This is a genomic window from Clostridium sartagoforme AAU1 (assembly GCF_000401215.1).
Classification (GTDB): domain Bacteria; phylum Bacillota; class Clostridia; order Clostridiales; family Clostridiaceae; genus Clostridium; species Clostridium sartagoforme.
In genome coordinates this window covers 1-57,671 of sequence record NZ_ASRV01000050.1, presented here as the reverse complement: position 1 = coordinate 57,671, position 57,671 = coordinate 1, and the positions used below count along the sequence as shown (strand labels likewise).

The window sequence follows — 57,671 nt, the reverse complement described above, 5'->3', positions numbered from 1 at the left end:
ATTGAAGATATGGCAGATACTATGTATGAAGCTGATGGAGTTGGGCTGGCAGCACCTCAAGTTGGTATACTTCAAAGAATATTTGTTATAGATGTTTATGATGATTATGGATTAAGAGTATTTATAAATCCAGAAATATTAGAGGTTTCGGGGACTCAAATTGGTGAAGAAGGATGTTTAAGTGTGCCTGGAGAAGCTGCAGATGTTGAGAGACCTAACTATGTAAAAGTAAAAGCACTAAACGAAAAAGGAGAAGAGTTCATCTTAGAAGCAACAGAGCTTTTAGCAAGAGCTATACTTCACGAGAATGATCATCTAAACGGTACTTTATTTATAGATTATTTAAAATAACTAAGGAGGATTAGCATGAAGATAGTATTTATGGGAACCCCAGACTTTGCAGTACCTTCATTAAAAAAAATAATTGATGTTTATGGAGTTGAAAGTGTATTTACTCAACCTGATAAACCAAAAGGTAGAGGTAAAAAAATATCATATTCACCAGTTAAGGAAGTTGCATTAGAAAATAATATTAAAGTTTTTCAACCTACTAAACTAAAAGCTGATAAAGAAGCTTTAGAGTATCTAAAAAATTTAAAACCAGATTTTATAATAGTTGTAGCTTTTGGGCAAATATTGACAAAAGAAGTTTTAGATATTCCAAAGTATGGTTGTATAAATTTACACGCTTCTTTATTACCTATGTATAGAGGAGCAGCCCCATTAAATTGGGCTATAATAAATGGTGAAAAAAAATCAGGAAATACAACAATGTTAATGGATGTAGGACTTGATACAGGAGATATGCTTCTTAAAGATGAGATTGAGATAACTGATAATATGACAGCTGGAGAATTGCATGATTTATTAATGTATAGAGGAGCAGACCTTTTGTTAAATACTATAGATGGTTTATCAAAAGGAACCATAATTCCAGAAAAACAGTGTGAGGAAACCTTTTATGCAAAGATGCTAAATAAAGATTTGGGGAGGATAGATTGGAATAATTCTGCTAAAAACATTCATAACTTAATTAGAGGACTTAATCCATGGCCAATTGCACATACTACTTATGATGATAAATCAATGAAGATATATGAAAGTGAAGTTTTAGTAGAAAGTAGTAATAAAGAGCCAGGAACTATAATAAATGTATCTAAGGAAGGAATGAAAGTTTCAACAAATTTAGGGGTATTGTTAATTAAGAAAATTCAATTTCCAAATGGAAAGCCTTTAACTATAGAACAATATACAAATGGTAATGGACTAGAAATAAATAAAAAACTTATTTAGATTTTACCATAAATAATATAAATCTATATATAAAGGAGAGAAATTTATGTTTTATCCAGGATTTTTATTTGACTCAACTTATTTAATTTTGATACCAGCTATGATAATAGCTTTTTGGGCACAATTTAAAATAGACAGTGCATATAAAAAATATAAAACTGTTAGAACTTTAAGTGGTGTTACTGGTAGTGAGGTTGCAAGAAATATATTAGATGGTGCAGGACTTTTTGATGTAAAAGTTGAAAGATATAGTAAGCACCTTGGTGATCATTATGATCCTTCATTAAGAGTAATAAGGCTTTCACCGGAAGTATATGATAGTGCAACTGTAGCAGCTGCTGGAATAGCAGCTCATGAATGTGGGCATGCAATTCAACATCAAACTCATTATGCTCCTTTAGCTTTAAGGACGAAAATAGCTCCAGTTGTTAATATAGGGAGCTCAATATCAATATATTTATTTATGATAGGTATATTTTTAGGAAATCCATTATTTGCAAAGATAGGTATAATATTTTTTAGTGGAGCTGTAATTTATCAAATTATAACTCTTCCAGTAGAATTTAATGCTTCGACAAGAGCATTAAATATATTAAAAACAAGAACTTTCTTATATGGAGAGGAATTAAAAGGAGCGCAAAAGGTTTTAGATGCAGCTGCAATGACATATGTAGCAGCAACTCTTATGGCTATTTCTCAACTAATAAGATTAATAGCTATAAATAATAGATATAATGATAATTAAGAGGTAGAAGGATGAACAGTAGAAAACTTGCAAGACAAATAGTACAGAGAGTTTTAGAAGAAGGAGCGTATTCAAACCTAGTTCTTTCAAATGAACTCAATACAAGAGATATAGAAGATAAAGATAAAGGACTTATAACAGAAATTGTTTATGGAACTTTAAGAAGAAAAAGAACTTTAGATGTGTTAATAGGAAATTTTGTTAAAGATATTAATTTAATTGATACAACCGTATTAAATATATTAAGAGTAGCTATTTATCAAATGTATTTTTTAGATAAAATACCTGAATATGCAGCATGTAATGAAGCTGTTGAAGAAGCAAAAGAAGTTTCTTTAGAAGCATCTAAACTTGTAAATGGAATTTTAAGAAACTATATAAAAGATGAAAAAGAAATTGTTGTTCCAGGAAACAGAATAGATGAACTTGCTTATAAGTTTTCTTTTCAACCTTGGATGATAAGGCTTTTTATAAAGCAATATGGTGAAGAAAAGACTATGAAATTAATGTCAGGCTTAAATGAGACGCCAAAAGTTACTGTTAGAGTGAATGAATTTAAGGCAGAATATGATGAAGTTTATGAAAAATTAGAAGAGATTGGATATAATATTGAGGAAGGATATGCTTGCCCAGAAGGAATAGCAATAAAGGGTGGAAAAGGAATTGAAGATAATGCACTTTTTAAAGAAGGACTTATTACAGTTCAAGATGAAAGTGCAATGCTTGTAGCACCTTTATTAGATTTAAAAAAAGGAGATAAAGTTTTAGATCTTTGTGCTGCGCCAGGTGGCAAAACAACACATATTGCTGAATTATTAGGCAATACTGGTGAAGTTTTAGCTTTTGATTTACATGAAAATAAACTTTCTCTTATAGAAGAAAATGCAAAGAGATTAGGACTAAATAATATAGTGTGTAAGGCTATGGATGCAACTAAGCTAAATAGTGATTATATAAGCTATGGAGATAAAGTATTAATAGATGTACCTTGTTCAGGACTTGGTATAATAAGAAAGAAACCAGAAATAAAATGGAATAAAACAAGACAACAATTAAAAGATTTAGTTCCAATACAAAGAGAAATAATGGAAAATGCATGGCAATATTTAAAACCTGGTGGAACACTTGTATATTCTACATGTACATTAAATAAAGAAGAAAATGAAGAAAATTTACAATGGTTCTTATCAAAGCATAAAGATGCAGCTGTAGAAAAAGTATATATAGGAAATAATAGTAACTTTATATACAATGCAGATGGAAGCTTAACTATATTGCCAAATGATTCTATGGATGGTTTCTTTATGGGAAAAATAAAGAAAATAAAATAGGTGAAATATGAAAAACATTTTAGATTACAGTTTAGAAGAAGTTTCCTTATGGATGAAGGAAAATGAAGAAAGTGCCTTTAGGGCAAAACAAATTTTTTCGTGGATATATAAATATACTTGGAATTTTGAAGAAATGAAGAATTTACCTAAAAGTTTAATTGATAAACTTAGTAAAAATTTTTATATAGGAATTCCAGAAGTAGTAGAGAAATATGAATCAACTTTAGATGGTACTCAAAAATTATTATTAGCTTTCGATGATGGAAACATCATCGAAAGTGTAATAATGAAATATAAGCATGGTAATTCAATATGTATTTCTACTCAAATTGGATGTAGAATGGGATGTAAATTCTGTGCGTCAACTTTAGAAGGAAGAGTTAGAAACTTAACGGCTGGGGAAATATTATCAGAAGTTATATTAGCTCAAAAGGTATTAGGTGAAAGAATTTCTAATATAGTATTAATGGGAAGTGGAGAGCCTTTAGATAATTATGAAAATGTTACTAAATTTTTAGATTTAGTAAATTCTGATTATGGATTAAATATAGGTCAAAGACACATAACTCTGTCTACTTGTGGGTTAGTACCTAAAATTTATGAACTGGCAGATAAAGGATATGCTATAACACTAGCTATATCATTACATGCATTTAGTGATGAAAAAAGAAGAGAAATAATGCCAATTGCTAATAAATATTCAATAAAGGAAATATTAGAAGCTTGTGATTATTACTTTAATAAAACGGGCAGAAGAATAACCTTTGAATATTCATTAGTATCAGGTATAAATGATGGTAAAGAAGATGCGAAATCTCTTTCAAAATTGTTAAGGGGAAGACAATGTCATGTTAATCTTATACCTGTCAATGAAATAAAAGAAAATACTTTGAAAAGGCCTTCAAAAAAATTATAGAAGATTTTGAAAAAGTATTATCAGAAAGTGGAATTGAAGTTACAGTAAGAAGAGAAATGGGTAATGATATAAATGCTGCTTGCGGTCAATTAAGGAGAAATTTCTTAAAGTCTCAAATTTAGAGGGAGTGGGTATTGGTGATTGGTATAAAAAGTGACGTGGGTAACTTAAGAAACCTAAATGAAGATTATGCAGAATTTTATGAAAATGAAGAATTTAAAATTTATGTAGTAGCAGATGGAATGGGAGGGCATAATGCTGGTGAAGTTGCAAGCAAAACTGCCTCAAAGTCATTAATAAAATACATAAAAGATAATTTTAAAGATGAGAATAGTAGAAATATATTAGAAAAAGCTATTCAACATGCAAATTCAAAGGTGTATAATTTAGCACACTGCAATGAAACCTATAATGGAATGGGAACAACTTTAGTTGCATGTTTAATAACTAAAAATATAACTCAAGTTGCAAATGTTGGTGATAGTTCTTGCTTTGGAATAAAATCAAAGGAAATAACCAAGATAACAAAAGATCATTCTTTAGTTCAAGAACTTTTAGATTGTGGTAGCATCTCAAAGGAACAAGCTATAAATCATCCTCAAAAAAATGTTATAACTAGAGCAATAGGAACAGAAGAAGTTGTAAATATAGATCTATTTAGCATAGAAAAAAATAAATTTGATTATTTCCTTATGTGTAGTGATGGTTTAACAAATGAAATAGGCTTAGAAGAGATTTTATCATTTAAATTAGAAGAAAAAGAATTACAGGATATTTGTGAGGAACTTGTTAATCTAGCTAAATTTAAAGGTGGAAGAGACAATATAACTGTAATGTTATTTGGAGGAGAGGTGTAATATGAATGGAATTATACTAGGTGGCAGATATGAACTTCTTGAAAAAGTAGGGGAAGGCGGAATGTCTGAAGTTTATAAAGCCAAATGTAATAAGCTTAATAGATTTGTAGCAGTAAAAATATTAAAAAAGCAATTTGCAGACAATAAGGAAATATCCCAAAAATTTAAAAGAGAAGCAACTGCCATTGCAAATTTATCAGATACTAATATAGTTAATGTTTTAGATGTAGGTACTCAAGATGATATAGATTATATAGTAATGGAATATATAAGCGGAAAAACTTTGAAGGAGTTAATTAATTATAGTGGAAAGCTTAGTTATAATACAGCTATAAAAATAGCTCTTCAAATAGCTAAAGCTCTGGATTGTGCACATAAGAATAATATAATCCATAGAGATATAAAGCCACAAAATATATTAGTTACTGAATCTGGCGAAGTTAAGGTTACTGATTTTGGTATAGCAAAATCTACAGACTCACAAACAATAACAAATACTACAAGTATTATTGGATCAGCTCATTATCTTTCACCAGAACAAGCAAAAGGAACTTATATTGATTTTAGATCAGATATATATTCTTTTGGAATAGTTTTATATGAGATGGTAACAGGAAGATTACCATTTGAAGGTGATTCGCCAGTTACAGTTGCATTAAAGCATTTGCAAGAAGAGCCTATTCCTCCTAAAAATATAAATTCTGCTATTCCGGATAGTTTAAATAAGTTAATACTTAAAGCTATAGAAAAAGAACCAATAAAGAGATATCAAAATGCTAAAGAAATAATTCAGGACTTACAAAAGATACAAGAAAATCCTGATGTAGTAATAGGCTCTCAAGTTGTAGATAATAGTGATCATACTATAATAATGAGTCCGATTAATAGTCAAAGTCAAAAGACAACTCATATTTCTAAGTTAGAAGATGATTATTATGATGATGAAGACGAAGAATATGATGAAGAATATGACGAAGACGATAAAGAAACTGTTAAGAAAAAAAAGAAAAACAAAAATGGTGTTAAAAAGGCTTTAATTGTAGTCGGAGCAATAATTTTAGTATTAATTTTAGGATCTATAGGATACTTCCTAGCAAATGGAAATAGTAATAAAGAAGTTGAAGTCCCTAATATAGTTGGAAAAACTGTGAATGAAGTTAAATCAGAAGTTGAAGCTTTAGGATTACAGATAAAAGTTAAAAGCACTGAAAAAAGTGATAAACCAGAAAATACTATATTACAAACAGACCCTAAATCAGGAACAAAGGTAAAGAAAGATTCAATAATTAATGTTGTAGTTTCAGCAGGAGAAGAACAAGTAGATATGCCTGATTTTAGAGATTATGAAAAAACAAATATTGAGAAAACATTACAAACTCAAGGATTTACTAATTATACTATTAAGGAAGAATATAGTGATAAAGTAGAAAATGGGTATTTAATTAAACAAAGCCCATCTGCTGGTACTAAAATTAGTAAAAAAACTGAAATAGAAATAATTATAAGTAAAGGACCAGAAGTTAAACTTGTTAATGTACCTAATGTAGTAGGAGAAAAGGAAGCTAAGGGAAAAGAGACGCTAGAAAAGCTTAAGCTTGTAGTAACTATTAATTATGAAATTACCAATGATAAAAGCCAAGATGGTGTAATATTAAAACAATCTGATTCTGATTCTCAACGAACCGAAGGAACCCCAATAACTTTAACAGTAGGAAAGTTTGAGGAAAAAATTATAGATATTGCAGGATTAGGCCTTGAAGCAGGAATGAAGGTAGATGATGCAATAAAAATACTTCTTAGAAATAATATATCTTATAAGATAATTGGTAGTGGAGATATAGTTGAAAGCTTTACTAAAGAAATAAAAGAAGGTCAAACAGTAGAAATAAAAGCAAAAAAATCAGAAAAGCCAGAGAATACTGAAAATCAACAATAGTAATAATGGAAATTAGTTATAAAAATAAAATCAGCATTTAAGCTGATTTTTATTTTTATAAAATTTATTTGCATTTTTTGGTGAAATCTGTTTATTATAAAATATAAAGATTAAATTTTTTTGGAGGAAGTATGGAAGGAAAAATTATAAAAGGAATTGGTGGGTTTTACTATGTTAAAACTAAAGATGATATAATAGAATGTAAAGCGAGAGGAAAGTTTAGGCATAAGGATATGAAGCCTATGGTTGGAGATAATGTAGATATAAATATCTCTAATGGAAAAGGGGTAATTGAAGATATATATGATAGATCCTCGGAATTAATAAGACCTACCGTAGCAAATGTTACTCAAGCTTTTGTAGTATTTGCAGTAAAAAATCCAGATATTAATTTTGACCTTTTAAATAGATTTTTGATACTATGCGAATATAATAATATAAAGGCAATAGTATGCTTAAACAAGGTAGATTTAGCAAGTACAGAAGAAAAGGAAGAAATTAAAAAGAAGATTAATGATATTGGTTATGATGTATTATTCATAAATGCTAAAAAAGGGGAGGGGATTACTCTTCTTAAGGAAAGGTTAAAAAATAATGAAACTGTTTTATGTGGGCCATCAGGTGCAGGAAAATCTACTTTAATAAATACTCTTATAAATAGAACTCATATGGAAACAGGAGTTGTATCAAAGAAAATAGGTAGGGGTAAACATACTACAAGACACAGTGAACTTATAGAAATAGAAGGGGGTTATTTAGTTGATAGCCCGGGATTTTCCAATATAGATATTAGCTTTATGAATAAAGATGAACTTAGATATTGCTTTCCTGAGTTTGAGGAATATAATCATAATTGTAAGTTTAGAGGATGTCTTCACAATAAGGAACCTGAATGCTCAGTAAAGAAGGCATTACAAGAAAATAAAATCAATGAAATAAGATATAATTTTTATATAAGAATATTAGAAGAATTATTAGAGGGGGAAAAATACAAATGGTAAAGATATCACCATCAATATTATCAGCAGACTTTTCAAAATTAGGTGAGGAAATTATAAACGTAGATAAAGCAGGAGCAGATTTTATTCATATAGATGTTATGGATGGAAATTTCGTACCTAACATCAGTATAGGATTACCAGTAATAAAATCAATAAGAAATAAAACAACTAAGATATTCGATGTTCATTTAATGATAGAAAACCCTTCAAGGTATATAGATGATTTCGTAAATGCAGGAGCAGATATAATTACAATACATTATGAAGCGGAAAAACACATAGATAGAGCAATAGAATATATAAAGTCAAAGGGAATTAAAGCTGGTATATCATTAAATCCAGGAACTCCAACCTTTGTTTTGAAAGATATAATAAGTAAATTAGATTTAGTATTAATAATGTCAGTTAACCCAGGCTTTGGAGGACAAAAGTTTATACCATATTCTTTAGATAAAATTAGAGAAGTTAAAGAAATGAGCTCAAAGTTAAATGAAAACTTATTAATAGAAGTAGATGGAGGAGTAGATAAAACAAATGCAAAAGATATAATTAATGCAGGAGCAAATGTTTTAGTTGCTGGTTCAGCAGTATTTGGAGATGGAAAACTTAAAGAAAATATAGAAGTAATAAGAGGAAAATAAAATGAAGGCTTTAATAGTATCAGGAGGAAAAGCACCATCTAAGCATCTGTTGTTAGAATCATATAAAAAAGCAGATATTATAATAGGTGCGGATAAAGGTTGTGAGGTACTATACCAATATAATATATCTCCAAAATACATACTGGGTGATTTTGATTCGGCGGATAATAAGATAATAGCTTGTATGGAAGCCAATGGCTGTAAAAAAATAAAATACAAAAAGGAAAAGGATTTTACAGATACAGAAATTGCATTTAACTTAGCTCTTGAAGAAGGAGCAACAGAAATAATACTTTTAGGAGCAACTGGAACTAGATATGATCATTCATTAAGTAATATTGGACTTATGTTAAAAGGACTAAAGAAATCTATTCATGTTGAAATAGTAGATGATAATAATAGAATTTTTTTATGTGATAAAAGTATGATATTAAGAGGAAATAAAGGGGATATTATATCTTTTCATGCATATTGTGAAATAGTAAAAAATTTTACTATAAAAAATTCTAAATATGATTTATTAAATTATGATCTATCTTTGGGTGATGGTTTAACTACTTCTAATGAATTTGTAGGAAAAAACATAAAAATAACTTTTGATAGTGGAATTATAATGGTTATTTATTCTAAAGATTAAATAAAAAATAATCACTCATTTTGTTTATTTGCATACAATGTATATAAAGAGATGAGTGATTTTTTATGGAGGGAGAATTTATGAAGATAATAGCTATAAAATTACCAAGATTTATTTCAAATTTTATTAGATTTTTTAAAAGGAAAAGATAACTACATATGAAAAATGTATGACAAAATAATTAAATATAAAATAAAAAATGCAATTGTTAAAACCAATTGCATTTTCTATTTGAACTTATATTGCTCTTTGAACCTTACCAGATCTAAGGCATCTTGTACATACATGAACTGTTTTTGGTGTTCCGTTAACTAAAGCCTTTACTCTCTTTATGTTAGGAGCCCAAGTTCTCTTTGATTGACGATGTGAGTGGGAGTATTGAGTTCCAGATACAACCCCTTTATTACAAACTTCGCATCTTCTTGCCACTTGAAAACACCTCCTTATTTGTGAAGATAATTTCTCTTCAATAGGACAGATTAAATTTTAACATAGTAAGCCTTAGAAAAGCAATAGAAAATGAGAAAAAAATGAAAAAACTTTTAAATTAAAAAATATTTATATATATAATGTTATCTTCATATAATAAGCTATGTAAGATTTACTTGAATAATAAATATAAGTAATATAAAATATAGTATAAGGATATTTATAAGGAGGATTCTATATGGTAGGATATTCAAATGAACTTGGAAATATACATTATTCAGACGAAGTGCTTGCAAAAATAGTTGGACTTTCAACTATGGAGTGCTATGGAGTAGTTGGTATGGTTTCTAAGAATGCAACTGAGGGATTATGGGAATTAATGAGAATAGAAAATTTAAGCAAGGGTGTTAAGCTGAAATTTAATGAAGATAAATTAGTTATAGAATTATATGTTATGGTTGAATATGGAACAAAGATTTCTGTAATAGCTAATAACATAATACAAAAGGTACGTTATAGCGTGGAAAACTTTACTGGATTAAAAGTTTCATCTGTTACAGTAAATGTTCAAGCAGTTAGAGTCTAGGAGGTAAAAAGATGAAATATCAGAAAATAAATGGCCATGATTTTTATAACATGGTTGTTAATGCTAGCAACAGATTGTTAGAAGAAAGCGAATACGTTAATGCTTTAAATGTATTCCCTGTTCCAGATGGAGATACAGGAACCAATATGTCAGCTACTTTTAAGGCTGCAGTTAAAGAGATAGAAGGATTAAATTCTATGTCAATTGCTGAAACTTCAAAAAAGCTTGCTAAAGGGGCTTTAATGGGAGCAAGAGGAAACTCAGGAGTAATTCTTTCTCAAATATTAAGAGGTATTTCTAAGGGCCTAGAAGGAAAAAATGAAGTAGACGCTATAGAACTTGCTATAGCTTTTAAGGAAGGTAGTAATGCCGCATATAAGGCTGTTATGAGACCAACAGAAGGCACTATACTTTCTGTTATAAGAGCTGCAGCTGATGCAGCGATAGATACAGATGTAAAAGATATAGTAGATATTATGGACGTTATAGTAACAGAAGCTAAAATAATGTTAGATAAAACACCAGATTTATTACCAGCATTAAAGAAAGCTAAGGTTGTAGATTCAGGTGGAATGGGACTATATATTATTCTTAAAGGAATGTATGATGCCTTAAGAGATGATATTAAGGCTGAAATAAGGGATATTAAACCAGCAACTGCTAAAATGCAAGGTGCTCAAGGTACAGAAGATATAGATATTAAATTTGGTTATTGTACTGAATTTATAATTTTAGCAGATGCTAGTAAAGCTGAAAAATTTAGAGATGATATAACTCCTATGGGAGACTCACAAGTTGTAGTTGGATATGAAGATGTTATAAAGGTACATATTCATACAAATGACCCAGGAGCTGTTTTAGCAAAGGCTGTTAAATTAGGAGAATTATCAAAAATAAAAATAGATAATATGAGAGAAGAGCATAGGGAAGTACTTTTAAGCAAAGAAGAATATAAAGAAGCTAACATAGATGATTCAGCTCACTTTGAAGGTGAAGCAGCAGTTGAAGAGTTAGAACAGGAAAAGAAGAAATATGCATTTGTGGCAGTTGCAATGGGTGAAGGTATAACTAATATATTCAAGGATTTAGGTGTTGACTATGTTATAGAAGGTGGCCAAACAATGAACCCTTCAACTCAAGATATAATGGAATGTGTATCTAAATTAAATGCTGAACATATTTTTGTTTTACCAAATAATAAAAATATAATAATGTCAGCAAATCAAGCAGCTGAAATTGCAGATAAAGATGTCAGGGTAATACCAACAACTACAATACCTCAAGGAATAACATGTGTTACAATGTTTAATCCAGAACTAGAAGTTGATGAAAATGTAGAAAATCTTAAAGAAGCAAGAGAAATGGTTAAGACAGGTTCTGTAACTTATGCAGTAAGAGATACAGAAATGGATGGAATAGAAATAAAAGAAGGAAATATTCTTGGTTTGATTGAAGGTAAAATAAAGAGAGTTGGAGAATCTTATTTTGATATTACAGAAGAAATACTTTCTGATATGATTGACGAAGACAGTGAACTTATAACAATTTTCTATGGTGAAGATGTAACAGAAGAAGAAGCAGAAGAATTTGCAGAGAAAATAGAAGAAAAGTATGAAGAGTTAGATGTTCAATGCTATAAAGGAGCACAGCCTCTTTATTATTTCTTAGTATCAGTAGAATAATAAAAAAGCGCAAGTTTTTACTTTATTTACATAAGTAGAAACTTGTGCTTTAATATTTAGTGAATTAAAATTTTGAGGGTGAGCAAATGAATATATCCATGGAAATATCTACTCTAAAAGGAGTAGGACCAAAGCTTAGTGAAAAGCTTAATAGATGCGGAATTTTTACTATATATGATTTACTGCTATATTTCCCAAGAGATTATGAATTTATAAGAAGTGATATAGATTTTAATGAAATAGATGGTGAAGAAAAACAAATTTTAAGCTGTAGAGTAATAGGGTATGATAGAGATATAAAAACCAAAACAGGGAAAATTATAACAACAATAAAGTTTGATTATAAAGGACACATTGTTGTTGGAAAATGGTTCAATCAAAGATATATAAAAAATTCTTATAGATTAAATGAATCTTATGAGTTAGTTGGGAAATTTAAAAAAGTAGGTAACTTATTAGAAGTTATAAACCCTATTATCGGATGTAGAGACGCGAAGAAAAGTGAAATAATACCTAAATATCCTTTGAAAGGTGATTTAAGTGATAAAATAATTACTAAGCTTATAAATCAAATATTAGATGAGATAGTTATAACAGATAATTTACCAGAAATAATGCTAGAAAAGTATAATATGATAGGATTGGATAGAGCAATAAGAGAAATTCATTTTCCAAAAGATAAAAATGAATTAGATAAAGCACTAGTAAGATTAAAGTTTCAAGAGCTATTTACATATTCAATGAAACTTTTATTACTAAAAAATAATCTTAGAAACAAAAATGGGATTTCATTTTATTGGCATAAGCAATTGACGAATTTAAAAGAAGCATTACCATTTAAGTTAACAGAGGCACAGACTAAAGTTGTTAGAGAAATATTAAGGAATCAAAAAAGTAATTATCCAATGAATAGACTTGTTCAAGGTGATGTTGGTAGTGGTAAAACTATAGTTGCAATAATAGCAATGTTTAATGTTATAAAAAATGGATTTCAAGCATCTCTAATGGCTCCAACAGAAATACTTGCAAATCAACATTATAAAGAAACTTTGAAAATATTAGAAGCTTTTGATGTAGAAGTTGAATTATTAACTGGGAGTACTAGCTTAAAAGAAAAGAAACGAATAAAAGAGAGAATTTCCACAGGCGAACCGATTATAGTAATAGGAACACATGCATTAATACAAGAGGATGTAGATTTTACTAATTTAGGCCTTGTTATTACAGATGAGCAACATAGATTTGGCGTTGAGCAAAGAAATAAACTTATAAACAAAGGAAGACGACCAGATGTTTTAGTTATGACAGCAACCCCTATCCCTAGAACTTTAGCTTTATATATGTACTCAGACTTAGATGTTTCAATTATTGATAAGCTACCTCCAGGAAGAAAAAAGATAGCTACAAAATTCTATTCTGAAAATGATAGAATGTTAGCTTATAAACTAGCCTTAGATGAAATAAGAAAAGGAAGGCAAGTTTATATAGTTTGTCCATTAATTGAAGAAAATGAAAAAATGGAATTGAATTCAGTTGAAAAACTTTATGAAGAATTAAAAGACGATGTATTTAAAAATGTAAGTATAGAAATATTACATGGCAAAATGAAGCCAAAAGAAAAAGACGAACTTATAAATTTGTTTAAGGAAGATAAAATTAAAGTTATTATCTCAACTACTGTAATTGAAGTTGGAGTAAATGTACCAAATGCTTCAATGATGATAATAGAAAATTCGGAGAGATTTGGTTTAGCACAGCTTCATCAGCTAAGAGGAAGGGTAGGAAGAGGAGAGTATGAATCTTATTGTATTCTTATTGGAAATGCAAAAAATCAAAAAACAAAAAAAAGAATGGAAATAATGGTAGAATCAACAGATGGATTTTATATATCTGAGCAAGATTTAAAGCTCAGAGGAGCAGGTGAGATGTTTGGTATAAGACAAAGTGGAGATATAGGGCTTGTTCTTGCAGATATATATGAAGATATAGATATATTAAAATGTGCAAGATATGAAGCTAATAATTTAATTAGTTCTAATGAAATAGAACATGTAAAATTGTGTAGAGAAATATCAAACTCTATTGAAAGATATAGTCGATATATTTGTTTTAATTAAAAAAATTGTATATGAATAAATATTGTGATAAAATTGAAATGATAGTACCTAAGGAGGAAACTAAATGAGAATAATAGCAGGTAAAGCAAGAGGGAAAAAATTAATACCTCCAGCTACCATGGAAACTAGACCAACTTTAGACAGAGTAAAAGAAGCTATGTTTAGTATAATTCAAGGATACATACCGGATGCTGTGGCTATAGATGTGTTTGCAGGAACAGGAAGTCTTGGTTTAGAAGCAGCAAGCAGAGGGGCAAAGGAAGTTTATTTAATTGACAAAAGTAATACTACATTTCCTTTGTTAAAGCAAAATGTTAAGAGTTTAAAGTTTGAAGATTTCTGTGTTCCATTAAATATGGATTCATATGATGCTTTAAAGATGTTAAGCAATAAAGGAATAACTTTTGATATTATATTTATAGATCCACCTTATTGTAAGGAAATGATTCCAGAAGCAATCAAAATAGTAAAAGAAAATAATATGCTGAAGGAAAATGGAATAATAGTTACAAAAATAGATTCTATAGAGGAAATATACGAAGGATATAAAGATATAAAATTATTACAAAGTAGAAAATATGGAAATACAACAGTATGTTTTTATAAATATGAGGAGTAAATAAAAAGGTGATAGATATGAATATAGCAGTATATCCAGGGAGTTTCGATCCTATTACTAAAGGACATTTAGATATTATAACTAGAGGTTCTAAGATTTATGATAAACTTATAGTTGCAGTATTAGTAAATGTAGATAAAAAGTGTTTATTTAATATTGAAGAGAGAGTTGAGTTAATTAAAAAAGTTACTAAGAATTTAAAAAACGTAGAAGTATTAAGTTTTGAAGGATTATTAGTGGATTTTGCAAAGATACATAATTCAAAGGTTATATTAAAGGGTCTTAGAACAATATCAGATTTTGAATATGAATTTCAAATGGCACTTATGAATTCGAAATTAAATCCAGATATAGAGACGGTTTTTATGATGACTTCCTCAGCGTATTCTTATGTGAGTTCATCTTCAGTAAAGCAAGTTGCTAAATTTGGTGGAAATATTGAAGGGCTTGTACCTAACGAATTAATATCAGAAATTATAGATAAGTTTTAAATTGTTTTATCGAGGGGGAAAAGGTATGGAGAAGACAGAAGTTAATATAATAGAACTTTTGGAGTATTTGGAAGAACTTATAGAAACAGCACCTAAGGTACCTATAACAGGTAAAAGTGTAGTAGATAAAAAGGAATTTTTAGAAGTAATAGATCAAGTAATAAATTATCTTCCAGATCAATTAAAAAAAGCACAATGGGTAATGACTGAAAAAGATAGAATACTTGGAGATGCTCAAAAAGAGTATGAATCAACTAAAAGTGAAATTTTAGAAATGATGAAACAAAAAGTTGAAAATCATGATGTAGTGAAGGAAGCTAAAATAAGAGCTAATGAAATAATTGCCCTAGCACAAAGAGATGCTAAGGCAATTAGAATTGGATCTAGAGAGTATTCAACAGAAATTTTATCTCAATTAGATCGAGAAATTGAAGAAAAAAGAAATATTCTAATTGAAAATATGCAAAAATCCTTTGAAATAGCAGCAAAAGAGATAGATGAAAAACTAAGTAGCACAGGGTCAAAAATAAAGGAAAATATTTCAGAGTTAAGAGGAATGTAATTTCTTCTTAAAACTTTTTAGAGTTATAGATATTAATAGTGTTAATAGAAAAAACAATAGTATAGGAATAAAATATTTATAAAGTGTATAAATATTATAATTTTCATTTGTAATAATATTTGAAGTTGGAACTGAGGTTAAAAGTATATTACTTGAAATAAAAGTTATTATAAAACTTAGTAATCCTTGTATAAACTTATAAAATATATATTTCTTCATATTAGGACTACTTTTACTTACTATAGAGCTTACTTGAGCTATAACAGATAAGCTTGAAAATGATAAAATAAAGCTCATCATGCTTAATTTTAAATTCATAGATATATTAGAATTAGAGATTAATTTACATCCATTTGTAAATTCAATACTTCCTAAAAAAAGATTATATAACGTTCCAACAGGCAAGTTAATTAAGTCTTCTAAATATTTAAAAGCAATGCTTATATAAGTGTTGCTTTTTATTATACTTATTAGTACTGAAAATATTATAACAAAAGCTCCTACATTTATAGTTGTAGCAACTGCATTTTCAATGGAATTTTTTAGATTAATACCAAAGGGAAGTTCTTTATAAGTATTATTTAAATTTGAATAAGAAACTTTAAATTTTAAATTTCTTCTTGTTAAAAAACCTACAATAATTATAGAAAAATAATTAGCTATTAATAAAATATACCCGAGTTTTACATCATATAACATAGCAGTTGCAACTGCTCCTAAAATAAAAATTGGCCCTGCATTAGATGCTATATTTAAAAGTCTTTCATATTCACTTTTATGTATATATCCAAGCTCATAAATGTCAGAAGAGTATTTTGCTCCTAATGGATAACCACATATAAAACTTGCAGCCAAGGGAAAAGAGCAATTTCTAGAGAGACCTAGAGGTTTACAAATTAAAGGCCCAAGAATTTTAGAATAAAGGGTTATTCCATCATAGTAGATTAATAAGTTGCATATGACACTAAATGGAAAAATTGTTGGTAATATTGCTGTGATAACAAGTTTTGTACCATTTATAGCAGCTGAAATACTAACCTCTAGATTTATTACAAATATAATTATAAATATAGTAATTGCGAAACAAATAAGATAATTTTTCTTAATATCTAAAAGTTTTAAAAGTAATGCTACTAGAAAAAAAATTAAAAGCCATAAAATAAAAATACTAAACATAAAATTTACCTCCTATATAGTATTTATATGCCTATGGCTTTCTAATATTAACTTTTTATTATAGGTAACATTAAATAATCATTTAGTGGATTCACTTTATTATTTAATATTGAATATGCTTTAGTAGCTTGAATATCTAGATTTAAAAGAGGATTATTTATGTTTTTGGAAACCTTTGTTATAATGGGGATTTTTGATTTTTTCTTCATTTCCTTTAATATAAGACGACCATTATCATTAAATCCAAGAACTTTAGCGTAAAGATTATCTGGATTTATTAAATCTTTAAAAGAATATCTATCTAAAGATAAAAATATCTGAGACATTAATCTAGAAATTTTGGTATAAGTATATCTTTTACTTTTTACTCTAAATATTAAATCTTCATAAGATGTGCTGTAATATATTTCTTTTAAGAATTTATTATCTAAGCCTTCTTTTATTTCAAAAAGATTGTTAAAATCTATACAATTTGTAATGAGTTTATATTTAATATATTCATACATATCTTTTTCAAAGACAAAAGGATAGTTTTTATCTTTTAAAGTGTATAACATATTTAATGAAACACTTGGAATATAATTTTTTAAATTATCTAAAGATAAATTGTTTTTAAGACTTTCTCTTATACTAGTAGCGGAAGAAAAGAGACTATTTAGTTCTTTATCATTATATTTAGCGCCTTCTCTTTTTAAAGTTAAAGGTTTAATTGAACTATTCAAAAGAATTAAAGCCTTTATATATTCTATTCCTAAGATATTATTTGAATTTGATAAAATTTCTTTCAAAGAGTCATCTTCTAAAATTTTTATTAAAGAAAGTTCTCGAGCCTTAGCATAAGTCATTCCTTTTTTTAGATTTTCTTTAATCTCTAACTTTAATTCATTAGATTCATCTGTTAATATTTTAGCAATTTTAGTTAATAAGTTGATATCTCCACATTCACTTCCAAAAAAAATGTTATTGATTACATTAATTGAATCAAGAATATATACTGAACCTCTTGCAAAAAATTCAGCAGAAGATAAAGCATAAAAAGTTGGTAATTCTAAAACTAAATCAACTCCATTTAAAATAGCCATTTCAGCTCTTTTCCATTTATCTATTAATGCTGGCTCACCTCTTTGAACGAAGTTACCACTCATTATACAAACTATACCATCACAATTTGTTTCTCTTTTTGCAGAATCTAAATGGTAAAGATGACCATTGTGAAAAGGATTATACTCCGTTATTATTCCTGTTATATTCATAAATACACTCCTTAATGGGAAATATAAAATCATTATAACATAATAAAAATTTAATAAAAGACTAATATAAAGGAGAAGGATTACGGACAAGCAAAAGTATTCAGAATATTTATAATATAAAGAATTAAATCTTTCGTATATTTTTATGTTGAAAGTTATAGTTATTTAGGAGTATATTAATATATGAAGATGAGTCCGTATCTTTTTGAAAGGAGTAATTATTATGGAACTTATGAATAAATTATGGGATGCAGCAAAGGCTGATAAAAGAAGAATAGTTCTTCCAGAAGGTGATGAGGAAAGAACACTAGTTGCTGCACAAAGGATCGAAGAACTTGGTTTAGCTTATCCAGTTCTAGTTGGAGATAAAAACAAAATAAATGAAAAAGCAAAAGAACTAGGAGTGAACTTAGAAGGAATCGAAATAGTCGATCCAAACACTTCAGAAAGATTACAAACTTATGTTAATGAGTTTTATGAATTAAGAAAAAGTAAAGGAATGACTTTAGAAAAATCTGAAAAAATAGTAAGAGATCCATTGTATTTTGGAACTATGATGGTTAAATTAGATGATGCTGATGGAATGGTTTCTGGTGCTATACATACTACAGGAGATTTACTTAGACCGGGACTACAAATAATAAAAACTGCACCAGGAGTATCTGTTGTATCAAGTTTCTTCATAATGATGGTACCAGGTTCAAAATATGGAGAAGAAGGGATGCTTTTATTCTCAGACTGTGCAGTTAATCCGAACCCAACTTATGAGCAGTTAGCAGCAATAGCAATAGCTACAGCAGATACAGCTAAAAATCTTTGTAAGATAGAACCAAGAGTAGCTATGTTATCATTTTCAACAATGGGAAGCGCAGATCACGAAATGGTTGATAAAGTTAGAAAGGCTACAGAACTTGCAAAGGAATTAAGACCAGATTTATTAATAGATGGTGAGTTGCAATTAGATGCGGCTATAGTTGACAAGGTAGCATCTCAGAAAGCTCCAAATAGTGATGTGGCAGGTAAAGCTAATGTATTAATATTCCCAGATTTACAAAGTGGAAATATAGGATATAAGTTAGTTCAAAGATTTGCAAATGCAGAGGCTATAGGACCTATGTGCCAAGGTTTTGCAAAACCAATAAATGATTTATCAAGAGGATGTAGTTCTGATGATATAGTTAATGTTGTTGCATTAACTGCAGTTCAAGCACAATCTCAAAAATAATAACTGTTAGGAAGGAGTATAACAAATGAAAGTATTAGTAATTAATTGCGGTAGTTCATCGCTTAAATACCAATTAATAGATATGACTACTGAAGAGGCATTAGCTCAAGGGTTAGTGGAAAGAATAGGAATTGAAGGTTCAGTTTTAACTCAAAAGGTTGAAGGCAGAGATAAGTATATAGTTAAACAACCAATGGAGGATCATAAAGTTGCTATAAAGCTAGTTTTAGATACTTTAGTAGATAGTGAGCATGGAGTAATTTCATCAATGGATGAAATATCAGCAGTTGGACACAGAGTTGTTCATGGTGGAGAAAAGTATAAAAACTCAGTAATTGTTAATGAAGAAGTTAAAGAGTATATAAAACAATGCTTTAAATTAGCACCACTTCACAATCCTGCAAATATGATAGGAATAGAAGCTTGTGAAGAACTAATGCCAAATACTCCAATGGTAGTAGTATTTGACACTGCATTTCATGGAACAATGCCAGAAGAATCATATTTATATGCACTTCCATATGATTTATATAAAAAGCATGGCATAAGAAAATATGGATTCCATGGGACTTCTCATAAATATGTTTCTCAAAAGGTGGCAGAAGTTATGGGAAGAGATATAAAAGACTTAAAGATAGTTACATGTCATTTAGGAAATGGTGCAAGTTTATGTGCTGTTAAAGATGGTGTTTCTATTGATACATCAATGGGCTTTACCCCACTTGAAGGTGTTGCTATGGGAACAAGAAGTGGAAATATAGATCCTGCTATAGTAACTTTCTTAATGAAAGAAGAAGGTTTATCAATAGATGAGGTTAATGATTTACTAAATAAAAAATCAGGAGTTCTTGGAATATCAGGAATCAGTTCAGATTTTAGAGATATTGAAGATGCTGCTTTTAAGGAAGGCATACATAGAGCTAAATTAGCACTTTCTATATTTGAATATAAGGTAAGGGCTACAATTGGATCATACGCTGCTATTATGGGTGGAGTTGATGCTATTGTATTTACTGCTGGAGTTGGAGAAAATGGGCCAGAAACTAGAGAATCAATCTTAAAAGGATTAGAATTCTTAGGTGTAGAAATAGATACTGAGAAAAATAATGTTAGAGGAAAATTAAGAGAAATATCAAAAGCTGATTGTAAGGTAAAAGCTTTTGTTATACCAACTAATGAAGAATTAGTTATTGCAAGAGATACTCTTGAATTAATTAAGTAATTTATAGAAATTGTAATATTCAATAGATATATTTTTGAGTGCATAATTATTAGTTAAGTAATTTACAATAAATTACTTGACTTTTAATGGTGCACTTTATATAATAAATTGTGTTTATTCGGCAAATATTTATCTAAGGAGTGAAATGAAGCTTTGCTCAAGCTATACACATAATGTGTATAATGTATCCTAAAGGATATGAGGACTTAGTCTAGAGCAAATACATATGATTATACAATTTTCAGACTTAATTTCATCTAAGAAAAGAAAAAAAGAAATAAATGTAACATATGAATTAGCTCCACTTTCTTTTGATGGAGATCAAATAGAAGCTATAGAAGCTATAAATTTAGTTGGAGATCTAATTTCTATTGGAGATGTTTTAACTTTAAAAGCTTCAATAAAGACAAAATTAAAATTAAACTGTTCAAGATGCCTAGAGGCCTTTATCTATCCAATAGATATTGATATAGAAGAAAGGTTTACAAATAATAAGGAACTTCAAGAAAATGAGGAAATTATTTTTGTAGATAGTGATACTTTAGATATTACTAAAATAGTTGAAAATGTTATTATTTCAACCTTACCTATTAAGAGACTTTGCACAGATGACTGTAAGGGACTTTGCTACCAATGTGGTAAAAATCTTAATGAAGGTTCTTGTCAATGTGAGACAAATGATGTAGACTTAAGACTGGCAAAGTTACAAGAGTTGTTTGGAAATAAGGAGGTGTAGTAATGGGAAATCCTGCTAGAAAAACATATAGAGCAAAGAGAAATTCAAGAAGAGCTCAAACTTTTAAGGCGAGCTTACCTGGAATAGTTGAGTGTCCACAATGTCACGAAATGAAGCTAGCTCACAGAGTTTGCAAGAATTGTGGCTTCTATAAAGGTAAAGAAGTAGTTGCTTCAGTAGAAGAATAAAGAAAGTCTAATGACTTTCTTTTCTTTATATATAAAGAAAAGGGGCGAATGGTATTATGAAGATAGCTATAGATGGCATGGGCGGAGATAATGCACCTAAGGCTGTAATAGAAGGTGTTATACAGGCTTTAAAGGAATACAAAGGAATAGAATATTATATAACTGGGCCTAAAGAGCAAATAGAAGAAGAGCTAAAGAAATACCAATATGATGAAAAGCTAATTAATATAGTTGATGCAAGAGAAGTTATTTCTCCAAATGAACATCCAGTAATGGCTTTAAAGAAGAAAAAAGATTCAAGTATATGCAAAGCATTAAGACTTGTAAAAGAAAAAGAATGTGATGCAATTATATCAGGAGGTAGTACAGGGGCATTTTTGGCTGGCTGTACACTTATAGTTGGAAGAATAAAGGGCGTAGAAAGACCAGCACTTGCTCCAATTATGCCAGGTAGAAATGGTAGCTTTATGATAGTAGATGCTGGGGCAAATGTAGATTGTAAGCCTAACTATTTATTACAATTTGCTAAGATGGGCAAGGTGTATTATCAAGGAGTATTGGGCAAAGCAGAACCTTCAATAGGGCTAGTTAATATAGGAGCAGAAGAAGAAAAGGGTAATGAGTTAACTAAAAATGCTCACAAGCTATTAAAAGAAGAAATTAGTTTGAATTTTGTTGGCAACGTAGAACCAAGAGATACATCAAAAGGTGATGTAAATGTTTTAGTTTGCGATGGTTTTGTAGGAAATACTTTGTTAAAAATGTATGAAGGTGTAGCTTCAACATTATTAGGAATGATAAAAGAAGAGATTTTATCTGGAGGAATAATGAGAAAAGTTGGTGCAGGTCTTTTAAGTCCTGTTTTTAAAGCATTAAAAACAAAATTTGATTATAAAGAATATGGTGGAGCACCATTTTTAGGCGTTGAGGGTATTTGTATAAAAGCTCATGGAAGCTCAGATGGAAAGGCTTTTAAAAATGCTATAAGACAAACAAAAACTTTTTATGAGAATAAAGTATTAGAAAAAATAAAAGAAGAACTTCAAAATAATATATAATTATACCAATATGCATATTGACTAGATAAATAATATATAATATTATCTAAATGATGTATGTAGGAGGTGAATTAGATGTTTGAAAAAGTTAGAGAAATAATAGCTGAGAAATTAAGCATTAACGAAGATGATATAACAATGGACTCTTCATTCGTTGAAGATTTAAATGCAGATTCATTAGATTTAGTTGAACTTATGATGGCTTTAGAAGATGAATTAGACACAGAAATCCCAGATGAAGAAGCAGAAAACTTTAAAACTGTTGGAGATGTAGTTAAGTATTTAAAGAATCATGTTGAAGAGTAGTATAATCCCGCTTTAATGCGGGATTTTATATTTAAAAATTATGATATAATTTGGTTTATTCTTGAATTTGCTCTATTAAAGATATTTTGTTAAAAAGCAAATTGAAGAATAAACTTCAAGGAGTGTATAAAATGGCGAAGTTTAATATAAAAGAAGTTGAGGAAAATATAGGACTAACCTTTAATGAGCCTACTCTTTTAAAGGTTGCATTAACTCATAGTTCTTATGCTAATCAACATAAAGATCAAGAATATAATGAAAGGTTTGAATTTCTAGGAGATTCAATACTACAGTTATGTATTACTGAATATTTATTTTTAAATTATAAAAACAAAAGTGAAGGTGAATTAACAAAAATAAGAAGCTTAATAGTTTGTGAAAATTCACTTTATGAAATTGGTAAAAAATTAAATTTAGGATATTTTATAAGGATAAGTAGAGGAGAAGAGCTAACGGGGGGAAGAGAAAGAGTATCTATAATAGCAGATGCCGTAGAAGCTTTAATTGCAGGAATTTATTTAGATAAGGGCCTTGAATTTGTTAAGGATTATATAATCGGTCATTTTAAAGAAATAATAGATAAAGCAATTAATAATAGTATAGTGCTAGACTATAAAACAAAACTTCAAGAAGAAATGCAAAAATCAGGCGAAGTATCAATAGTATATGAATTGCTTAAGTATGAAGGACCTCCTCATAGAAGAAAATTCTTTACTTCAGTTATAATAGAAGATAAGGAATATGGTAAAGGTGAAGGATATAGTAAAAAAGAATCAGAACAAAATGCAGCTAAAGAGGCACTACGAGCTTTGGAGGAATCTAATGAGTAAAAAGCATTATATAATACCTATATTTGTATCTCATCAGGGCTGTCCCCATCAATGTGTATTTTGTAATCAAGATAAAATAGCTAGAGCTGTTAATAAAGAAGTGACAGATGAAGATGTAAGAAAGACAGTAGAAGAGTATATTAAAACAATAGACCATAATAATTCAACTATTGAAATATCTTTTTTTGGAGGAACATTTACAGCAATAGATATAAATAAACAAAAGGAATTATTATCTGTTGCAAAAGAATATAAGGAAAAAGGTTATATAGATAAAATTAGAATGTCTACAAGACCTGATGCAATAAATAAATACATATTAGATTACTTAAAAGAATATAAAGTAGATATAATTGAGCTAGGAGTTCAATCATTGAATGATGAAGTATTAAGGTTATCTGGAAGAGGTCATAGTTCAGAAGATGTGAAAAGAGCTTCTAGGCTTATAAAAGAATATAAAATTACATTAGGGCATCAAATAATGCCAGGATTACCAGGAGATAATTTTGAAAAGGATATTGAAACTGTAAAAAAATCAATAGAAATGGAACCAGATATATGTAGAATATACCCATCATTAGTGATAAAAGATACACCTATGGAAGAAATGTATAAAAGAGGAGAGTATACTCCATATTCCTTAGAAGAAGCTGTTTGTGTATCTAAAGAATTATACAAATTATATAAAGAGGCAAATGTTAATATAATTAGGATTGGTCTTCAACCAACAGAAAATATTACTTGGGGCAAAGATATTATAGATGGACCTTTCCATCCAGCTTTTAGAGAGTTAGTGGAAGGCAGCTTGCTTTGTGATAAAATAAAATCATCTATAAATATAGATGAAGATATTATAATAGAAATAAATTCAAAGGATTTAAGCAAGCTTTACGCAAATAAGAAAGTGTATTTTAATAACTTAAAATATAATCATAATGGGAAAATAGCAGTTACTACCAAAGATAAGATAAACAGAGGGAATGTTAATATTATCGTACTAAAAAGAATAGAAAAGGTTAGTATATAAGGTAGGCAAGATTTTGCCTACCTTATTATTGATATTTTACTATCTTTACTATAAACTTAAATAAGAATAGGAGTGGTAATTATGAAAAAACAAACGAGACAAAAAATGATATATATAATTACTATAATTTTAGCAATCATGTTTTCAATGAGTCTATTAGTATCATTGATATAGATAAGGAGTGCATCTATGTTTTTAAAATCCATAGAAATAAGAGGGTTTAAATCTTTTGCAGACAAGACCCAATTAAAGTTTAAAAAGGGAGTAACAGCAGTAGTAGGACCAAATGGTAGTGGGAAAAGTAATATATCTGATTCAGTTCGTTGGGTTCTTGGAGAACAAAGTGTAAAAACCCTTAGGGGTGGGAAAATGGAAGATGTCATTTTTGCAGGAACTCAATTTAGAAAACCGGTTGGACTAGCTCAGGTTTCACTTACGTTAGATAACTCAGATAATTCATTAGATACTGATTACTCTGAAGTAACAGTAACAAGGAGAATATTTAGATCTGGAGAAACCGAATATTTAATAAATAATCAAAAGTGTAGATTAAAAGATATTAATAGCTTGTTTATGGATACAGGAATAGGCAAGGAAGGATACTCGCTTATTGGACAAGGTAAAATAGAAGCTATATTAAGTGGAAAAGCAGAAGATAGGAGAGCCTTACTAGAAGAAGCAGCAGGTATAGTTAAATTTAAGTCAAGAAAAGAGGAAGCAGAAAGAAAACTAGCCAATACAGAAAATAATTTAATTAGGATAAGAGATATAATCTCAACTTATGAAGAAAGAATTGAGCCATTAAAAGTAGAAAGAGAAAAGGCTTTAAAGTACAAACTTCTAGCAGAAGATCTTAAAGTTAAAGAAGTTTCTGTTTTAGTTGATAATATAAAAAGAATAGATAAAGATATTAATAACATAAGTGAAGAAATAAGTAATAAAAAATGTGACATAGAAACTAAAAGAAATAAATTAAAAATATATAAAGAAGAAGTTTTAGATTTAGAAGTAAAAATAGAAGAATTAGAGAATAAAAATAGTCAAGAAAAAAGTGAATATTATATTAAAAAGGAGGAAGTAAATCAAAGTCTAAATAATATAGAAATACTTAAAGAAAGAATTAAAAATCTAGAAGAAATAATAGAAAAAGATTTAGAGGAAATAAAGAATTTAGAAGATAATTTAGAAGATTCTAAAAAAGAAAAAGAGAATATAGCTAAAGAACTTGAGGAAAAAATACAGGAGCAACTTCAAAAAGAAAATGATATTAAGAGGTTGGAAAATGAAATATATGATTTAAAAAAAGAAATTCAAAGAATAGAAAGAGAAATAGAGTATTTCAAAAATGAAGAATTTGAGTTATTAAGAAAGATTTCAGAAACCAATAATAGTATTTCTTTATTAAATAAAGAAATACTAAATAAAGAAGAGTTAGGATTAAATGGTGAGAATACTTTAAAGACTTTAGAAGGAAATATAAGTATTAACTTAGCCACAATTATAGGATTAAGAAAAAATATAGAAGAAACTCAAAAAGAAAGAGAAAATTTAAGAAATATTATAATTGAAAATAAGAAAAGGCTTTCAAGTTTAATTGGCGATATAACAAAAAAAGAAAATATTATAAGGGAAATATCTAAAAACATAAATACTTTAGAAGGGAAATTAACCACTTTAAAAGACTTAGAAAAAAGCTATGAAGGTTATCAACTCTCTGTAAAAAGATTAATGGAAAGAATAGAAAATGGACAAATAGCATATGGAAAAGGTACTAAGGTGTTGGGTGAAGTATTTAGTGTCAACAAGGAATATGAAACTGCTATAGAAATATCTTTAGGGGGAGCTATTTCAAATATAATAACTGATGATGAAAATACTGCAAAGCTATTAATAGAGTATCTCAAGAAAAATTCTTTAGGACGAGCAACTTTTTTACCTTTAAATATTATTAAGGGAAATAGATTAAATATATCTAATAATATAAAAGACATTTCAGGTTTTTTAGGACTAGCATCTGATTTGATTAGTTTTGATAGTAAATTTAAAGAAGTAATTGATTATTCATTAGGTAAAACAATAATTGCTAAAGATATGGAATCTGCTTTAAAGATATCAAGGATTGGTAATTATAAGCTTAAGATAGTTACATTAGATGGAGAGGTAATTAGCTGGTGGAGCTCTTACGGGAGGAAGTATTTATAAGAAAAACAATTCAAGTATATTAGGAAGAAGAAGAGAACTTCAAGAGTTGCAAAAAAGTATAATGGAAAGTAAAGATAGATATTCTTTAGAATATGATTATTTAAATAAGATAAAAGAAGAAGTAAAATTAATAGATGAGGAAAATTTAAATAAAAGTGATGAAGTTCATGGGAAGACAATCGATATAACAAGATTTGAAAGTGAAATAAAGTCCTTAGAAAATGAAGGAGTTAAACTTAGAAATTCTTTTGAAGTTTCAAAAAAAGAAATTTCTTTAAACAATGAAAATTTAAATAAATTAAAAGAAGAAATAAAAAATAAAGAGGAATCATTAAAAAATCTAGAGATAAATAATAAAAAAATAGAGATAATATTTTATCTTATGAAGATTTATTAAAAGAAAAGAAAGAGAAGTTTGATAAATTAAAAGATGAATCTATACAAATTAAAATAAACAAGGCAGCATTAGATGAAGTTGTTTATGGAAAAGAATCTGAGCTTAAAAGAAAAGAAAAAGAAGAGAGAGAAAAAGAAGAAAAAATATTGAAGTTTAAATTAGAAAACAAAGAAAGAGAAAGTACTATAATTTCTTTAAGAAATCAAATAGATAAAGATATAAATTTAATTAATGAAATTAATAATAGATTAAATAATCTTGAGAATATATTTAAATCTGACGATATTAAAAGAATAACTTTAAAAGATAAGTTAAAAATAAGAGATGGGGAAGCTAATGAGTTAATAGAAATATTAAGAGTATTAGAAAATGAATTAAGTAAAAGAGAAATATCATATGCTAAAATAGAAAGTGAAAGAGAAAATAATTATAAGAGGTTAAATGAAGAGCTAAGTTTAACTTTAGCAGAAGCTATAGAAATTGCATTAGAGATAGAGAATGTTTCAAAAGTTAGAGATGAAATATTTAAATTAAAGTCTCAAATCACAGCTCTTGGAACCGTAAATCTAGCGGCAATTGTAGAATATGAAGAAGTTTGTGAAAAATATGAATTTATGTCGTCGCAAGAAGAAGATTTAAATAAAGCAAAAGATGAACTTACGACAGTTATTAATGAAATGACTACAAAAATGCAAGAGCTTTTTAGAGAAAATTTTAAAGTACTTAATGCAAACTTTAACGAAACTTTTAAAGATTTATTTAAAGGGGGAACAGCAGAACTTATTTTAGGTGAAGGTGATGAACTTACAGCTAATATAGAAATAAATGTTCAGCCACCAGGTAAAAAACTTCAAAATATAAATCTAATGTCAGGTGGAGAAAAAGTACTTTCAGCAATTGCATTATTATTTGCGATATTGAAAATGAAGCCAACACCATTTTGTATATTAGATGAAATTGAAGCAGCTTTGGATGATGCAAATGTATATAGGTATGCAGAATTCTTGAAACAATTCTCTGAAAATATTCAATTCATAGTAATTACTCATAGAAAAGGAACTATGGAAGCAAGTGATATTATGTATGGAGTAACTATGGAGGAAAAAGGAGTATCAAAGGTAGTTTCAGTTGACTTAAGTAAAGATAATTAGGAGGTAAATTATGGCTATATTTGGAAAAATATTTGATAATTTAAAATCAGGACTTTCAAAGACTAAAAATGCTTTAACTGATAAAATAAATGAAACATTAAAATTAGCTATTACTATAGACGAGGACTTATATGAAGAGCTAGAAGAAATTTTAGTTATGTCTGATATAGGAATGGATACAACAATAGAAATTATAGATAGATTAAAAGCAAAGATAAGAAAAGAAAAAATTAATGACCCAAATGAAGTTTATCCAGCATTAAAATCTGTAATAAGAGATATTCTTTTAGAAGGTACAGAAGAAAAAGAAGAAAGTAAAACTAGTGATAAAGAAATATTATTAGTTATAGGTGTAAACGGAGTAGGTAAGACTACTTCAATAGGAAAACTTGCAGCAAAAAACAAGCAAGAAGGTAAAAAAGTGTTACTTGCAGCAGCAGATACATTTAGAGCAGCTGCTATAGATCAATTGGAAGTATGGAGCCAAAGGGCAGGAGTTGATATAATAAAACATATGGAAGGTTCTGATCCAGCAGCGGTAGTTTTTGATGCTGTAAATGCAGCAAAGTCAAGAAATATAGATTTATTAATATGCGATACAGCAGGAAGACTTCATAACAAGAAAAATCTTATGGATGAGTTATCAAAAATAGGTAGAATAATAGATAGAGAATTTAGTAATGCGCACAAAGAAACCTTATTGGTTTTAGATGCAACAACAGGACAAAATGCAGTAGTTCAAGCAAAACAATTTATGGAGGCTTGCCCTATAGATGGTATAATATTAACTAAATTAGATGGAACTGCAAAGGGTGGAGTTGTAATTTCTATTAAAAATACATTAAATATACCTGTTAGATATATAGGCGTAGGAGAAGGCATAGAAGATCTTCAAGAATTTGATGCAGAAGGATTTGCAGAAGCACTGTTCTAGAAAGAAGAATGTAAAATGAAAAGTGTAAAATTAAGGCGGAAATTCAGCTTTTGCTGAATTTCATTAAAATCTATAACTTAGCAAAGTTAAGTTATTTCCTTAATTCTACATTCTACATTTTTAATTTTAAATTTTTGTAGGGTGTTAAGTAAAAATACTTGACAGCATAGAATTGTTTTGTTAAAATCTCTTTTGTGGGTAAGGTGATGAAATGGAAGATAGGGTTGAGATTTCATTATTAATGGATTTATACGGTTCATTACTAACAGAAAAACAGTATAAAATTATGGAGCTTTATTATAATGAGGATTTATCCTTAGCTGAAATTGCTGAATTGAATAACACAAGTCGTCAAGCGATCCATGATTTAATAAAGAGATGTTATAAACAGTTTCTATCCTATGAAAGTAAACTTAATTTACTTAAAAAAAGTTTTAGTCAAGAAAAGATAATTATAAGTTTTCTTGAAGAAATAAAAGATAAATATTCAATTTCTGAAGAGGACTATAATAAATATAAAAGTATATTAAAAGATTTATAAAATCATAGGAGGGTTTAACGTGGCTTTTGAAGGTTTATCAGATAAATTGCAGGAAGCTTTCAAAAAGCTTAAGGGCAAAGGAAAGCTAACTGAAAAAGATATAAAAGAGGCCATGAGAGAAGTAAAACTTGCGTTACTTGAAGCTGATGTTAACTTTAAAGTTGTTAAAAAGTTTATTTCAAGTGTCAGTGAAAAGTGTGTTGGAAATGAGGTTTTAGAAAGCTTAACTCCAGCTCAACAAGTTATAAAAATTGTTAACGATGAACTTACTGATCTTATGGGAGGTAGTGAAAGCAAATTAGAATTTAACTCTGTAGGTCCAACAATAATAATGATGGTTGGCTTGCAAGGAGCAGGTAAAACTACTATGAGTGGAAAGCTTGCATTACAACTTAGAAAACAAAATAAGAGACCTCTTCTAGTAGCATGTGATATATATAGACCAGCAGCTATTAAACAATTAGAGGTAGTTGGAAAGCAAATAGATATTCCGGTTTTCCAAATGGGAGATAAAGTTAATCCTGTTGATATTGCTAAAGCCGGTATAGTTCATGCTAGGGAAAATGGGAATAATGTAATAATAATAGATACAGCTGGTAGACTTCATATAGATGAAAATCTTATGGGAGAACTTAAATCTATAAAGGAAGAAGTAAAACCTCAAGAAATATTACTTGTAGTAGATGCAATGACAGGCCAAGATGCTGTAAATGTTGCAGAAAGTTTTAATGATTCATTAGATGTATCAGGAGTTATATTAACAAAGCTAGATGGTGATACAAGAGGTGGAGCCGCTTTATCAATTAGACATATTACTGAAAAACCAATTAAGTTTATTGGTGTAGGTGAAAAAATGAGTGATTTTGAAGTTTTCTATCCAGATAGAATGGCTTCAAGAATATTAGGAATGGGAGATGTTCTTTCACTAATAGAAAAAGCTCAGCAAGCCTTTGACGATAAAGAAGCACAAGAATTAAGTTCAAAAATGATGGAAAATGATTTTACTTATGAAGATTATTTGACAGCTATGGAACAAATGAAAAAGCTTGGGTCTTTAAGCAAAATAATGGAAATGCTTCCTGGAATGCCAAAGGAAATGAAGGATATAGATTTTGATGCTGGTGAAAAACAATTAGGTAGAGTAAAAGCTATAATCCATTCAATGACTCCAAAAGAAAGAAGAAATCCAAAGCTAATAGCTGGATCATCTTCAAGAAAAAAGAGAATTGCTAAGGGTTCAGGAACATCATTGCAAGAAGTTAATAAACTCATTAAGGGCTTTGATATGATGAGAAAGCAAATGAAACAAATGAAATCATTTCAAAAGAAATCTAAAAAAGGTTTTTTTGGTAAATTACCTTTTATGAGTTAATATAAAAATACACACTTTAAAAGGAGGTGAAATACATGGCAGTAAAAATCAGATTAAGAAGAATGGGTGCTAAAAAAGCTCCTTTCTATAGAATAGTAGTTGCTGATTCAAGAGCACCAAGAGATGGTAGATTCATCGAAGAAATAGGATATTACAATCCTTTAACTGAACCAGCTGAAGTTAAAATCAATGAAGAAAAAGCTACTAAATGGGTACAAAATGGAGCTCAACCTACAGATGTAGTTAAGAGACTTTTTGCTCAAGCAGGATTAAATAAGTAATTTTTAGGAGGTGAACTCTGTAATTAATGTAATTACAGGTGTTTATGAAGGAATTAATTGAAATTATAGCTAAATCTCTTGTAGAGAATCCAAATGAAGTTCATGTAAATGAAATCCAAGGAGAGCAATCAATTATTCTGGAACTAAAGGTTGCTCCTGCAGATATGGGAAAAGTAATTGGTAAGCAGGGAAGAATAGCTAAAGCTATTAGAACTGTTATAAAAGCAGCAGCAATGAAAGAAGACAAAAAAGTAGTAGTTGAAATTATTGATGTAAAGAGTTAGGGTAATCCTAACTCTTTTTAAACATACAATTACTATAAATAAAGACATAGATAAATAAATTAATTGTAGTATTTCTAATGTATCTACTAAGGATTATAGAAATATTAGAAATATTAAATATACTGAGTTTAAAGTAGTGTTTTAACTTTAGTATATATGGACAATACTAAGCTAAATAGATAAATTAAAATAAATAATTTAATAAAAAGAGGTGCAAAAAATGAGGGATATTTTAAGAGTTGGAAAAATAGTAAATACTCATGGATTAAAAGGAGAAGTAAAAGTTATAGCTTTAACTGATGATCCCAAAAGATATAATGATTTAGATTTTGTATTAATAGATGGAGTAGAAAGAAAAATTCAAGGTTGTAAATTTCAAAAAGATAGGGTAATAGTGAAAATAGAAGGAATTGATTCTATAGAAGAAGCAGAAAAATATAAAAATAAATATATGGAAATTCCAAGAGAATATGCAGTTCCATTAGAAGAAGATACATATTATATTGCAGATATAATAGGATGTAATGTTTATGATACAAGTGGTAAATCTTTGGGGGAAGTTTATGATGTAATACAAACAAAGAATAATGATGTTTATTGGATAAGAAAACCTAAAGAATTATTAATTCCTGTATTATTAGAAATTGTTACAGATATAAATATAGATAATAGAAAAATAATAATTAAACCAGTAGGAGAATGGCAAGATGAGGATTAATATTCTTACATTATTTCCTGAAATGTTTGATATATTTAATCACAGTATAATAGGGAAAGCTAAAGAAAAAAAACTTGTAGAAATAGATGCAATAAATATAAGGGATTTTACATTGAGTAGGCATAAAAAAGTAGATGATTATCCTTATGGTGGAGGAGCTGGAATGGTAATGACTCCTCAACCATTAGTAGATTCTATAAGATATTGTAAAAAAAATAATAAAGGGAAAGTTATTTTTTTAGGCCCTAGAGGTAAAACTTTTAATCAAGATATTGCTAAAGAGTTATCTAAAGAAGATGAACTAATATTTATATGTGGTCATTATGAAGGAATTGATGAAAGAGTATATAAACATATAGATTTAGAAATATCATTAGGAGATTTTATATTAACTGGTGGTGAAATGGCAGCTGTTCCTGTGATAGATTCAATTTTAAGGTTAAAAAATGGTGTTTTAGGTAAAGAAGAAAGTTATATGGATGAATCATTTTCAGATGGATTACTTGAGTATCCACAATATACAAGACCAGAAGAATTTGAGGGAGATAAAGTACCAGAAGTACTACTTTCGGGTCATCATGAAAATATAAGAAAATGGAGAAGAGCTCAAGCTCTAATAATAACTAAAAGAAAAAGAAAAGATTTATATGATAAAATACTTTTGACTAAAGAAGATAAAAAAATACTAGAAAAATACAAATAAATTATTGAAATATAACATAACTTATGTTAAAATAACCTTTGTGTTAGTACGGGCGGTCCTCTGTCAAGTGTTTGTTAAGAACGTCTAATATAAATTTAAGGAGGGACTACACAATGAACGAAATAATAAGAGCTATTGAAGCAGAACAAATGAGAAGTGATCTTCCAAATTTCAACGTAGGAGATACTGTTAAAGTTTACGTTAAAATTAAAGAAGGTACAAGAGAAAGAATACAAATGTTTGAAGGAACAGTTATTAAGAAGCAAAACGGTGGATTAAGAGAAACTTTCACTGTAAGAAGAGTTGCTTACGGAACTGGAGTAGAAAGAACTTTCCCAATGAACTCTCCAATCATTGATAGAATGGAAGTTTCAAGAAAAGGTAAAGTTAGAAGAGCTAAGTTATTCTACTTAAGAGATAGAGTAGGTAAAGCTGCTAAAGTTAAAGAATTAAACGTTAGATAATATATTATCTAATGATTAAGTAAGGGACTTTTATAAGTCCCTTTTTCTTATTTTTAAGAAATTATAAAAGGTCTATTCTTTTAACAACTTTTTATAATTTCCTGCGTTTAATTGTCAAGGTATATATAAGTTTATATTAATTTGAAGTGAAGTTAGAAAATAAGGGAATTTATATATGTCAACCTTTTTACTTTAAAGGAAAAGATTTTATAAAAATTAAACTTTTAAAGATTGATATATACATGATGCAAGTGGATATAATACAAATAGTAAAATAGATAGGGAGGAATTTTAATATGCCTACAATTAATTGGTTTCCAGGACATATGAAAAAAACTCAAAGAGAAATAAAAGAAAATTTAAAGCTAGTGGATGCGATAATTGAAATAAGAGATGCTAGAATACCAAGAAGTTCTGCAAATCCAGATATAGATAAGCTTTGTGAAGGAAAACCGAGAGTAATACTTTTAAATAAGAGCGATTTATCAGAAGCTAAAGTGACAAAAATGTGGATGAATTATTTATCCTCAGAAAATGTAAGAGTAATAGAAGTAAATTGTCTAAATGGAAAGGGATTAAATCAAATTAAACCAACTTTAGATTTATTGCTTAAGGAAAAACATGATAGATTAAAGGCTAAAGGCTTAGTAAAGATACAAATGAGAGTTATGGTAGTAGGAATACCAAATGTAGGTAAATCTACTTTTATAAATAAGATGGCCAAAAATAATATAGCAAAGACTGGAGATAGACCTGGAGTTACAAAGAGTAAACAATGGATAAAAACCAAAATGGATATTGAGATGTTAGATACGCCCGGAGTTTTATGGCCTAAATTTGAGGATGAAAAAACTGCTCTTAACTTAGCATTTACAGGTGCTATTAAAGATGAAATAATGGATGTAGAAGAGCTTGCATATAATTTGGTAAAAAGACTTCAAGTCTTTTATGGAAATAAATTAAAAGATAGATATAAGATTGATGAAATAAATGAAGACCCTCTTGAGACCTTAAATAGCATAGCAAGAAGAAGAGGTTGTTTAATTAAAGGTGGAGAAATAGATTATAATAGAATAGCTGTAATTCTTTTAGATGAATTTAGAGGTGGTAAAATAGGTAATATCTCACTTGAACTGCCAAATGAAGAAGTAATGGGAGAGTAAGTTAATGAATTTATTAAACAATGATATTAAATCATTAAGTTATAAAGAAATAAAATCTTATATAGATGATATTAATATATTTGAAGAAAAAAACAATGATGAAATAAGATATTTAATAGATAAACTTTACTTGGATGAGAGAAAAAATGTTAAATCTTTAGCGGATAAATTATTTAAGCAAAAGGAAAAAATAATCAAAGAAATTCAAAGAGTAAAAAATATGTATAACTTTGATAAAGGATTTGGAAATTATCAGTTTATAGCAGGAGTTGATGAAGTCGGAAGAGGTCCACTTGCAGGTCCTATAGTATCTTGCGCAGTTATATTAGATTTAAATATAATTGATGATGAGCTTATACTTTGGTTAAATGACTCTAAAAAATTATCAGAAAAGAAAAGAGAAGAATTAGCAGAACTTATAAAGGAAAAAGCATTGGCATATCATATATCGGAAAGCTCAAATGAAGAAATAGATAAAAAAGGAATATCTTATTGTAATAATAAGATATTTTTAGAAGCTTGCACATCTATGAAAATAAAGCCTAATCTTATTTTATCAGATGGTTATTTAATAAAAGGAATTAATATTCCTAATAAATCTGTAATAAAGGGTGATGCAAAGTCAGCATCTATAGCAGCAGCATCTATTTTAGCAAAGGTATATAGAGATGATTTAATGAAAGAATATGCAAAGGACTATCCATATTATGCATTTGAAGAAAATGCTGGATATGGTACTAGTAAGCACATAGAAGCTTTAAAGAATTTTGGTCCGTGTAGAATACATAGAAGATCATTTTTGAAAAATATTCTTTAATATAAATATTTAGTTTTGTTTTGATATGTATATATTTAATATCCTCTAAAAGCATCTTCTATATGATTTAAAAAGTATGACTCATTATCTTTATTAAAATAAACTTCAACAACATCAAATCTACAATTATAATTAAAAAGTTTTTTTGTAAGGATATAAAATTTGCATAAATTAATTATTTGTTTTTGTTTGTAGTAGGTAACAGCTTCTAATGGTAACCCATAGGAGTAATTGTACCTACTTTTTACTTCTACAAAAATAATTATTCCCTCATATCTGAATATCAAATCAATTTCTCCATATTTATTTTTAAAATTTTTACTTAATAAATAATAGCCTTTAGATATTAAGTAAGAAGAAGCTAAGTCTTCACCATAACAGCCTATACTCTTATTATATTTACTCATAATACACCACCATAAGAATTTTAAAAATTGTATAAAAATATAACTATCTTATAATATTGACAAAAATAATATATTAAATCATATGAAATAAATGTTTAATAATTAAATTATAGTGTCAATAATGTTTAAGAGGTGATAATGATGTCAATAGAGATAATAAGTGCTACTCACAATGGACTTGATGGGATACTTATAAATGTTGAAGTAGATATAAACAAAGGAATGCCAAGTTTTAGTATCGTTGGTCTTCCTGATGCTTCGATAAAGGAATCAAAAGAAAGAGTACGTTCTGCAATAGTAAATAGTGGATTTGATTTTCCATTAGGAAGAATAACTATAAATTTAGCTCCAGCAGATATAAAAAAAATAGGATCATTACTTGATTTACCAATTGCCCTTGGAATACTTATGAAATCAAATCAAATATGTAATAAAGATCTCAGAGATTTTATAGTATTTGGAGAACTTTCTCTAGGTGGAGAATTAAAAGAAATAAAGGGAATATTACCAATAATTTTTGAAGGAGAAAGTAATAGAAAAAATAACTTTATCTTTCCATTGAATAATTTAAAAGAATTAAGATCATTTAATATAGGAAATTTTTATCCTTTTAAAACATTAAAAGAAGTTGTTTCTTTTATTAATAACGAAGATTTATTACCATTTACATTTGAAGAAGAAGCTAAAAAATATAATAAAACTTATTTAGATTATTCAGACATTATAGGACAAAAAACATCAAAAAGAGCAATGGAGATAGCAGCTGCTGGGAAACATAATATATTTATAATTAAAGACAATATCAAGGTTATTAAAGATAGGTTTATCTAAGATGACTAGGTAAATATTAATTATAAATGGAGTGTTAAAAATGAGTAGTTACGAAACAGGATATTTTTCAATCAAGAATAAGGCAATATTGGAGCTTAGCGGAAAAGAATTTAAGCTTTACTGTTATTTAGTTTCTAAAGATTATAAAGGGGAAGGTGTATGGTATGCTCAAAAAACAATATCTAATGATTTAGGTGTGTGTGTTCGAACAGTTCAAAGACATCTTAAAGCTTTAGCAGAAAAGGGGTATATTTCCATAAAACGTAGAGGTTTTAATATGACAAATATTTATAAAATGCTTAAAAATACAGTAGAGAAAGTTAAAGATAAGAAAGAAGAAGTAGCTAATAATTTTAAAAGTAAATTTGATAAAAAAAGTGAAAAGCCTAAGTTAAGATTTAACAATTTTGAAGGGCGTAATTATTCTAAAGAAGAATGGAACAGTTTAGAAAATAAATTGCTAGGTTGGGAATGATGAAAAGTACAAAAAAATACCCTTAGAACGGCAATTCTAAGAGCATTAAACTTGTTAACTCCAATAACAAGTAAGTTAAATATATTATAAACATATTAGCTAATAAAAGCAAGTGGCTATAATATTTTTTTGAAAGGGAGTTGAGAAGTTTATTATCTATGTTTAAAATTAAGATTTTATAATATAAATTAAAGCTTATAAGGTGAATTTAATATATTTTATAATATATTAAATTGATTTTATAAGCTAATTTTTTTCGGAAACCTATTTCAGAATAATTTGTCGTATCACTTATGACATTTATAAGATTTCATGATAAGACAAATGATTCTGAAGTTACACGACAAGATTAATACAGTAAGAAATAAAAGATATAATAATTAAAAGTAATAATAAATAAATATTAAAATCTATCTTTATAAAGCTTTTAGATTTATTTTTCAAAATAATCACCTCATTTAGAGTGTTGACATAATATTGTAAATTTATTCCATGATGTTGTATAATATATAAGAGAGGTGATAACTATTGCTTAAAAATAGATTGTTAGAGATACGTTTAAAACTTGGATATAAATTTCAAAAGGACTTTGCAGAAATGTTAGGTATGAGCAAAAAAGATTATAATTTAGTAGAAAATAATAAAAAAGGCACTAGTTTAGAGAACGCTATAGATATAGCAGAAAAGTTAAATATGAAAGTTGAAGATATTTGGTTTAGAGAGTAACCAAGTATCTTTTTTTATAAATAAAATAACCATTAATATAAATATAATTTCCATAAGTGGTAACAATTTTGCCTATAAGACGTACATTATAGTATAAAGACATCTAAGGGCACACAACTTACTAAATTATGTGTGTGACAAAGATGTAAGAATGTATAAAGAGGTGTAACTATGGTAATTGGAGTTGATTTAGGAAATTGGAACGTTAAGACAAGTGAAGGAAATATATTTCCAAGTAGATATACTACTATGGAAAGTTTATTAGAAGCTGGAGGTGACATTTTAGAATACAAAAGTATAAAGTATTACCTAAAAGAAGGAAGGCTTGAAAATGACTATGATAAGGCAAATAAAAGTACTAATGAGATATTGCTGATTTATGCTCTAGCTATTCAAAATACAAATTATTTTAAAGCAGTTGTTGGATTACCTGCACTTTCCTACAAGAATAATAGAGATAAGTTTAAAGATACTCTATTAAAGATGAAAATTCATGATGTAAAACTGAATGGTGTAAATAAAAAAATTATAATAGATGATATTTTAGTTTTTCCAGAAGGTGCTGGAGCGTATTTTAGTTTAAATAATAGACCTAAAAATGCGGTGGTTATAGATATTGGTGGGGGTACTACTAATATAGTTAATTTTAAAAATGGTAAGCTAGAAAGTTGTACAACCTTACCTAAAGGAATGATAGAACTATATAACAGAATAAGGCACCATATAAATTCTACTTACACATTAAAGTTAGAATTAGAAGATATAGAAGTGATTTTGAGAGAAGGTCTTACAGTAGATGGGGAAGGAATAGATTTTAACTTTATGAAAACTATAGTTGAAGAGTTTATAGAAGAACTTATGAATGAATTAAGAAATTTTCCGATTAGAACAAGTAAGGTTTTATTAAGTGGTGGTGGTGTGAAATTATTAAAAAATTCATTATCCAATAAAATTAAAGGATTAGAAGTAATAGATAATTATTTATTTGCTAATGCTAATGGATTTAAAAATGTGGGGGTATCGAAATGGAAAGGTTAAGAATAGTTGTAAATTTTAAAAATACTCCAGAAGATATAGAACTTTATAATAAGTTAAAAAAACGAAGTTCTATAAGTGGATATATAAAAGATGTATTAAAAGGGCTTGAAGAAAATGAAGTGGTCAATGAAAAGAAAGAAATTTCTAGTGGAAATGACAATGAGATAGCTGATGATATAGCAGATATTTTAAATTAAAGCAATAAAATACCCCTAAATCCTTGTAACAAGACTTGGGGCAAGGGTGCTATCGTTAGAAGCAAGCTTCTTACAATAGCTTATGCATACCTATGTTTAAATGTTACATTTTAAAGCGTTTAGTATAAAAAATTAAAAAATTACTACAGCACAAACAACAGCAAAACATGCTAAATAACCTAAAGCAAATCCAGTAATCATTATAAAGCACCTCCGATAAATTTATATTAATAGTTTAACAAATTTAAAAGTAATTATTCATGGAGGATTATGTTGTGGAAATAGGAATTACATTAAATAATGAGTTGGTTTTTAATAAAGAGATATTTATTAAAAAAGAAAAAAGAAATATAAATTGCTTGGCAGGTGAAATATTAAAGAATAAAAGGTTAACGAGATGTACTGTATTTTTAATTACAGGATTGAATATTACAAAAGATGTATTGGCAGATACAAGCGATGCTTTTGTTAAATTAGATAAAGCAGGTTGGATATTCTTAGGAATAGTTCAGAAACTAGGCTTTTGGGTATGTTTAATAGGTTGTTTACTGGAAATACTATTTGCTGTCTTTAAAGAAGGAAAAGGAAAGAGTGCATTGTTACCTATTACATTAAAGTGGATAGGGTTATTTTTAGCATTTTATTTATTGCCAGAGATTTTTATTCTAATTAGAGATTTATTTTCTTAGGAGGTTAAGGTATGAGTAAAGCAATTGAAGAAGCTTTAATTAGTTGTACTGTGAAATTATTAAAATTTCTTGCTAATGGATTAATAAAAGGTAGCTTTTGGATATGTTTGATATTTTGTCTTATATCTTTATTACTGTATATAGGAGGACGAAGAAAAGCTGGGAAAGGTATATCTATCGCAATAATTTTGTATGTATTATTGCAAACACTTGGAGGAGCATTTAATATATGAAAGAAAAGAGCATTAAATTGAGTGAATACTTCCAAATAGTAAAACCTAAATATGTTTATATTCAAGTAGTACCTCACAAAAGTATTAGAAATTATTCATCTAAAAATATTGCCATTGCAATAGCTAATTGTTTTAAAAAAATGAATAAGGTTGTTACTAGAGAAAAGAAAAAGTTAATATTTCACATGAATTTTAAGATTAGTTATATTATAGATATAGTTGACGATAATGCTAATTTTTACTTTTTAGTACCAGAGATATTTAAAGATATTATTTTAACTAAATTAATAGAAACTTGGTTTAAAGCTACTATAAAAGTATTGGAAGGTGGTATAAAGCCACTTTCTAATGATACAGAGTTTTATGAGATGACTTATAAAAAAGATGATGCACTTAGCTTAATGACTGATCATAAAGATAACCAACCTTTAGCTTCTATTTTAGGTGTAATGCAGATAATGAAAGATACTGATAGAGTGATGGTTTGCTATAATTTTATAGCAAGTCCACAATATAATTGGATGGATAGATACAATGAAACAATGAGAAAATTAAAAGAACGTAAATCTGTAGATAAAAGTATTTTGAGTTTTGACTATATTCTTAGAAATTCTATTATTTTATTACTAGATACAGTAAATTCTATTTTAAAAGTGATGGGAGATTTAGTTGGGGCTAAAGAGAAAGATGAAAAAGAGAATCTGTATAATGCAGTTTTAGGAGTATTACAAGAAGAGAAAAGACTAAGCAATTCAACTAAGCAAAAAGCTAATGCGACAGTTTTAAATACTCAGATTCTTATAGCTAGTAATAGTGCAGATAGTGTTAGAAGGTTAAATAATGCTAATTCAATTATTAATAGTTTTAGGTGTTGTGATGATGATAATGAATTAGTAGCTAAAAAAGTAAAGAAGTATGTTGATATAGAACAGTATAATTTTAATACTTCAATCAACACTTTGTCTGAGAGTGAAGCGGGACAATTTCTACAAATACCGGGAAGGGCTATACTAACTCAACATCATATTTCACATATAAAGACAGAAGAAAATGAAGTGCCAAAGGAACTAACTACAGGTTACTTTAGTTTAGGAGAGAATAGTTATAAGGGAAATAAAGTAGAGTGCTATTTAGAAGATGAATATAACGTAGGTTCTTATCCTTTAGTTTGTGATGGAAGCCAAGGGTCAGGTAAAAGTACCTTTGTAGCTAATATATATAAATTTGCAAGAAGTAGGGGGGAAGGTGGAGTGTTAATTGATTATATTAAAAATAATGAATTAACACAAGAAGTATTAAAGTATATACCTAGAGAAGATGTAATATTATTAGATTATTCTAATGAGAAATGTATGCAAGGATTTGCTTTTAATGAAATTTCTAATTTAAATAAAACAACTCCATTTGAAAGGATTAAAAATGCTAATTTACAAGTGATGCAGTTTGTAGAATTAATAAATGCCATAAATGATGAAGCGTATCCGTTACAGGCACGTATGAGAAAGTATTTAGTAAGTGCAGGAACGGTTGTATTTTGTACAGGAGAAACTTCTTTAAAGGCTATTATTAATTGTTTAGAAGATCATAAAAGTAGAAGTTATTATATTTCTAGGTTAGATAAAGAATTATTATTATTACTTGAAGATAAAATAAAGATATTGCAAGAACTAGATGAATGGAGTAAGCCTAGCAAAAAAGAAATTGAAGAAGGTATAAAGCCAGAGATTATTGGAACTAAAGATACTAGGATTGATGGTATATTAGATAGAATAAGTTTGTTGAAAGAAGATGTGGCTTTAGAATATATGTTTAACAAAGGATCTAAAGATAATGTAGATTTTGCTAAAGAATTAGAAAAGGGTAAATTAATAATCGTAAAGATGTTACAAGATGAATGGAGCTCACAAGCCAAAGATATTATAACTACTTTTTTTATAAGTAAAATATGGTTAGCAACTGAAATGAGGGGAAAATGGAGTAAGCAGCCTAAAAGAATTCACATAGCTATAGACGAAATATTTCAATGTCCTACAGCTATGCAGATGCTAAGTAAAAAGAATACATTACCACAAACTAGGAAGTTTGGTTGCAAGTTTATATTTACAACTCAAGGATTGCAACAACTTAAGAGTTTATTTACTAGTATTGTAGATGCTGGGGGAACTTTTATGTTGCTAAAAGGAACTAAAGAGGAAGACTTCAATTTATTAAAATCTAAGATTGAGAATTTAGAATATGAGGATTTAAGAGATATGGCAAAAACATATAAATATCCTTCATTAAATTTAGTTTATTATAGTAAAGGTTATGCAAGTTTTATAACTAAATTACCTAAACCAGTATAGAGAGTACTAATTTTAGTACCCTCTATAATTTTTATATTACAATACATCACTGTACGGATGCTTATTATTTAGAAGTTTTCTATTTAATGATTTTGATCTTTCTTTTAATGTAGACTTATCTAAAAATTTAAATAGTGAGCTCACTGAATTTCCAGTCAAAAGATATAGTTCATCTAATGAGAAACCATTATCAATCATTCTTAGGATTGTTGATTTTTGAATATTTCGTATTCCTAATTCTTTCTTTCTTTCTTCACTTAAACCATCTAATTTTGAGAATGATACATTGATTATATTATTTATTGTAACAGTACCCATTGATTGATATTTACCATTATAAAGAACATAAAAAACATAAGGACAATTAATTTTTTTCATTTTTCTCAAATCTTTGTATTTTATAAAATCTTTACGAATATTTTCAGGAAGCGTATATTCAAAGCCATTAATTGAAATAGTAGCTTTATCTGATGTTATAGTTATATCAGTCATTTTCATTTCTTTTATTGTTTCTATACTAGGACATGAATATATAAAAAATTCAAAGAGCAATTTATTTCTAATATAAGAAAAATCATCTAATTTTGAATAGTAAGTAAATAATTTGTTTATTTCATCAGTAGTAATAGGTTTTATTTCGTTATAACTACTATCTTTTTTCTCTATATAGTTTTCAATGTTGTAGTTAGTAAAATTTTTGCTAGATAGAATACGACTATTTTTATCTTCAAGATACTTTATAAATGATGAAATATATCTACCTTTGTTTAAAAGAGTATTATCTTTTAATCCATTTTCTGCTAGATAATCTAAGTATTCTTCTAACCTTGAAGACGATAATAGTGTATCATCACAAATAATATGATTTTCATTTAAATAGTCAAAAAAATCAAATATTGCACTCTCATATTGTTTTAAAGATTTAATTGGTAATTTACAATTAGATGAATAAAGACAATAATAATAGAAATAGTGAGTAGATTTCTTTTTAATTAGATTGTCTATATGCAAATATTTCAAAAATCTATTATTATTGTCTTTATTATGACAATGTTTCCACTCATAGATTAATTTATAAATAAATACTACTTTGTTTTCAATTTTCTCAAGTTTATTGTTGAATAAATAATAATAGTCACCATTAGTTAGTATCCCCCACTCGCAACCATTTCTATTTAAATAACTAACAAGTTGATCGAAATCAATTAAAGTTAAATCATGGTTTTTTCTTTTGATTTCAACATATATAGAAATATCTTTATATGTTATATATATATCAGTTCTTTTCTTTAACAGATCAGAACGCTCAAATTTCATTAGATTTCTTGAGTATCCTAGTAATTCTAACATATCAATAACTACTTTTATTTTTAAATCTTCTTCAGTAGAATCAAAAGGTAAATTTAAATATTGTTGGCTTATTTGATTTAATTTTTCACTGCATATTATTTCTTTATCTTTCATAATATAAGTCTCCTTAATAATACTATAATAAAATGTATTTTATTATAAAGATAGTTATTCCTAGTAAAGAAAATAATATGTAATAAAAATGATGGAAATAAAAAAAGGACTATCTAGTCCCTTCTTGTTTTATTTCTATTAATTCACTTACATCTATTTTAAGCAATAGACAAATCCTTTCGAGGACATCAAAACTTATACTTTTAGTTTCACCATTGTTCAATTTATGAAGGGTGCTATAACTTATTCCAGTTTTTGTAGCAACCCAATTTAAAGATCTTTCTTCTTTTTCTAATATTTCTTGAAGTTTAATTTTAACCATGATAATCACTCCCTATAAATAATATTATAGCATTAGAAAAAATAATTATTAAAGTTTATAAAAAATAATTATTATAGCGTTGACAATATAATAATTATAGTCTATACTTAAAACATAAGGTAAATGTTGTAAATAAATAATAAAGTTTAAAATATGAGGGGGAAATTAAAATGAAAGAATTAAAAAAATTTATTAAAGGATTAAAAGATATGGAAATTGAGACTGTGAGCTTAGAAGAAGTTTCTGGAGGTAGATATGAAAAATTAATAGCTCTAAATAATTTATTAAGCAGCATAAAAAAGATTGGAGTTAAAGAAGTAGTAGCGGAATATTTCGAGTCTTTCGAATTTATTACAAGTGACGGAAGATATTTAGAAATCAATGCGATTTATTAAAAGGTTAAGAACTATAAGATTATAAAAATATAAAAGAGGATGAAAAAATGATTAAAATAAGTGATGAAGTCAAAGAATTTTGCAAGAATTTATTGGAAATTTCAACTGAGGAGAAGGAAATTGATTATGATGATTTAGAAAGAGCATACTTAGAATATTATTCAATAGACAATGAGATTTTATAGTGGTTTTAGGCTCTGAAAGAAGCTTTATAGGATATTAGGTATAATTTACCGTCTTGAAATTGAAAGCTAAAAAGAACCTTAAAACGCAAATAAACGCCCAGTAAAAGCTAAACGTAAATAAAATTAGAGTTTTATTAAATATGAAAAAATGGAAAAAATTTTAAAAATCTACTTGCAAAAAATCAATAAACAATATAACATATAAATATAAAGATTGATTTTTTGCAAGTGAGGTTAAAATGAAAGTAAATGGATTAAAATTTATAAGAAAAACATTTGGATTAACGATGAAGGAATTGTCTGATGAGATAGGTGTATCATCAAATACAATAAATTTATGGGAAAAGGGATTATTAGATGTAACAGAAGAAAGACTTAATCAACTTGCTGAGTTTTTTGGGCTAGAAAATAAGAATATATTTCATGTGATTTTAATGTTGATAGTAAACGTACCAGTAAAATGATTCTTGCAGTTGAAACAGCTAGACTTGAATATAAGATAAAACAGTATAACTCTAATTATATAGATAATTTTGAGTTACCCAACATAAATAAAATACACTTATTAGAAGATAATAGAGAATTATTTGAAAATCTAGAAGCTGGAATAGCTTGTTTAGCAGAAGATTTAAATGAAAGTACTTTTAATGAAATTGGAAGTCTAATAGAACAATTATTAATGTTTATATTATCTGATAAAAAAACATTGATGAATTCAGATTATGGAACAGTATTATTACATTTAAACCAAGTAAAAAATATGGAGATAGGGATAGTTTATATAAGTTTTCTGCTGAAGATTATATAAAGCTAGATATACTTGATAAAATACAACAGTTAAGAGAAATTGACGATCATTACAAAAATATAGAAATTGAATATGAATTATCTGACCATATAAGAGAATATTAGCATATCGCTTGATATGCATTATTTTTAAAAAACTCATTGAAAAAAACAACTAAAAAGAGTTAGTAAAGAAAAATAGTTTATAAAAATAAAGTGAAATAATGGGGTAAGGATATGAATTTTAAAAATTGGGTAGTAGCAAAAGAAAAGGCTGAAGAATTTAATTTATATACAAAAGCATATTTAAAGGAAAAATACAATAGAAAGCCTACTAAAGACGCTAAAGAAGAAATATGCAAGGTTTATACAGGGGGAAGATGGAGAGAATTTTCATTTTATAGAATGGAAGATACTATTGAAATTAAAACTAGAAACACAAAAGAATTAATTGAATTAGATATTAATGATGAAAATATATTTAAATCTCTTTATGTTATTAATAAATCAGCTAAGAAATCAAGAGATACTAAAAATAAAAATTACTATCTTAAAAATTATAAAATGGTTAATATGTGCAAAAATAGACAAATTAATTTATATGATCTAAAAGATTTAGTTATAAAAAAGGCTATTGAAGAAAATAGATTAAAGTTAGAAGGTTTTCATGTTCAAAAAATAGGAGATAATTTCAACTATTTAAATTTATATAAAGGTAATCAATATATGTTTCATGTTCCAGAAAATGAATCTAAAGGAAAATATCTTGGAGAATTAGGAATAATAACTTCTGAAATTAGGGTAAACACAAAAATAAAGTTTGAACAAGCTATAGACTTATTAGAGAGATATATTAATAAGAAATTTGATTAGTAGGATACTTTATATAAAAAATAATGAATATTTGAATTTGCAAACCTATGTTTGATGAAGTAGTTATGAGCCTATATCATATAAATAAGAAATCTTAATAAAAAATAGTTTAAAAAGGGAGTATGAGGATTTATGCAAAGAGGAAAACAATTAAGTAGACAAGAAATTTTAGACAAGGCATTAGAAAAGGAGCTTAAGTATTTAAAAAAGAAAATTTATTATAGGCAAAGGAGGAGTTTACTTTACGATGATATAAGGATAGAGGAGGTTGATTTTAAGAACAATGAAACAGCTGGATTGTATGAGTATGATGAAAAAAACTTTACTCATGTAATTAAGATTAGTTCAGAAGAGTTGGATAGAGAAATAGCAAGAGGAAGAAAAAGAGTCGATGCCTATACTAGATTTCTAGGTCTAACTCTAAGAGATATAATAAGGCACGAATTAGTTCATGCATTTGTAACCGAAAGGTATCAGCATATAACTCCGCAAATAGGTCATATTAATGCAGATGCAAGTCCTATATTTTTATCAGTATTAACCTTTGTTAAAGGGAAAACAAACCACGACTGCAAATGGGCATATAAAGAAACTGACTTATATAAAGAGGTAAGAGAAATTACTGATTATGCAGATTTACATGCTAAATTAATAAAGTTACTTATGGAATATAGGAAAGTAACTGATTATTTTTCACAAGATGAAACCGTAATAAGATTAGCAAGTGGAATACATTTTAATTTTAGTCCTAGAAGTCCTGGTTTAGAAAAATTTACGCAATTTAAAACCGATTATAAGATAAGATCTGGAGAAAAGATAGTATTACAGGAAGCCAAAGCATGTAGATTTAATATAGGATGTAATGTAAAACCAGAACAAATTATAGAATTGGTTAAAAGAAAGCTTAAAAATAATGAAGAGTTTAAATATAGAGAAGAAAAAGTGGTTTATGCTACTGTTAAAAATAAAGAAGTACATATTTTAAAAGAGGACAAAAAGGTTTATAATAACCTTTAAAATGGGAGAAAATACTTCCTTAAAGTCTTGTGAGGTTAGTAAATATCTTATTCTAAAAGGGTGTGTAATATTTATATAAGGAGATAATAATTCTCCAAAATAAAAAATAAAAAGGAGTGGTTATGTGTACATAATAAGAACGCTTAAACTAAAGAAATACTTAGAATCCAAAGGGTTTAAAGTAGAAGGAACAATGCCTAATAGGGATATACCTAAATTTATAGTGTGGTTATTTCAAGATGGTAAAGAACTTAGAGAAGCTATTCAAGAATATTCTAAAAAGTAAAAGTAAATTAAACTAATAAAACAAAAAGGAGTGTTAATTATTGAAAAATGGAATTAAAATTATAAACATAGAAGGGGCAGACCTATTAAGAAATAAGATAGAAGGAAAGTACATAAATTTAAAATATGAAGCAGTATTTGCTAATAGTAAGTTAAAGGACAAGATAAGTAAAGACTTATCCATAAAAGACTTTTCTACTAACGATATAATTAACTTAAAATTTAATATGCCAGTTACGAAAATAGATGAAAGTAAATATGTAAAATATAAAGATTACATAAAAGATAATAAAATAAGTGCTGAGAACATTAGAAAGATTCTTTATAAAGATGGTTTTGAACTTAAATTTGATAAAGAAAGGACTATCAAAGGAAGTAAAAAAGAAGGAACCAAAGTTATAACCGATTATGAAAATAGAAAGTACATATTAAAAAATAGAGATGGAGAAATATTACAAGAAGAAGAAATGAAACCTTACGAAATTACATATAAGTTTTGGTTTAGATCATCAGCTAAAGCAATGGTTGGAGAATGTTTATTCATAAATAAAAAAATACATGACAGTATTGTAAAATGGCAAACTATGGGTATAGAACTTCCAGAGGATGAGGAAGCCATGGTAGTTGAAATAATGGCTTATATGTCATTAACTGCTTCTACTATACAAGATTATATAACAATAAATCCTAATGAAATTTTAGTAATAGATGATTTAAAGAGTAGAAGACTTACAAATTGTGCGAAGGTAATTGTAAATGAGAAAAATCAATGTGATGTAATTTATGAAAATGATTATGTGGAAAATACATTGTTTGATGGTCAGGCATTATTAGATGACTCATTATTTGGAGAATCTGAAGCAGGGATGAAACTGTTAAGACATCATTTCTTTAAGGCTTGTGGATTTAGAACAAATATAAAGTTATTTATGCAAAATTACTGCAAAGGAAATGGACTAGATTATGAAACTGAAACATTAAAAGATAGATATGGAAATTATATAAAAGTAAAAAATATTAAAATGATAACCACAGAAAATGCAATGAAGTGGGAGAAGTTCTTTAAAGATAAATCAGAAGGTTTTAAGTCTTGGAAAAAGGCAGTGGATGAAGATAACAATTTATTTGGAGTATGCAAAGAAGACCATGAAAGTAAATTTAAAGATAAACAAAGAATGAGTTATCAGATGTTAAATACATTACCAGTAAATAAGGAAGAGTTAACGGATATAGCAAGGTATTCTATTGATTACATAAATAAATTAAAGAATAAAGATAATAAAGCCTTCATAGAACATTTACGAGAAAATGTAAATATTATTAATGAAAATGAAATGATGATAGATCTATATGAGAGAAATAAGGAATTTGCAAAAACTGAATTGTTCAAAGACTTTAAATCTAGCACAATATATAAATTAAAAAAGAACCTAAGAAAGGGAAAAGTACTTGTAAATGCAGAAAATTTAACAATTGTAGGGAATCCTTATTTAATGTTATTACATTCAGTAAAGGAAGTTGAAGTTGAAGATGGATATGTAACTATGGAAGATAAAACATTACCTAAGTCTGAAAATTTTATATCTGTTTATACCAAAAGATTTGAAGATGAGGAAAAATTAGTAGGTTTTAGAAATCCACATAATAGTCCCAATAATATAGCTTACTTTAAAAATAATAGAAGTGAGTTGTTTGAAAAATACTTTAACTTTAGTAAAAACATAATGGCTATAAATTGTATAGATACTGAGATTCAAGATCTTGCAAACGGCTGTGATTTTGATAGCGACTTCATGTTTACTACCAATGATGAAAATATAGTAAAAGTAGTTATAAAAAAAGTATTTAGGAAGGAAAGTTATGCTTGTATTGTTAATAAAATACCACAAAGTAAAAATAAGTACATAAATACATTGGAGAATAAAGCTATTATTGATAATAAATTAGCAAAAGGTAAATATGATACTGGAACGAGTTCAAATCAGGCACAAATTTCAATGAGTCTATTTGCAAACAGTGGTTATAAGGATAAGGAGTTGTTAAAAAGTGTAATTATTTTATCTGTATTAGCACAAGTATCTATAGATAATGCTAAAAGGCAGTATGAAGTGGAGCTGAACAAAGAAATAAATAGATTAACACAAATTTTAAATTCAGAATTGAAAGAAAAAGATGAGGGCGAAGTAGTAACTAAAATTAAAACAGATAAAAAAGGTAAAATAAAAATAACCGAAAAAGCTATTAAAAAAGCTAAAAGACCTTTATTTTTCTACTATATAACTCAAAATAAAGATACTGAATATAGAGTATATAACGAAGAAACAAAATACAAAGGGGTATATAAAAATAAATATCAAGCTCAAGAAATTAAAAATAAAATAATAAATGATTATATAGATAAACATAAAGGAGAAAAAATAGAAGAAGATAAAATAGCAATGATTAAAGAAAAAGGTATTAAGAAAGAAAAGGATTCTTTTAATGAAAAAATTAAATGCACAATGAATTATTTACAAGAAATTATATCAAAAGAAATAATAAATGAAAGTAAGAAAAAAGGAGAGAAAATAGAAACTAAGGATTTGATTGTAAAAATAAAAGGAAAGGCAAAGCATGAGCAACTAGAGAAGATAAAAGAATTAGTTGAGAATTGGAATAAAAGTGTTAAAAAATTCAATGCAGATATGGAGGGAGTTTCAGAGGAAGAAATGAGAAGTAGGAAAACTGATTTCTCTCATGAAGAAGCGTATTTAGTAGAATTAATTATTGAAAAAATAAAAAAAATGAGCATAACCGATAAAACTATCAATTCCTTAATTTTAAGTACATTAAGGAAAGATAGTAAAACCAGTAATTCTCATATTCGTTTAAAATTATTAAATGTTCTTTATCAATCTAAAAAGGAACAATTTCTAAATCAATTTATAGAAATTAAAGTTAGTTAATTTATATTTTACTGAAGGGAAGACTGCCATCTTTCCTTTAGTTTTATTATTAACATTATAGATTGTTTTTATACAATAGTCAATAAAAATAATGAGAAAAATGGAGAATTAGAAATGAAAAGTAATGAAAAAAAGTATTATATAGCGAAATCTAAAAAACATGCAATTACTTTAAGTTATTTAAGTAAGCAAGAGCCTTATGTATATCCTAATAAATTTGAATTAGATAAACAGGTTTGGAGCTTTGTTTGGGATAATAATTTTGATAAAGTTTTAAAAATCGTTGAAGAATTAATTAATAAATAAAAAGAAAGGAAAAAGCAAAGAGTGAATAAAGATTTATTTGAAGATGAGTTAAATAAATTAGATGAAGAAATTAGATTAGGCTGCAATACATTTAAATTTAAAGTATTTGATTTAGAAGCATCTAGTGGAAAGACTAGACAAACTATTGAAAGTGCAATTAAATCTAAAAGAGAAACTTTAATAGTAACTAAATTTAAAGTAGAAGTAGATAGAATAGTTAAAGAAATTAATAAAGGAGCTGGGTTTAAAAAAGCTGTTGGAATAGTTTCAGATGTAGATATGATTAAGAATAATAAAAGCTTAGTTTTGAGTGCTAATTTTATAGAGTTCTATAAGTATAGTGTTATAGTTATTACTCACTCTCAGTATTATAGGTTATGCAAGGGTGAAAATAATAGGTTAGCAAAATTAGTAGAAACTTTTAAAACATTAATAATAGATGAAGAATTTAATCCTATAAAAAATAATTTATATACTTTTACTGTAAAAAAGAATCTAGAGATGTTGGATTTATTTTTAACTTTTAATATGGCTGATGAGCTTAAAGAAATAACTGATGTATTAGAAAATCTATTTAAGAGTGAAGAATATAAACCAATAAATCAACTACACTGGATTAACTTAAAAGAAGATCCAGATAACATAAAGTTAAAGTGTGGTAGTTTAAAAAAAGAAATAATTAAAAATGAAGCTAATATAGATATAAAATTATTAGATGATTTTAAGAGATCTAATAAAAAAAGATACATAAATGATCTACTAGAATATATAGATTTACTAGAAAAAGTCATACTTAATTCTATACAAGGATATTCTTTAATAGATATTACAGGTAAAATTATAGCTACTTATGATTTTGATTTCAGCTTTTTTAAATTAACGAATAATATAATGCTAGATGCAAGTGCTAGTTTCTCTACTATTTATAAGGCTAATTTGTTTAAAATTGAAAAGACAAACAGGAAAATAAGTCATGATAAATGCAAAATGACAGTTATAAACTTAAAAACTACTACAACTGGAAAGGGTAAAATAAATCATTTATTTAGACCTAAATTTACTACATATGTAACTAAAGAGCTAGGAGATAATAAAAAGGGTTTAATTGTTACTAAAAATGATGAATCAGATTATCTTAAAAATATAACTTTTTCAGAATTTGATAAAGAAATAAAAGATGAAATAGAATTGTTAAATGCTGAAAAAGGGTTGTTTTCTGAACAACTAGAATATGAAGAAAGAATTAGCTTCTGCAATTATGAAAACCAAAGAGGCAGAAATGATTATGCAGACTTCAGTAATTGCTTTCTTGCACATACATATAGGCAACCTAGATTTTATTACATATTTCTATATAGGTACTTTTTTGGCATAAAACCTACATCCAAAGAAATGGAAACAACATATAAAAAAGATAAAGATGGATTAAAAACTTGGGGATTTCATAATTCTGATAAGTTGCAAGAGTTAATGTTTACAGATATGGTATCTTGTCAATATCAATCCTTAAAGAGGGTTGCTAGAAATAGAGATCCACAAGCACATTATCATATTTTTACAGATGATGCAATGATGATTAATGAGATAATAAAACAGTTGAATGGATTCAATATGGAAAATTATAATATTGTTTCCGAAGAAGAATTTTTAGGTGAAAGAGTATCTAAGCGTTCTAAATTAGATGTATTTAAAGATTACATAGAAGAGAAATTGGCTCAGGGCAAATGGGAGAAGATTAAAAGTTCTGAGTTGCAAAAGAAACTAGGTATAAGTAAACCAACTTGGAGAGATATTTGGACAAATAGTGATTTCTTAGAGTTTTGCAAGACCAAAAGAATTAAAGAAGGTAAGGTTAAGGGGAATAGGGTAAATCATGTTTATAAATATTAGACCTTTGAAATTGTGTAAAGTCGCTCTATGACTAGGTTTGAAGGTGTTTTTTAAGCTATTTTGGTAAAGTTTCTCATATAAGTAATATAGGTTATATTAGAGGCTATTTTACCAATTTTGAAAAAACGATGTCGTGAGAATGGCTTAATATCAATGGTTTGAGTGGTGTTGAAAATTCGATAAAGGTGTTTTCGCACAATAAAAATGGCTACAAATGGCTTGAATACTAGGTTTGTACGATACCGATTAATACATATTTATATAAAATAGTTATAAATTAAAAAATATAAGTGTTATTTATTAAGATTTTGTGAGATACAAATTTCTTAGTAGGTAGCACTTATTTAACGTTAGTTGAAAGTTAATTTAAAGGTTAATAAATATTATACTTCTTTCAAAGAAGCAAGATTCATTTATTTAGTAAATAGTCTTCGGCAAGCCTTCGTCAATTTACTAAATAAATGAAAGTGAATTTTTTAAATATATAAGATATAGAAATTGAAGAAAATAGTAATAATGAATAATGAGTGATTAAATTTATTCGAATAAAATGAAAAGGGGAATTGAGATAAATATGGAGTTAAGGGATTATCAAATAGAGGCTTTAAATAAAATAAAGGAAATGAATAAGGGAAGTAAAAATATAATAGAAATTGCAACTGGTGGAGGAAAAACAATTGTATTTTCTAAACTAGTAGCAGAAAATCAAGGTAGAAGTTTAATAATTATTGATCAGGAAGAATTATTGCAACAGACAATAAAAAAGTTAAGCTATTTCACAGATGAGAAAATAGGACGAGTTAAAGGTACTTTAGATGAGGTTGGAGAACGTATAACTTGTGCAACGAGACAGTCTATGAGTTATCCTGGGAGTGATAGAATGGAAAGAATTTTATCTAATGGAGAAATAGATTATTTAATTATAGATGAATGTCATATTGCCCTAGAACAACAGAAGAAAATAATAGAAAAAATAGGTGCTAAATATGTATGTGGATTTTCTGCCACACCATTTACAAATGGAATAGAAAAAGTCTACGACAATATTATTTATAAAGAAGATATATTAAAGTTGGTTAAGCAAGGATATTTAGTAAGTCCACGTTGTTTAGTATGTGAAAGTAACGTAAGTTTAGATGGTGTCAGTATGACATTGGGAGACTTTAATCAAAAAGAATTAAGTGAAAGAATCGATATAGAAGATAGAAATAAATTTATAGTTAAAAAGTGGGTTGAATATGCAAGTGATAGAATGGCTACTATTGTATTTTGTTCTAGTATCGATAATGCTAAAAATATAAGAGATGAATTTAAAAAGGCTGGAATAAGTTGCGAGAGCATTGATTCGGATTTAGATAGTAAAGAAAGAGCAGATATATTAAGAAGATTTGAAGAAGGAGAAATAAAGGTATTATGCAATGTAAATATCTTGATTAAAGGGGTAGATATTACTAGCGTAGATTGTATTGTAGAGGCTACTCCAACTCGTTCATTGATGAAATATATTCAGCAAATTGGAAGATCGCTAAGATTACATGAAGGTAAAAAAGATGCTTTAATCCTAGATATAACAGACAATTGTAAAAAACATAGATTAATAAATTGTAATACTGCTTTTGGCTTAAAAGATGGTGAAGATATATTAGAGATGGAGGAACGAATAAAGAAAGAAGCTGAAATAGATAAATTAGATAGATTAGCAAAGGAAGAACAAGAAAGAATTAGAAAACTAAAAGAAGAAGAATTAATTATGAAAGAAATTGAATTATTTAATGAGTCAATATTTAATGTTAGAGAAAACTCTATATATGATTGGTACTTTAATAAAATTGGCAACGTTGATGTAGCTATACTTAAAGCCAATAAAGATATAGATTTCTACATAGTTTCCAAAGATAACAACTATATAAGCTATAAAAGAATTCAAGGTGAAGGTTATACTTATCAATTAGAAACAATAAGTGAAAGTAATTCTTTAAAAGAGTTGCAAGAAGAAATAGAAGATATAGCAGGAAAAGTTGAAAAGTCGGGTGCTTACTTAAATCCAAAATGCAATTGGAAAAAGAAAGATAATTTAACTCAAAAACAAGTACAAGCATGTAAAGGCAAAAAGGTTAAGACGATTTGGGATGTTTTAGTTTATTTTAGTGTAAAAAATTCCTATTTTTCTTTGAAAGATGTGATTTAAAGAAGGTATTGTAAAAGTTTTGAAGAATTATATAAATGAGGAAGGAGGTGATTTCTTGATAGAAGGATATTCTGAATATGTAATAGACGCATTGTTGAATTTAGATTATGATATTGCTGAATTGAATGGCGTATCTAATTATTTTACAGATCTAATTAATAAAGAAGTGACACTTAGATCATTTTTTGAAAGATCAGTAGAAAATCATATAAAATATAGAGAAGGTATGCATTATAGCATTAATAAAATAAGATTGAGATTAGAAATAGATGATGAGGTTGCTCAATTACACAATTTAAACAAAATACTAAAAGAATTTCATGCTGATTGGTTTGTTTCTTATAGCGAAGAATTGAAGGTTGATTTTTTGAACGAGTATGCAACCTTATGTAAAGATTATATTGAGGACTTAGATAAAATGAGAACATGGTTAATCACATTTGGGAAAATTAAACGATAGAATACAATTAAGGACTAGAGTGAAATCTGGTTCTTTTTATTTTAAAAATGGGAGAAAAATAAAGGCAAGAACTCTATTAATAGCAGTATTGCTAAGTTGATAGACTTTTCTATAATCTCCATAAGGAGAGGAAAGGAATGTTTTCTGAGTACACCAACTGCTGTAATGCGATGCAGTATAAATATATGCAAGTTTAAAGCTTTAAATTGAGCGGATTAATTTCCGTTCTTTTAGTAATACATTATAATATATCAACTATACTATATACTAAAAGAATGGATAATGTCAAGTGGTTATATAACTCCACTTTAAAAAAGTTGTATTTTAACTAAATTATTTATAAATTACTCCTTTATAATTAATTGGCTCCTAAGCATGAGTTTAAACTGCTTAATTATTATATTAAAAGATAGGATGGATATTATATGAGATTAGAAGATTTATTTAACAAAAAAGTACAGACAGTAACAGGGATGAATCCAATAACTAAAGAGCCAATAGAAGTTAAAAGAACTTTATGGAGTTGGAATTGTCTTGAATTTAGCTGTAAAGAAGATGATTTGATAGCTTTAAGTAAGGTTGAACTAACAGATGAAGAATTTAATGTAATTATAGAAGGTTTTAACTATATGTTAAATGATGAGGAAGGTAAAGAATTACTAGATGATGAAGATAGAAGAATGTCAACATATGCAATGGATAATCTTGAGAAAGAGCAATGCAGACTTTACTTAATATCTGAACAAATTAATGTATTAGATGACTTATTATTTGATGGAATATTAGAAGATTTAACTGATAAAGAAGTGGAGAAAAGTTTATATAGAAAATTAAGAGAAGCATTAGAAGATGACGATGAGGAAGAAGACTTTTAATAAAAAGTATTGGAAATATAGATTAAGAATGCAAGAGAAATTTGAAGAAGTATTTGGAAATAAAAATATAAATATAAATAAAGAGGAGATAGAGAAATGATAAGTGATAATGAATTTATTTTAGGATTAGTAAAGGCAATAAATGAAGATATTTCAAATGAAGGGGAGAAGTTTTTATATAAAATAACAATGAAAAGCTGTAATGAAGAGAAATTATATTATAGTTATAATGAGAATTTAATTACAGATGTTTTAGATGCAGTAGAATTAGAATATAAATTTATACCTTTTGGAAAAGAGTTACTAATAAATGTTGATGAAATAATTGCTATAGAAAAGGTAGGTGAGTAAATATGGATAGAAATAAATTTGGAAATTATCTTTTAACTACAGACAATTATTTTTTAGAAGTTATGTTGTCTGATGTACCAGATATAAGGATCATGGATTTTACTAGAAAGCCTGATGGTAATCATGAAACAACTTTTGAATTTCCTAAATGCAGGGATATTGAAGTAGATGGAATAATTGAAAATGTTAAATGTGGAGCTTATAGGAATTTGAGTAACTTTAATGAGTTAAAGAAAAAACGTAAACAATTATTAGATCAGTATTTTGATTCAAAGAAATAATAGAGTGATTGAGTACACTATAACGAATAGTTAGTGTGCTTTTTTGACCTTATTATTAGGTTATGTTTTGTTAAATTTTTTAAGCTAGATTTCTTTTGAGGTCTAGCTCTCTCCTTTTCCTAGGGGCGGTAATAACTTCGTATAGTCATACTATTATTACGAAGTTAATTACGATTTACTAGATCTATTAATAAAGAAGTAGACACTTAGTATACA

The 57,671-nt window shown here is 27.5% G+C and carries 64 protein-coding genes and 2 pseudogenes (1 of these 66 running past the window's edge); 60 read left to right on the top strand and 6 right to left on the bottom strand.

From position 1 onward, the window contains the following. The 10 genes and pseudogenes from def to A500_RS04565 form a co-directional block, all read left to right on the top strand. Window positions 1-351: the 3' portion of a peptide deformylase gene (gene def, locus A500_RS04610; protein ID WP_016206423.1), read on the top strand. The gene continues 93 nt to the left of window position 1, outside the view; the window shows 351 of its 444 coding nt (coding positions 94-444); the start codon falls outside the window, past its left edge; its stop codon occupies window positions 349-351. A gap of 15 nt (window positions 352-366) precedes the next feature. Further along, window positions 367-1,293 carry a methionyl-tRNA formyltransferase gene (gene fmt / locus A500_RS04605; protein ID WP_016206422.1) on the top strand — a complete coding sequence of 309 codons (927 nt, stop codon included), beginning with the start codon at window positions 367-369 and terminating at the stop codon, window positions 1,291-1,293. A gap of 46 nt (window positions 1,294-1,339) precedes the next feature. Next, on the top strand, window positions 1,340-2,038 hold the full coding sequence (locus A500_RS04600; RefSeq protein WP_016206421.1) for a zinc metallopeptidase: 699 nt from the start codon (window positions 1,340-1,342) through the stop codon (window positions 2,036-2,038). 11 nt (window positions 2,039-2,049) lie between these two features. Further along, window positions 2,050-3,369 (top strand): 16S rRNA (cytosine(967)-C(5))-methyltransferase RsmB, encoded by a 1,320-nt coding sequence (gene rsmB / locus A500_RS04595; RefSeq protein WP_016206420.1) that lies wholly within the window; start codon window positions 2,050-2,052, stop codon window positions 3,367-3,369. 7 nt (window positions 3,370-3,376) lie between these two features. After that, a pseudogene (rlmN, locus tag A500_RS04590) lies at window positions 3,377-4,407 on the top strand (dual-specificity RNA methyltransferase RlmN). 15 nt (window positions 4,408-4,422) lie between these two features. Further along, complete coding sequence (locus A500_RS04585; RefSeq protein ID WP_016206418.1) at window positions 4,423-5,142, top strand: Stp1/IreP family PP2C-type Ser/Thr phosphatase; 720 nt, start codon at window positions 4,423-4,425, stop codon at window positions 5,140-5,142. A gap of 1 nt (window position 5,143) precedes the next feature. Then, a complete protein-coding gene (gene pknB, locus A500_RS04580) occupies window positions 5,144-7,078 on the top strand; it encodes a Stk1 family PASTA domain-containing Ser/Thr kinase (RefSeq protein WP_016206417.1) in 1,935 nt (644 codons plus the stop codon). A gap of 131 nt (window positions 7,079-7,209) precedes the next feature. After that, a complete protein-coding gene (gene rsgA, locus A500_RS04575; protein ID WP_016206416.1) occupies window positions 7,210-8,079 on the top strand; it encodes a ribosome small subunit-dependent GTPase A in 870 nt (289 codons plus the stop codon). Then, on the top strand, window positions 8,073-8,720 hold the full coding sequence (gene rpe, locus A500_RS04570) for a ribulose-phosphate 3-epimerase (protein ID WP_016206415.1): 648 nt from the start codon (window positions 8,073-8,075) through the stop codon (window positions 8,718-8,720). Before rsgA ends, rpe begins: the two co-directional genes overlap by 7 nt. 1 nt (window position 8,721) lies before the next feature. Further along, window positions 8,722-9,357 (top strand): thiamine diphosphokinase, encoded by a 636-nt coding sequence (locus A500_RS04565; RefSeq protein WP_016206414.1) that lies wholly within the window; start codon window positions 8,722-8,724, stop codon window positions 9,355-9,357. Between the two features lie 237 nt (window positions 9,358-9,594). Here the strand turns inward: A500_RS04565 and rpmB are convergent, their stop codons facing one another. Next, window positions 9,595-9,786 (bottom strand): 50S ribosomal protein L28, encoded by a 192-nt coding sequence (gene rpmB, locus A500_RS04560; RefSeq protein ID WP_008678335.1) that lies wholly within the window; start codon window positions 9,784-9,786, stop codon window positions 9,595-9,597. A 238-nt stretch (window positions 9,787-10,024) separates the two neighbouring features. Here rpmB and A500_RS04555 point away from each other — a divergent pair, with 238 nt between their 5' ends. From A500_RS04555 to A500_RS04530, 6 genes are all read left to right on the top strand, one after another. Continuing rightward, complete coding sequence (locus A500_RS04555) at window positions 10,025-10,372, top strand: Asp23/Gls24 family envelope stress response protein (protein WP_016206413.1); 348 nt, start codon at window positions 10,025-10,027, stop codon at window positions 10,370-10,372. A gap of 11 nt (window positions 10,373-10,383) precedes the next feature. After that, window positions 10,384-12,054, top strand: a complete 1,671-nt coding sequence (locus A500_RS04550; RefSeq protein ID WP_016206412.1) for a DAK2 domain-containing protein — start codon at window positions 10,384-10,386, stop codon at window positions 12,052-12,054. Window positions 12,055-12,140: 86 nt separating this feature from the next. Next, window positions 12,141-14,171 carry an ATP-dependent DNA helicase RecG gene (gene recG, locus A500_RS04545; RefSeq protein ID WP_016206411.1) on the top strand — a complete coding sequence of 677 codons (2,031 nt, stop codon included), beginning with the start codon at window positions 12,141-12,143 and terminating at the stop codon, window positions 14,169-14,171. Between the two features lie 64 nt (window positions 14,172-14,235). Next, window positions 14,236-14,790: a 16S rRNA (guanine(966)-N(2))-methyltransferase RsmD gene (rsmD, locus tag A500_RS04540; RefSeq protein WP_016206410.1), complete on the top strand. Its 555-nt coding sequence runs from the start codon at window positions 14,236-14,238 to the stop codon at window positions 14,788-14,790. Window positions 14,791-14,807: 17 nt separating this feature from the next. Next, window positions 14,808-15,281 (top strand): pantetheine-phosphate adenylyltransferase, encoded by a 474-nt coding sequence (coaD, locus tag A500_RS04535; protein WP_016206409.1) that lies wholly within the window; start codon window positions 14,808-14,810, stop codon window positions 15,279-15,281. 25 nt (window positions 15,282-15,306) lie between these two features. After that, on the top strand, window positions 15,307-15,843 hold the full coding sequence (locus tag A500_RS04530) for a hypothetical protein (RefSeq protein ID WP_016206408.1): 537 nt from the start codon (window positions 15,307-15,309) through the stop codon (window positions 15,841-15,843). Here A500_RS04530 and ylbJ read toward each other — a convergent pair. Together ylbJ and A500_RS04520 are read right to left on the bottom strand one after the other, a co-directional pair. Further along, window positions 15,829-17,019 (bottom strand): sporulation integral membrane protein YlbJ, encoded by a 1,191-nt coding sequence (ylbJ, locus tag A500_RS04525; RefSeq protein ID WP_016206407.1) that lies wholly within the window; start codon window positions 17,017-17,019, stop codon window positions 15,829-15,831. The two genes, A500_RS04530 and ylbJ, sit on opposite strands and share 15 nt — an antisense overlap. A gap of 47 nt (window positions 17,020-17,066) precedes the next feature. Then, entirely contained in the window at window positions 17,067-18,272 is a 1,206-nt protein-coding gene (locus tag A500_RS04520) for a nucleotidyltransferase (RefSeq protein WP_016206406.1), read from the bottom strand. A 223-nt stretch (window positions 18,273-18,495) separates the two neighbouring features. On the opposite strand from A500_RS04520, the gene pta reads away from it, so the two are divergent. The 21 genes from pta (at window position 18,496) to A500_RS04425 (ending at window position 35,891) form a co-directional block, all read left to right on the top strand. Beyond that, window positions 18,496-19,497: a phosphate acetyltransferase gene (pta, locus tag A500_RS04515; protein ID WP_016206405.1), complete on the top strand. Its 1,002-nt coding sequence runs from the start codon at window positions 18,496-18,498 to the stop codon at window positions 19,495-19,497. Between the two features lie 25 nt (window positions 19,498-19,522). Then, window positions 19,523-20,719 carry an acetate kinase gene (locus tag A500_RS04510; protein ID WP_016206404.1) on the top strand — a complete coding sequence of 399 codons (1,197 nt, stop codon included), beginning with the start codon at window positions 19,523-19,525 and terminating at the stop codon, window positions 20,717-20,719. Window positions 20,720-20,945: 226 nt separating this feature from the next. Beyond that, window positions 20,946-21,455: a YceD family protein gene (locus tag A500_RS04505; RefSeq protein WP_016206403.1), complete on the top strand. Its 510-nt coding sequence runs from the start codon at window positions 20,946-20,948 to the stop codon at window positions 21,453-21,455. Between the two features lie 2 nt (window positions 21,456-21,457). Next, window positions 21,458-21,643, top strand: coding sequence for a 50S ribosomal protein L32 (gene rpmF / locus A500_RS04500; protein WP_008678357.1), 186 nt, complete (start codon window positions 21,458-21,460; stop codon window positions 21,641-21,643). Between the two features lie 56 nt (window positions 21,644-21,699). Then, window positions 21,700-22,701: a phosphate acyltransferase PlsX gene (gene plsX / locus A500_RS04495; protein ID WP_016206402.1), complete on the top strand. Its 1,002-nt coding sequence runs from the start codon at window positions 21,700-21,702 to the stop codon at window positions 22,699-22,701. Window positions 22,702-22,776: 75 nt separating this feature from the next. Further along, window positions 22,777-23,007 (top strand): acyl carrier protein, encoded by a 231-nt coding sequence (gene acpP / locus A500_RS04490; RefSeq protein ID WP_016206401.1) that lies wholly within the window; start codon window positions 22,777-22,779, stop codon window positions 23,005-23,007. A 131-nt stretch (window positions 23,008-23,138) separates the two neighbouring features. Next, complete coding sequence (gene rnc / locus A500_RS04485; protein WP_016206400.1) at window positions 23,139-23,837, top strand: ribonuclease III; 699 nt, start codon at window positions 23,139-23,141, stop codon at window positions 23,835-23,837. After that, window positions 23,830-24,864, top strand: a complete 1,035-nt coding sequence (locus A500_RS04480) for an elongator complex protein 3 (protein ID WP_016206399.1) — start codon at window positions 23,830-23,832, stop codon at window positions 24,862-24,864. Before rnc ends, A500_RS04480 begins: the two co-directional genes overlap by 8 nt. Before the next feature lie 189 nt (window positions 24,865-25,053). Further along, window positions 25,054-27,066: a chromosome segregation protein SMC gene (gene smc / locus A500_RS22135; RefSeq protein WP_479723484.1), complete on the top strand. Its 2,013-nt coding sequence runs from the start codon at window positions 25,054-25,056 to the stop codon at window positions 27,064-27,066. A 61-nt stretch (window positions 27,067-27,127) separates the two neighbouring features. Continuing rightward, window positions 27,128-27,463, top strand: a complete 336-nt coding sequence (locus A500_RS22130) for a hypothetical protein (protein WP_479723483.1) — start codon at window positions 27,128-27,130, stop codon at window positions 27,461-27,463. Then, complete coding sequence (locus A500_RS22125) at window positions 27,439-28,614, top strand: hypothetical protein (protein WP_479723485.1); 1,176 nt, start codon at window positions 27,439-27,441, stop codon at window positions 28,612-28,614. The genes A500_RS22130 and A500_RS22125 overlap by 25 nt, the downstream gene beginning before the upstream one ends. A gap of 16 nt (window positions 28,615-28,630) precedes the next feature. After that, a complete protein-coding gene (ftsY, locus tag A500_RS04470) occupies window positions 28,631-29,548 on the top strand; it encodes a signal recognition particle-docking protein FtsY (RefSeq protein WP_040436528.1) in 918 nt (305 codons plus the stop codon). Between the two features lie 211 nt (window positions 29,549-29,759). Further along, on the top strand, window positions 29,760-30,089 hold the full coding sequence (locus A500_RS04465; RefSeq protein WP_016206397.1) for a putative DNA-binding protein: 330 nt from the start codon (window positions 29,760-29,762) through the stop codon (window positions 30,087-30,089). Between the two features lie 19 nt (window positions 30,090-30,108). Further along, window positions 30,109-31,461, top strand: a complete 1,353-nt coding sequence (gene ffh, locus A500_RS04460; protein ID WP_016206396.1) for a signal recognition particle protein — start codon at window positions 30,109-30,111, stop codon at window positions 31,459-31,461. A 35-nt stretch (window positions 31,462-31,496) separates the two neighbouring features. After that, on the top strand, window positions 31,497-31,742 hold the full coding sequence (gene rpsP, locus A500_RS04455) for a 30S ribosomal protein S16 (protein ID WP_008678375.1): 246 nt from the start codon (window positions 31,497-31,499) through the stop codon (window positions 31,740-31,742). Between the two features lie 44 nt (window positions 31,743-31,786). After that, window positions 31,787-32,026 (top strand): KH domain-containing protein, encoded by a 240-nt coding sequence (locus A500_RS04450; protein WP_016206395.1) that lies wholly within the window; start codon window positions 31,787-31,789, stop codon window positions 32,024-32,026. A 220-nt stretch (window positions 32,027-32,246) separates the two neighbouring features. Beyond that, window positions 32,247-32,744 carry a ribosome maturation factor RimM gene (gene rimM / locus A500_RS04445; RefSeq protein ID WP_016206394.1) on the top strand — a complete coding sequence of 166 codons (498 nt, stop codon included), beginning with the start codon at window positions 32,247-32,249 and terminating at the stop codon, window positions 32,742-32,744. Further along, entirely contained in the window at window positions 32,734-33,447 is a 714-nt protein-coding gene (gene trmD, locus A500_RS04440) for a tRNA (guanosine(37)-N1)-methyltransferase TrmD (RefSeq protein WP_016206393.1), read from the top strand. The genes rimM and trmD overlap by 11 nt, the downstream gene beginning before the upstream one ends. Before the next feature lie 113 nt (window positions 33,448-33,560). After that, window positions 33,561-33,911 (top strand): 50S ribosomal protein L19, encoded by a 351-nt coding sequence (gene rplS, locus A500_RS04435; protein WP_016206392.1) that lies wholly within the window; start codon window positions 33,561-33,563, stop codon window positions 33,909-33,911. A gap of 296 nt (window positions 33,912-34,207) precedes the next feature. Continuing rightward, window positions 34,208-35,074, top strand: coding sequence for a ribosome biogenesis GTPase YlqF (gene ylqF / locus A500_RS04430; RefSeq protein ID WP_016206391.1), 867 nt, complete (start codon window positions 34,208-34,210; stop codon window positions 35,072-35,074). Window positions 35,075-35,078: 4 nt separating this feature from the next. Beyond that, window positions 35,079-35,891: a ribonuclease HII gene (locus tag A500_RS04425; RefSeq protein ID WP_016206390.1), complete on the top strand. Its 813-nt coding sequence runs from the start codon at window positions 35,079-35,081 to the stop codon at window positions 35,889-35,891. Window positions 35,892-35,926: 35 nt separating this feature from the next. On the opposite strand, the gene A500_RS04420 is transcribed toward A500_RS04425, so the two are convergent. Continuing rightward, window positions 35,927-36,298, bottom strand: coding sequence for a YraN family protein (locus A500_RS04420; RefSeq protein WP_016206389.1), 372 nt, complete (start codon window positions 36,296-36,298; stop codon window positions 35,927-35,929). Window positions 36,299-36,439: 141 nt separating this feature from the next. Between A500_RS04420 and A500_RS04415 the strand changes: the two are divergent. The 8 genes and pseudogenes from A500_RS04415 to A500_RS04380 form a co-directional block, all read left to right on the top strand. Then, window positions 36,440-37,087 (top strand): annotated as a pseudogene (locus A500_RS04415) (magnesium chelatase domain-containing protein); the annotation flags it as partial. Between the two features lie 82 nt (window positions 37,088-37,169). Then, window positions 37,170-37,604, top strand: coding sequence for a helix-turn-helix domain-containing protein (locus A500_RS04410; protein WP_016206387.1), 435 nt, complete (start codon window positions 37,170-37,172; stop codon window positions 37,602-37,604). A gap of 528 nt (window positions 37,605-38,132) precedes the next feature. Then, window positions 38,133-38,330, top strand: coding sequence for a helix-turn-helix transcriptional regulator (locus A500_RS04405; protein ID WP_016206386.1), 198 nt, complete (start codon window positions 38,133-38,135; stop codon window positions 38,328-38,330). A 171-nt stretch (window positions 38,331-38,501) separates the two neighbouring features. Continuing rightward, entirely contained in the window at window positions 38,502-39,368 is an 867-nt protein-coding gene (locus A500_RS04400) for a ParM/StbA family protein (RefSeq protein ID WP_016206385.1), read from the top strand. After that, window positions 39,356-39,565 carry a hypothetical protein gene (locus A500_RS04395; protein ID WP_016206384.1) on the top strand — a complete coding sequence of 70 codons (210 nt, stop codon included), beginning with the start codon at window positions 39,356-39,358 and terminating at the stop codon, window positions 39,563-39,565. The genes A500_RS04400 and A500_RS04395 overlap by 13 nt, the downstream gene beginning before the upstream one ends. Window positions 39,566-39,840: 275 nt before the next feature. Then, window positions 39,841-40,254 carry a hypothetical protein gene (locus A500_RS04390; protein ID WP_016206383.1) on the top strand — a complete coding sequence of 138 codons (414 nt, stop codon included), beginning with the start codon at window positions 39,841-39,843 and terminating at the stop codon, window positions 40,252-40,254. Window positions 40,255-40,265: 11 nt separating this feature from the next. Beyond that, window positions 40,266-40,487 carry a hypothetical protein gene (locus tag A500_RS04385; RefSeq protein ID WP_016206382.1) on the top strand — a complete coding sequence of 74 codons (222 nt, stop codon included), beginning with the start codon at window positions 40,266-40,268 and terminating at the stop codon, window positions 40,485-40,487. Continuing rightward, entirely contained in the window at window positions 40,484-42,832 is a 2,349-nt protein-coding gene (locus tag A500_RS04380) for a type IV secretory system conjugative DNA transfer family protein (protein ID WP_016206381.1), read from the top strand. The genes A500_RS04385 and A500_RS04380 overlap by 4 nt, the downstream gene beginning before the upstream one ends. A gap of 36 nt (window positions 42,833-42,868) precedes the next feature. On the opposite strand, the gene A500_RS04375 is transcribed toward A500_RS04380, so the two are convergent. Beyond that, window positions 42,869-44,296 (bottom strand): type I restriction enzyme HsdR N-terminal domain-containing protein, encoded by a 1,428-nt coding sequence (locus tag A500_RS04375; protein WP_016206380.1) that lies wholly within the window; start codon window positions 44,294-44,296, stop codon window positions 42,869-42,871. Window positions 44,297-44,405: 109 nt separating this feature from the next. Then, window positions 44,406-44,618, bottom strand: a complete 213-nt coding sequence (locus A500_RS04370) for a helix-turn-helix domain-containing protein (RefSeq protein WP_016206379.1) — start codon at window positions 44,616-44,618, stop codon at window positions 44,406-44,408. 170 nt (window positions 44,619-44,788) lie between these two features. Here A500_RS04370 and A500_RS04365 point away from each other — a divergent pair, with 170 nt between their 5' ends. The 15 genes from A500_RS04365 to A500_RS04305 all read left to right on the top strand — a co-directional run bounded on the left by A500_RS04365 (window position 44,789) and on the right by A500_RS04305 (window position 57,455). After that, a complete protein-coding gene (locus A500_RS04365) occupies window positions 44,789-45,013 on the top strand; it encodes a hypothetical protein (RefSeq protein ID WP_016206378.1) in 225 nt (74 codons plus the stop codon). A gap of 47 nt (window positions 45,014-45,060) precedes the next feature. Continuing rightward, window positions 45,061-45,198: a hypothetical protein gene (locus tag A500_RS20300; protein ID WP_157453609.1), complete on the top strand. Its 138-nt coding sequence runs from the start codon at window positions 45,061-45,063 to the stop codon at window positions 45,196-45,198. A 239-nt stretch (window positions 45,199-45,437) separates the two neighbouring features. Next, window positions 45,438-45,662 (top strand): helix-turn-helix domain-containing protein, encoded by a 225-nt coding sequence (locus A500_RS04360; RefSeq protein WP_016206377.1) that lies wholly within the window; start codon window positions 45,438-45,440, stop codon window positions 45,660-45,662. After that, the gene (locus A500_RS04355) at window positions 45,659-46,006 is read left to right on the top strand and encodes a hypothetical protein (protein WP_016206376.1); all 348 of its coding nucleotides are present in this window, start codon (window positions 45,659-45,661) and stop codon (window positions 46,004-46,006) included. Before A500_RS04360 ends, A500_RS04355 begins: the two co-directional genes overlap by 4 nt. A gap of 215 nt (window positions 46,007-46,221) precedes the next feature. Continuing rightward, entirely contained in the window at window positions 46,222-46,857 is a 636-nt protein-coding gene (locus A500_RS04350; protein WP_016206375.1) for a hypothetical protein, read from the top strand. Between the two features lie 132 nt (window positions 46,858-46,989). Next, window positions 46,990-47,874 carry a hypothetical protein gene (locus tag A500_RS04345; protein WP_016206374.1) on the top strand — a complete coding sequence of 295 codons (885 nt, stop codon included), beginning with the start codon at window positions 46,990-46,992 and terminating at the stop codon, window positions 47,872-47,874. Window positions 47,875-47,998: 124 nt separating this feature from the next. Further along, window positions 47,999-48,160: a DUF5659 domain-containing protein gene (locus tag A500_RS20295; protein WP_157453608.1), complete on the top strand. Its 162-nt coding sequence runs from the start codon at window positions 47,999-48,001 to the stop codon at window positions 48,158-48,160. A gap of 40 nt (window positions 48,161-48,200) precedes the next feature. Continuing rightward, window positions 48,201-51,104, top strand: coding sequence for a hypothetical protein (locus A500_RS04340; protein ID WP_016206373.1), 2,904 nt, complete (start codon window positions 48,201-48,203; stop codon window positions 51,102-51,104). Window positions 51,105-51,218: 114 nt separating this feature from the next. Further along, window positions 51,219-51,410 (top strand): hypothetical protein, encoded by a 192-nt coding sequence (locus A500_RS04335; protein ID WP_016206372.1) that lies wholly within the window; start codon window positions 51,219-51,221, stop codon window positions 51,408-51,410. A gap of 21 nt (window positions 51,411-51,431) precedes the next feature. After that, the gene (locus A500_RS04330; protein ID WP_016206371.1) at window positions 51,432-53,300 is read left to right on the top strand and encodes a hypothetical protein; all 1,869 of its coding nucleotides are present in this window, start codon (window positions 51,432-51,434) and stop codon (window positions 53,298-53,300) included. 550 nt (window positions 53,301-53,850) lie between these two features. Next, window positions 53,851-55,488, top strand: coding sequence for a DEAD/DEAH box helicase (locus A500_RS04325; protein ID WP_083935667.1), 1,638 nt, complete (start codon window positions 53,851-53,853; stop codon window positions 55,486-55,488). Window positions 55,489-55,543: 55 nt separating this feature from the next. Further along, window positions 55,544-55,948: a hypothetical protein gene (locus A500_RS04320; protein WP_016206369.1), complete on the top strand. Its 405-nt coding sequence runs from the start codon at window positions 55,544-55,546 to the stop codon at window positions 55,946-55,948. Window positions 55,949-56,373: 425 nt separating this feature from the next. Continuing rightward, a complete protein-coding gene (locus A500_RS04315; protein WP_016206368.1) occupies window positions 56,374-56,823 on the top strand; it encodes a hypothetical protein in 450 nt (149 codons plus the stop codon). Between the two features lie 96 nt (window positions 56,824-56,919). Then, window positions 56,920-57,174 carry a hypothetical protein gene (locus tag A500_RS04310; RefSeq protein ID WP_016206367.1) on the top strand — a complete coding sequence of 85 codons (255 nt, stop codon included), beginning with the start codon at window positions 56,920-56,922 and terminating at the stop codon, window positions 57,172-57,174. A gap of 2 nt (window positions 57,175-57,176) precedes the next feature. Continuing rightward, window positions 57,177-57,455: a hypothetical protein gene (locus tag A500_RS04305; RefSeq protein WP_016206366.1), complete on the top strand. Its 279-nt coding sequence runs from the start codon at window positions 57,177-57,179 to the stop codon at window positions 57,453-57,455. Window positions 57,456-57,671 lie beyond the last annotated feature (216 nt).

Bases quoted from the DNA above. Each gene is read 5' to 3' on its own strand.
- fmt (WP_016206422.1), top strand. From the start codon at position 367: ATGAAGATAGTATTTATGGGAACCCCAGACTTTGCAGTACCTTCATTA.
- A500_RS04600 (WP_016206421.1), top strand. From the start codon at position 1,340: ATGTTTTATCCAGGATTTTTATTTGACTCAACTTATTTAATTTTGATA.
- rsmB (WP_016206420.1), top strand. From the start codon at position 2,050: ATGAACAGTAGAAAACTTGCAAGACAAATAGTACAGAGAGTTTTAGAA.
- pknB (WP_016206417.1), top strand. From the start codon at position 5,144: ATGAATGGAATTATACTAGGTGGCAGATATGAACTTCTTGAAAAAGTA.
- rsgA (WP_016206416.1), top strand. From the start codon at position 7,210: ATGGAAGGAAAAATTATAAAAGGAATTGGTGGGTTTTACTATGTTAAA.
- rpe (WP_016206415.1), top strand. From the start codon at position 8,073: ATGGTAAAGATATCACCATCAATATTATCAGCAGACTTTTCAAAATTA.
- A500_RS04565 (WP_016206414.1), top strand. From the start codon at position 8,722: ATGAAGGCTTTAATAGTATCAGGAGGAAAAGCACCATCTAAGCATCTG.
- A500_RS04555 (WP_016206413.1), top strand. From the start codon at position 10,025: ATGGTAGGATATTCAAATGAACTTGGAAATATACATTATTCAGACGAA.
- A500_RS04550 (WP_016206412.1), top strand. From the start codon at position 10,384: ATGAAATATCAGAAAATAAATGGCCATGATTTTTATAACATGGTTGTT.
- recG (WP_016206411.1), top strand. From the start codon at position 12,141: ATGAATATATCCATGGAAATATCTACTCTAAAAGGAGTAGGACCAAAG.
- rsmD (WP_016206410.1), top strand. From the start codon at position 14,236: ATGAGAATAATAGCAGGTAAAGCAAGAGGGAAAAAATTAATACCTCCA.
- coaD (WP_016206409.1), top strand. From the start codon at position 14,808: ATGAATATAGCAGTATATCCAGGGAGTTTCGATCCTATTACTAAAGGA.
- A500_RS04530 (WP_016206408.1), top strand. From the start codon at position 15,307: ATGGAGAAGACAGAAGTTAATATAATAGAACTTTTGGAGTATTTGGAA.
- ylbJ (WP_016206407.1), bottom strand. From the start codon at position 17,019: ATGTTTAGTATTTTTATTTTATGGCTTTTAATTTTTTTTCTAGTAGCA.
- A500_RS04520 (WP_016206406.1), bottom strand. From the start codon at position 18,272: ATGAATATAACAGGAATAATAACGGAGTATAATCCTTTTCACAATGGT.
- pta (WP_016206405.1), top strand. From the start codon at position 18,496: ATGGAACTTATGAATAAATTATGGGATGCAGCAAAGGCTGATAAAAGA.
- A500_RS04510 (WP_016206404.1), top strand. From the start codon at position 19,523: ATGAAAGTATTAGTAATTAATTGCGGTAGTTCATCGCTTAAATACCAA.
- A500_RS04505 (WP_016206403.1), top strand. From the start codon at position 20,946: ATGATTATACAATTTTCAGACTTAATTTCATCTAAGAAAAGAAAAAAA.
- rpmF (WP_008678357.1), top strand. From the start codon at position 21,458: ATGGGAAATCCTGCTAGAAAAACATATAGAGCAAAGAGAAATTCAAGA.
- plsX (WP_016206402.1), top strand. From the start codon at position 21,700: ATGAAGATAGCTATAGATGGCATGGGCGGAGATAATGCACCTAAGGCT.
- acpP (WP_016206401.1), top strand. From the start codon at position 22,777: ATGTTTGAAAAAGTTAGAGAAATAATAGCTGAGAAATTAAGCATTAAC.
- rnc (WP_016206400.1), top strand. From the start codon at position 23,139: ATGGCGAAGTTTAATATAAAAGAAGTTGAGGAAAATATAGGACTAACC.
- A500_RS04480 (WP_016206399.1), top strand. From the start codon at position 23,830: ATGAGTAAAAAGCATTATATAATACCTATATTTGTATCTCATCAGGGC.
- smc (WP_479723484.1), top strand. From the start codon at position 25,054: ATGTTTTTAAAATCCATAGAAATAAGAGGGTTTAAATCTTTTGCAGAC.
- A500_RS22130 (WP_479723483.1), top strand. From the start codon at position 27,128: ATGGAAAGTAAAGATAGATATTCTTTAGAATATGATTATTTAAATAAG.
- A500_RS04465 (WP_016206397.1), top strand. From the start codon at position 29,760: ATGGAAGATAGGGTTGAGATTTCATTATTAATGGATTTATACGGTTCA.
- rpsP (WP_008678375.1), top strand. From the start codon at position 31,497: ATGGCAGTAAAAATCAGATTAAGAAGAATGGGTGCTAAAAAAGCTCCT.
- A500_RS04450 (WP_016206395.1), top strand. From the start codon at position 31,787: ATGAAGGAATTAATTGAAATTATAGCTAAATCTCTTGTAGAGAATCCA.
- rimM (WP_016206394.1), top strand. From the start codon at position 32,247: ATGAGGGATATTTTAAGAGTTGGAAAAATAGTAAATACTCATGGATTA.
- trmD (WP_016206393.1), top strand. From the start codon at position 32,734: ATGAGGATTAATATTCTTACATTATTTCCTGAAATGTTTGATATATTT.
- rplS (WP_016206392.1), top strand. From the start codon at position 33,561: ATGAACGAAATAATAAGAGCTATTGAAGCAGAACAAATGAGAAGTGAT.
- ylqF (WP_016206391.1), top strand. From the start codon at position 34,208: ATGCCTACAATTAATTGGTTTCCAGGACATATGAAAAAAACTCAAAGA.
- A500_RS04425 (WP_016206390.1), top strand. From the start codon at position 35,079: ATGAATTTATTAAACAATGATATTAAATCATTAAGTTATAAAGAAATA.
- A500_RS04420 (WP_016206389.1), bottom strand. From the start codon at position 36,298: ATGAGTAAATATAATAAGAGTATAGGCTGTTATGGTGAAGACTTAGCT.
- A500_RS04410 (WP_016206387.1), top strand. From the start codon at position 37,170: ATGAGTAGTTACGAAACAGGATATTTTTCAATCAAGAATAAGGCAATA.
- A500_RS04400 (WP_016206385.1), top strand. From the start codon at position 38,502: ATGGTAATTGGAGTTGATTTAGGAAATTGGAACGTTAAGACAAGTGAA.
- A500_RS04395 (WP_016206384.1), top strand. From the start codon at position 39,356: ATGGAAAGGTTAAGAATAGTTGTAAATTTTAAAAATACTCCAGAAGAT.
- A500_RS04385 (WP_016206382.1), top strand. From the start codon at position 40,266: ATGAGTAAAGCAATTGAAGAAGCTTTAATTAGTTGTACTGTGAAATTA.
- A500_RS04380 (WP_016206381.1), top strand. From the start codon at position 40,484: ATGAAAGAAAAGAGCATTAAATTGAGTGAATACTTCCAAATAGTAAAA.
- A500_RS04375 (WP_016206380.1), bottom strand. From the start codon at position 44,296: ATGAAAGATAAAGAAATAATATGCAGTGAAAAATTAAATCAAATAAGC.
- A500_RS04370 (WP_016206379.1), bottom strand. From the start codon at position 44,618: ATGGTTAAAATTAAACTTCAAGAAATATTAGAAAAAGAAGAAAGATCT.
- A500_RS04365 (WP_016206378.1), top strand. From the start codon at position 44,789: ATGAAAGAATTAAAAAAATTTATTAAAGGATTAAAAGATATGGAAATT.
- A500_RS20300 (WP_157453609.1), top strand. From the start codon at position 45,061: ATGATTAAAATAAGTGATGAAGTCAAAGAATTTTGCAAGAATTTATTG.
- A500_RS04360 (WP_016206377.1), top strand. From the start codon at position 45,438: ATGAAAGTAAATGGATTAAAATTTATAAGAAAAACATTTGGATTAACG.
- A500_RS04355 (WP_016206376.1), top strand. From the start codon at position 45,659: ATGATTCTTGCAGTTGAAACAGCTAGACTTGAATATAAGATAAAACAG.
- A500_RS04350 (WP_016206375.1), top strand. From the start codon at position 46,222: ATGAATTTTAAAAATTGGGTAGTAGCAAAAGAAAAGGCTGAAGAATTT.
- A500_RS04345 (WP_016206374.1), top strand. From the start codon at position 46,990: ATGCAAAGAGGAAAACAATTAAGTAGACAAGAAATTTTAGACAAGGCA.
- A500_RS04335 (WP_016206372.1), top strand. From the start codon at position 51,219: ATGAAAAGTAATGAAAAAAAGTATTATATAGCGAAATCTAAAAAACAT.
- A500_RS04325 (WP_083935667.1), top strand. From the start codon at position 53,851: ATGAAAAGGGGAATTGAGATAAATATGGAGTTAAGGGATTATCAAATA.
- A500_RS04315 (WP_016206368.1), top strand. From the start codon at position 56,374: ATGAGATTAGAAGATTTATTTAACAAAAAAGTACAGACAGTAACAGGG.
- A500_RS04310 (WP_016206367.1), top strand. From the start codon at position 56,920: ATGATAAGTGATAATGAATTTATTTTAGGATTAGTAAAGGCAATAAAT.
- A500_RS04305 (WP_016206366.1), top strand. From the start codon at position 57,177: ATGGATAGAAATAAATTTGGAAATTATCTTTTAACTACAGACAATTAT.